52 protein-coding genes and 2 pseudogenes (2 of these 54 running past the window's edge) are annotated in these 55,720 nt (G+C 70.6%); 28 read left to right on the top strand and 26 right to left on the bottom strand.

Annotated elements, in window-relative coordinates; all coding sequences use genetic code 11:
* A protein-coding gene (locus tag ACWD02_RS11945) for an AAA family ATPase (protein ID WP_451207944.1) crosses the window boundary here: on the bottom strand, positions 1-472 show its 5' end (the start). Its footprint begins 872 nt before the window's first position; only the first 472 of its 1,344 coding nucleotides appear in the window; its start codon is at positions 470-472; its stop codon lies beyond the left edge, outside the window.
* 133 nt (positions 473-605) lie between these two features.
* Between ACWD02_RS11945 and ACWD02_RS11940 the strand changes: the two genes are divergently transcribed.
* The 4 genes from ACWD02_RS11940 (at position 606) to ACWD02_RS11925 (ending at position 5,467) form a co-directional block, all read left to right on the top strand.
* On the top strand, positions 606-1,223 hold the full coding sequence (locus ACWD02_RS11940) for a hypothetical protein (RefSeq protein ID WP_451207941.1): 618 nt from the start codon (positions 606-608) through the stop codon (positions 1,221-1,223).
* A 394-nt stretch (positions 1,224-1,617) separates the two neighbouring features.
* Complete coding sequence (locus tag ACWD02_RS11935; RefSeq protein WP_451207938.1) at positions 1,618-3,600, top strand: RICIN domain-containing protein; 1,983 nt, start codon at positions 1,618-1,620, stop codon at positions 3,598-3,600.
* 99 nt (positions 3,601-3,699) lie between these two features.
* Positions 3,700-4,794: a hypothetical protein gene (locus tag ACWD02_RS11930; RefSeq protein WP_451207936.1), complete on the top strand. Its 1,095-nt coding sequence runs from the start codon at positions 3,700-3,702 to the stop codon at positions 4,792-4,794.
* Between the two features lie 100 nt (positions 4,795-4,894).
* Positions 4,895-5,467 (top strand): GNAT family N-acetyltransferase, encoded by a 573-nt coding sequence (locus ACWD02_RS11925; RefSeq protein WP_451207934.1) that lies wholly within the window; start codon positions 4,895-4,897, stop codon positions 5,465-5,467.
* A 121-nt stretch (positions 5,468-5,588) separates the two neighbouring features.
* On the opposite strand, the gene ACWD02_RS11920 is transcribed toward ACWD02_RS11925, so the two are convergent.
* Positions 5,589-5,954: a hypothetical protein gene (locus tag ACWD02_RS11920; RefSeq protein ID WP_451207932.1), complete on the bottom strand. Its 366-nt coding sequence runs from the start codon at positions 5,952-5,954 to the stop codon at positions 5,589-5,591.
* Positions 5,955-6,187: 233 nt separating this feature from the next.
* On the opposite strand from ACWD02_RS11920, the gene ACWD02_RS11915 reads away from it, so the two are divergent.
* From ACWD02_RS11915 to ACWD02_RS11905, 3 genes are all read left to right on the top strand, one after another.
* A complete protein-coding gene (locus tag ACWD02_RS11915) occupies positions 6,188-7,000 on the top strand; it encodes an SDR family NAD(P)-dependent oxidoreductase (RefSeq protein ID WP_451209156.1) in 813 nt (270 codons plus the stop codon).
* A 63-nt stretch (positions 7,001-7,063) separates the two neighbouring features.
* Positions 7,064-8,209: a galactonate dehydratase gene (gene dgoD, locus ACWD02_RS11910; RefSeq protein WP_451207929.1), complete on the top strand. Its 1,146-nt coding sequence runs from the start codon at positions 7,064-7,066 to the stop codon at positions 8,207-8,209.
* Between the two features lie 83 nt (positions 8,210-8,292).
* Positions 8,293-9,159 (top strand): helix-turn-helix domain-containing protein, encoded by an 867-nt coding sequence (locus tag ACWD02_RS11905; protein ID WP_451207927.1) that lies wholly within the window; start codon positions 8,293-8,295, stop codon positions 9,157-9,159.
* Between the two features lie 208 nt (positions 9,160-9,367).
* Here the strand turns inward: ACWD02_RS11905 and ACWD02_RS11900 are convergent, their stop codons facing one another.
* Positions 9,368-9,820: an Lrp/AsnC family transcriptional regulator gene (locus tag ACWD02_RS11900; protein ID WP_451207925.1), complete on the bottom strand. Its 453-nt coding sequence runs from the start codon at positions 9,818-9,820 to the stop codon at positions 9,368-9,370.
* A gap of 111 nt (positions 9,821-9,931) precedes the next feature.
* Here ACWD02_RS11900 and ACWD02_RS11895 point away from each other — a divergent pair, with 111 nt between their 5' ends.
* Entirely contained in the window at positions 9,932-10,555 is a 624-nt protein-coding gene (locus ACWD02_RS11895) for a LysE family translocator (protein ID WP_451207922.1), read from the top strand.
* 42 nt (positions 10,556-10,597) lie between these two features.
* Here the strand turns inward: ACWD02_RS11895 and ACWD02_RS11890 are convergent, their stop codons facing one another.
* Positions 10,598-11,191, bottom strand: coding sequence for a GNAT family N-acetyltransferase (locus tag ACWD02_RS11890; protein ID WP_451207919.1), 594 nt, complete (start codon positions 11,189-11,191; stop codon positions 10,598-10,600).
* A gap of 95 nt (positions 11,192-11,286) precedes the next feature.
* Here ACWD02_RS11890 and ACWD02_RS11885 point away from each other — a divergent pair, with 95 nt between their 5' ends.
* Positions 11,287-11,922 (top strand): TetR/AcrR family transcriptional regulator, encoded by a 636-nt coding sequence (locus ACWD02_RS11885; RefSeq protein ID WP_451207916.1) that lies wholly within the window; start codon positions 11,287-11,289, stop codon positions 11,920-11,922.
* 90 nt (positions 11,923-12,012) lie between these two features.
* Positions 12,013-12,540 carry a hypothetical protein gene (locus tag ACWD02_RS11880; RefSeq protein ID WP_451207914.1) on the top strand — a complete coding sequence of 176 codons (528 nt, stop codon included), beginning with the start codon at positions 12,013-12,015 and terminating at the stop codon, positions 12,538-12,540.
* On the opposite strand, the gene ACWD02_RS11875 is transcribed toward ACWD02_RS11880, so the two are convergent.
* From ACWD02_RS11875 to ACWD02_RS11865, 3 genes are all read right to left on the bottom strand, one after another.
* Positions 12,471-13,046 carry a GNAT family N-acetyltransferase gene (locus ACWD02_RS11875; protein WP_451207912.1) on the bottom strand — a complete coding sequence of 192 codons (576 nt, stop codon included), beginning with the start codon at positions 13,044-13,046 and terminating at the stop codon, positions 12,471-12,473. The two genes, ACWD02_RS11880 and ACWD02_RS11875, sit on opposite strands and share 70 nt — an antisense overlap.
* Before the next feature lie 292 nt (positions 13,047-13,338).
* Positions 13,339-14,118 carry an NAD(P)H-dependent oxidoreductase gene (locus ACWD02_RS11870; protein WP_451207909.1) on the bottom strand — a complete coding sequence of 260 codons (780 nt, stop codon included), beginning with the start codon at positions 14,116-14,118 and terminating at the stop codon, positions 13,339-13,341.
* Positions 14,119-14,334: 216 nt separating this feature from the next.
* Positions 14,335-15,387 (bottom strand): LacI family DNA-binding transcriptional regulator, encoded by a 1,053-nt coding sequence (locus ACWD02_RS11865; RefSeq protein ID WP_451207906.1) that lies wholly within the window; start codon positions 15,385-15,387, stop codon positions 14,335-14,337.
* 353 nt (positions 15,388-15,740) lie between these two features.
* Between ACWD02_RS11865 and ACWD02_RS11860 the strand changes: the two genes are divergently transcribed.
* From ACWD02_RS11860 to ACWD02_RS11840, 5 genes are all read left to right on the top strand, one after another.
* Positions 15,741-17,108, top strand: a complete 1,368-nt coding sequence (locus ACWD02_RS11860; protein WP_451207903.1) for an extracellular solute-binding protein — start codon at positions 15,741-15,743, stop codon at positions 17,106-17,108.
* An 85-nt stretch (positions 17,109-17,193) separates the two neighbouring features.
* Entirely contained in the window at positions 17,194-18,102 is a 909-nt protein-coding gene (locus tag ACWD02_RS11855) for a carbohydrate ABC transporter permease (protein ID WP_451207900.1), read from the top strand.
* A 2-nt stretch (positions 18,103-18,104) separates the two neighbouring features.
* Positions 18,105-18,992, top strand: a complete 888-nt coding sequence (locus tag ACWD02_RS11850; protein WP_451207898.1) for a carbohydrate ABC transporter permease — start codon at positions 18,105-18,107, stop codon at positions 18,990-18,992.
* Positions 18,993-19,042: 50 nt separating this feature from the next.
* The gene (arfA, locus tag ACWD02_RS11845) at positions 19,043-20,563 is read left to right on the top strand and encodes an arabinosylfuranosidase ArfA (protein ID WP_451207895.1); all 1,521 of its coding nucleotides are present in this window, start codon (positions 19,043-19,045) and stop codon (positions 20,561-20,563) included.
* Between the two features lie 48 nt (positions 20,564-20,611).
* Positions 20,612-21,811 carry a sialidase family protein gene (locus tag ACWD02_RS11840; protein WP_451207892.1) on the top strand — a complete coding sequence of 400 codons (1,200 nt, stop codon included), beginning with the start codon at positions 20,612-20,614 and terminating at the stop codon, positions 21,809-21,811.
* 62 nt (positions 21,812-21,873) lie between these two features.
* Here ACWD02_RS11840 and ACWD02_RS11835 read toward each other — a convergent pair whose 3' ends face one another.
* Positions 21,874-23,451, bottom strand: coding sequence for a carbohydrate-binding protein (locus tag ACWD02_RS11835; protein ID WP_451207890.1), 1,578 nt, complete (start codon positions 23,449-23,451; stop codon positions 21,874-21,876).
* Between the two features lie 374 nt (positions 23,452-23,825).
* Here ACWD02_RS11835 and ACWD02_RS11830 point away from each other — a divergent pair, with 374 nt between their 5' ends.
* Both ACWD02_RS11830 and ACWD02_RS11825 read left to right on the top strand, forming a co-directional pair.
* Positions 23,826-24,242 (top strand): hypothetical protein, encoded by a 417-nt coding sequence (locus ACWD02_RS11830; protein WP_451207887.1) that lies wholly within the window; start codon positions 23,826-23,828, stop codon positions 24,240-24,242.
* 112 nt (positions 24,243-24,354) lie between these two features.
* Complete coding sequence (locus tag ACWD02_RS11825; RefSeq protein ID WP_451207884.1) at positions 24,355-24,828, top strand: hypothetical protein; 474 nt, start codon at positions 24,355-24,357, stop codon at positions 24,826-24,828.
* 110 nt (positions 24,829-24,938) lie between these two features.
* On the opposite strand, the gene ACWD02_RS11820 is transcribed toward ACWD02_RS11825, so the two are convergent.
* The 4 genes from ACWD02_RS11820 to ACWD02_RS11805 form a co-directional block, all read right to left on the bottom strand.
* Positions 24,939-25,820 carry a DUF2382 domain-containing protein gene (locus ACWD02_RS11820; RefSeq protein WP_451207882.1) on the bottom strand — a complete coding sequence of 294 codons (882 nt, stop codon included), beginning with the start codon at positions 25,818-25,820 and terminating at the stop codon, positions 24,939-24,941.
* A gap of 225 nt (positions 25,821-26,045) precedes the next feature.
* A complete protein-coding gene (locus ACWD02_RS11815) occupies positions 26,046-26,498 on the bottom strand; it encodes a hypothetical protein (RefSeq protein ID WP_451207879.1) in 453 nt (150 codons plus the stop codon).
* Positions 26,499-26,707: 209 nt separating this feature from the next.
* Positions 26,708-27,907: an amidohydrolase gene (locus ACWD02_RS11810; RefSeq protein WP_451207877.1), complete on the bottom strand. Its 1,200-nt coding sequence runs from the start codon at positions 27,905-27,907 to the stop codon at positions 26,708-26,710.
* A complete protein-coding gene (locus ACWD02_RS11805; protein ID WP_451207874.1) occupies positions 27,904-29,295 on the bottom strand; it encodes an MFS transporter in 1,392 nt (463 codons plus the stop codon). The genes ACWD02_RS11810 and ACWD02_RS11805 overlap by 4 nt, the downstream gene beginning before the upstream one ends.
* Before the next feature lie 189 nt (positions 29,296-29,484).
* Here ACWD02_RS11805 and ACWD02_RS11800 point away from each other — a divergent pair.
* Positions 29,485-30,168: pseudogene (locus tag ACWD02_RS11800) on the top strand (AsnC family transcriptional regulator); the annotation flags it as partial.
* Between the two features lie 374 nt (positions 30,169-30,542).
* Here ACWD02_RS11800 and ACWD02_RS11795 read toward each other — a convergent pair.
* Positions 30,543-31,481 (bottom strand): YihY/virulence factor BrkB family protein, encoded by a 939-nt coding sequence (locus tag ACWD02_RS11795; protein WP_451207871.1) that lies wholly within the window; start codon positions 31,479-31,481, stop codon positions 30,543-30,545.
* Positions 31,482-31,818: 337 nt separating this feature from the next.
* On the opposite strand from ACWD02_RS11795, the gene ACWD02_RS11790 reads away from it, so the two are divergent.
* The 4 genes from ACWD02_RS11790 to ACWD02_RS11775 all read left to right on the top strand — a co-directional run bounded on the left by ACWD02_RS11790 (position 31,819) and on the right by ACWD02_RS11775 (position 36,548).
* Complete coding sequence (locus ACWD02_RS11790; protein ID WP_451207869.1) at positions 31,819-32,412, top strand: hypothetical protein; 594 nt, start codon at positions 31,819-31,821, stop codon at positions 32,410-32,412.
* A 279-nt stretch (positions 32,413-32,691) separates the two neighbouring features.
* Entirely contained in the window at positions 32,692-33,495 is an 804-nt protein-coding gene (locus ACWD02_RS11785; RefSeq protein ID WP_451207866.1) for an ABC transporter ATP-binding protein, read from the top strand.
* Entirely contained in the window at positions 33,492-34,472 is a 981-nt protein-coding gene (locus tag ACWD02_RS11780; RefSeq protein WP_451207864.1) for an ABC transporter substrate-binding protein, read from the top strand. The genes ACWD02_RS11785 and ACWD02_RS11780 overlap by 4 nt, the downstream gene beginning before the upstream one ends.
* A 6-nt stretch (positions 34,473-34,478) precedes the next feature.
* Positions 34,479-36,548, top strand: coding sequence for an iron ABC transporter permease (locus ACWD02_RS11775; protein WP_451207861.1), 2,070 nt, complete (start codon positions 34,479-34,481; stop codon positions 36,546-36,548).
* Between the two features lie 104 nt (positions 36,549-36,652).
* On the opposite strand, the gene ACWD02_RS11770 is transcribed toward ACWD02_RS11775, so the two are convergent.
* From ACWD02_RS11770 to ACWD02_RS11740, 7 genes are all read right to left on the bottom strand, one after another.
* The gene (locus tag ACWD02_RS11770) at positions 36,653-37,816 is read right to left on the bottom strand and encodes an ATP-grasp domain-containing protein (RefSeq protein ID WP_451207858.1); all 1,164 of its coding nucleotides are present in this window, start codon (positions 37,814-37,816) and stop codon (positions 36,653-36,655) included.
* Between the two features lie 33 nt (positions 37,817-37,849).
* The gene (locus tag ACWD02_RS11765; protein WP_451207856.1) at positions 37,850-39,187 is read right to left on the bottom strand and encodes an MFS transporter; all 1,338 of its coding nucleotides are present in this window, start codon (positions 39,185-39,187) and stop codon (positions 37,850-37,852) included.
* A 40-nt stretch (positions 39,188-39,227) separates the two neighbouring features.
* Entirely contained in the window at positions 39,228-39,806 is a 579-nt protein-coding gene (locus ACWD02_RS11760; RefSeq protein WP_451207853.1) for a hypothetical protein, read from the bottom strand.
* A 51-nt stretch (positions 39,807-39,857) separates the two neighbouring features.
* Complete coding sequence (locus ACWD02_RS11755; RefSeq protein ID WP_451207851.1) at positions 39,858-41,084, bottom strand: hypothetical protein; 1,227 nt, start codon at positions 41,082-41,084, stop codon at positions 39,858-39,860.
* 103 nt (positions 41,085-41,187) lie between these two features.
* Complete coding sequence (locus ACWD02_RS11750) at positions 41,188-41,355, bottom strand: hypothetical protein (RefSeq protein WP_451207848.1); 168 nt, start codon at positions 41,353-41,355, stop codon at positions 41,188-41,190.
* A 281-nt stretch (positions 41,356-41,636) separates the two neighbouring features.
* On the bottom strand, positions 41,637-43,235 hold the full coding sequence (locus ACWD02_RS11745; protein WP_451207846.1) for a SulP family inorganic anion transporter: 1,599 nt from the start codon (positions 43,233-43,235) through the stop codon (positions 41,637-41,639).
* 54 nt (positions 43,236-43,289) lie between these two features.
* On the bottom strand, positions 43,290-43,940 hold the full coding sequence (locus ACWD02_RS11740; RefSeq protein ID WP_451207843.1) for a carbonic anhydrase: 651 nt from the start codon (positions 43,938-43,940) through the stop codon (positions 43,290-43,292).
* A 363-nt stretch (positions 43,941-44,303) separates the two neighbouring features.
* On the opposite strand from ACWD02_RS11740, the pseudogene ACWD02_RS11735 reads away from it, so the two are divergent.
* Together ACWD02_RS11735 and ACWD02_RS11730 are read left to right on the top strand one after the other, a co-directional pair.
* Positions 44,304-44,720 (top strand): annotated as a pseudogene (locus ACWD02_RS11735) (HAD domain-containing protein); the annotation flags it as partial.
* A 67-nt stretch (positions 44,721-44,787) separates the two neighbouring features.
* Positions 44,788-45,360 carry a GNAT family N-acetyltransferase gene (locus ACWD02_RS11730; RefSeq protein WP_451207840.1) on the top strand — a complete coding sequence of 191 codons (573 nt, stop codon included), beginning with the start codon at positions 44,788-44,790 and terminating at the stop codon, positions 45,358-45,360.
* Positions 45,361-45,464: 104 nt separating this feature from the next.
* On the opposite strand, the gene ACWD02_RS11725 is transcribed toward ACWD02_RS11730, so the two are convergent.
* Positions 45,465-45,959: a DUF5709 domain-containing protein gene (locus tag ACWD02_RS11725; protein ID WP_451209154.1), complete on the bottom strand. Its 495-nt coding sequence runs from the start codon at positions 45,957-45,959 to the stop codon at positions 45,465-45,467.
* Between the two features lie 146 nt (positions 45,960-46,105).
* Positions 46,106-47,224: a PP2C family protein-serine/threonine phosphatase gene (locus ACWD02_RS11720; protein WP_451207836.1), complete on the bottom strand. Its 1,119-nt coding sequence runs from the start codon at positions 47,222-47,224 to the stop codon at positions 46,106-46,108.
* Positions 47,225-47,647: 423 nt separating this feature from the next.
* Here ACWD02_RS11720 and ACWD02_RS11715 point away from each other — a divergent pair, with 423 nt between their 5' ends.
* Together ACWD02_RS11715 and ACWD02_RS11710 are read left to right on the top strand one after the other, a co-directional pair.
* Positions 47,648-47,830 (top strand): hypothetical protein, encoded by a 183-nt coding sequence (locus ACWD02_RS11715; RefSeq protein WP_451207833.1) that lies wholly within the window; start codon positions 47,648-47,650, stop codon positions 47,828-47,830.
* Positions 47,831-47,941: 111 nt separating this feature from the next.
* Entirely contained in the window at positions 47,942-48,964 is a 1,023-nt protein-coding gene (locus tag ACWD02_RS11710) for a PHP domain-containing protein (protein WP_451207831.1), read from the top strand.
* Between the two features lie 150 nt (positions 48,965-49,114).
* Here ACWD02_RS11710 and ACWD02_RS11705 read toward each other — a convergent pair whose 3' ends face one another.
* The 4 genes from ACWD02_RS11705 to ACWD02_RS11690 all read right to left on the bottom strand — a co-directional run bounded on the left by ACWD02_RS11705 (position 49,115) and on the right by ACWD02_RS11690 (position 53,711).
* Positions 49,115-51,211, bottom strand: coding sequence for a xanthine dehydrogenase family protein molybdopterin-binding subunit (locus tag ACWD02_RS11705; protein WP_451207828.1), 2,097 nt, complete (start codon positions 51,209-51,211; stop codon positions 49,115-49,117).
* A gap of 32 nt (positions 51,212-51,243) precedes the next feature.
* A complete protein-coding gene (locus ACWD02_RS11700; RefSeq protein WP_451207825.1) occupies positions 51,244-52,239 on the bottom strand; it encodes an FAD binding domain-containing protein in 996 nt (331 codons plus the stop codon).
* Positions 52,236-52,769: a 2Fe-2S iron-sulfur cluster-binding protein gene (locus ACWD02_RS11695; RefSeq protein ID WP_451207822.1), complete on the bottom strand. Its 534-nt coding sequence runs from the start codon at positions 52,767-52,769 to the stop codon at positions 52,236-52,238. The genes ACWD02_RS11700 and ACWD02_RS11695 overlap by 4 nt, the downstream gene beginning before the upstream one ends.
* 126 nt (positions 52,770-52,895) lie before the next feature.
* Complete coding sequence (locus ACWD02_RS11690; protein WP_451207820.1) at positions 52,896-53,711, bottom strand: SAM-dependent methyltransferase; 816 nt, start codon at positions 53,709-53,711, stop codon at positions 52,896-52,898.
* Between the two features lie 301 nt (positions 53,712-54,012).
* Between ACWD02_RS11690 and ACWD02_RS11685 the strand changes: the two genes are divergently transcribed.
* Positions 54,013-54,918 (top strand): glycoside hydrolase family 16 protein, encoded by a 906-nt coding sequence (locus ACWD02_RS11685; RefSeq protein ID WP_451207817.1) that lies wholly within the window; start codon positions 54,013-54,015, stop codon positions 54,916-54,918.
* 102 nt (positions 54,919-55,020) lie between these two features.
* Positions 55,021-55,720: the 5' portion of an LLM class F420-dependent oxidoreductase gene (locus ACWD02_RS11680; RefSeq protein WP_451207814.1), read on the top strand. 266 nt of this gene lie beyond the right edge of the window; only the first 700 of its 966 coding nucleotides appear in the window; it begins with the start codon at positions 55,021-55,023; its stop codon lies off the right edge, out of view.

Genomic DNA, 55,720 nt, shown 5'->3' with positions numbered 1-55,720 from the left:
CGGCCACGCCGATCTGTGCCGCGAACGTACTGGAGGGGGAAGGCTCTGCCCGATACGAGGGCCCCGGCCCGCGGCCTCCTTCGCACATCAGTTGTTCCGTGAACGCGGCGTCGGCCTCGTGACACTTCTGCCGGTAGGTGGACAGTTGCTTGTCGAACTGCTTCAACGGACAGTTTTGACGCGCCAGTTGCTCGCTGATGGCCGCCATGGCCTCGACCGCGCTGTGCACGTCGTCCCCGACCACGGCGGTCACCGCTCCCTCTTCGCGGGCCGTCGCCTCCCATCGGCGTATCAGCGTCGACTTGCCCACCCCGGCGAGACCGTGCACGTGGAAGAGGAACTGATAGGTGTCGGCACCGGTCCCTTGCACCAGGTTCTCCCGGAACGCCGCCAGCTCGCGCCGCCGCCCCACGAAGCCACCACTGCGCCGCCGCCGGATCAGTTCCTGCCTCGACACCGGCCCGTTCGCCATCGCAGCCTCCTCAGTGCCGGACCTACAGCATGTCGGATCGTGTGCTGTCGCGGGCCTCAACGGCTGGGCCGGGCGGCAGGAAAGGGGGAGGCGGACGTGAGGGGTGGTGCGGGAGGCTGGGGATGTGTTGATCATGGATGCCGTGTTGGAGACCTACGAGGCCCGAGACTTCACGTTGTGGCCAGTCTCTGATCCTGCCGAGGAGCGGCTTCTGCGGCTGTCCGGTGAGTTGTCGTCGCGTCAGGTCGGCACGGCCATGGCGGTGCTGACGGGATACAACAACAGGCCTCGCAGGCGCGGTGAGCGGCACGCCACGGACGGCCTCGCCCAGGTGAACCGGCTGCTGACCGCCGAGTGTGTGGTCGCGCCTGGTGGTCTGCGGGTCAGAGACACTCGCAGCGGGATCACGGTGAAGCCCGGATGCTGCTTCGGGCTGGAGACCTGGCGGGACTGGCAGAGCCTGTTGGAGGGGGAAGAGCCCTGGCTCGGCCATGACCCCGGGCCGCGTGCCGAGGTTGTGGGCGCGAGCGTCCGACTGTGGCCTGACGCGGACTGTCAGGAGGGGCGGGCCGTCGAGATCCCCCGGGAGCGATTGCGGGAACTCCTGGGTTGCGTCCAGGGTGACCTCACCGGCTTCCTGAAGTCCGTTGAACGGTGGGCTTCTTGCAGCTTTGCGTCCGTCGCGGGCCGGCTCATCGCGACCCTCGACGAGGCCTTCGCCGTATCGGCTCCACTGGGTGAATCGCCGTAGACTTCGAAAACAGGTGCGAGTACCGCAGGTAACGCCGAGGTTCCTCTCTCTTCCCGAATGGAAGTCCCTCGAACTTCTTGTTTACCGCGAGTCGGCTGTGCCAAGGTGAGCTTCCTCGCGCCGAGGCAATGATCAGGATCGCCTTTCTCGTTCGGGATTCGCGCCGCCGACCCAAAAGGTCTTCCGTCGGCCGTATGCGGGCGATCCACGATTTGTTGATCCGTTTTCCCGTACCGGTGAGCCTTAGGTATGCACCAATCAGACGCCCCATTTCGGTGGGTGTGTTTTCCGTGTGCCGTCTATCGGCTCGGAAGGAAAAGGTTCCGTGCAATCCCCTCACCCCCCACGTCCGACCCACGCCCCTCATCCCGGCGTGACCCCTGAAGAATCAGACATGAATCTCGCCGCCCGACTACGCGGCCGGTCGGAGGGTGAGTCCGACCAACCCATCGCGCTGCTCCTCGCGCGGCACTGGCAGGCAACGTACGACTACGCGGCCATCTGCCTGGCCGCTTGGTCGAGTTCGGCCTCCATGGTCGCCACGGCGACCTTCCACCAGATGCTCGAACACATGGCGAGCGCCGAGCCGGGCGGGGCCCTGCGGCCGTACCTCCTGGTGACCGTCAGGGAGACGGTCAGGGGGTGGACCGTCGACGAGCGCATATCCACCCTCATGCCGGAACTCCGCAAACCGACCGGAGGCCGCGGCATGCGGGCGGCGACCTCCATGACACCCGAAAAGCGGCGACTCGCCGCACGCTCCTTCTGGGCCCTTCCCGCAGACGCCCAGTGTCTGCTGTGGCACACCGCGGTCGAGGCCGAGCACATATCCATACCCGCAGGTATGTCAGGCCTCAGCACCGACCTCGCGGCCGACGCACTCGCGCAGGCGCGTGAACAATTCCGGGCAGGCATCGTTCGCGGTCACCGCGAACTCGCGCCGACCAAGGAATGCCCCCTCTACAACCGAATCCTCGATGTCACGATTCGCCGCGGCGGCGCGTTGCTGCCCGATGCGCAACACCACTTGTCGGAGTGCCGCCACTGTCGGGACGTGACCGACCAACTCGTCCATGTGGACAACGAGTTGGGCACATTGCTCGCCGAAGCGGTACTCGGCTGGGGCGCGCGTCGCTATCTGGAGTCGCGCCCGGGGCGCGGGGGTGTGGTGAAGCGCGGCGCGGGCGCCCCCGCGCAGGGTGGCAGGCGCACGGGCGGCGGTGGACGCCATCGTCCGTCGTCCCACAACCCCTTGGCGGGTGGCCCGCTCGCGCAGGCACGCGCACACTCCAGGGCGCTGCGCACCGGGGCGGCCCTGGGGTCGGCGGCCCTGCTCGCGACCGTACTCGTCATCACCCTCTCGTCGGGCGACGGCGACGGCGGTGAGGCCATGCCTCCGACCGGCATGACCGGAAGCCACGACACCGGTCCGGGCGCAGATTCCGAGACGCCGCCCGGGACCCCCACACCTACATCGGCGGGATACCCCGACGGGTCCGATCAGGGCAGGCTCCGCAATGCCGCGGCGGATCTGTGCCTTGACATCCGGGGGAAGACGAAGTCCGGCGCCGAGACGAAGCTGGCGAAGTGTTCGGACGCGGCGAGCCAGCAGTGGTCGTACGACAAGAACGGACTGCTGAGCACCATCGCCCGTCCCGACCTCTGCCTCGACTCGCACCGGGACGACGGCGTGCTTGTCCTCGGCGCATGTGTCGCACCTTCGGCGGCGCATGCCGACGAGGTGCGCTACGACCTCACCGTGCTCGGGGAGTTGCTCCCCCGGTGGCACGAACGGCTGGCCGTCGCGCCTGCCTCCGCGCGCAAGGGCGCGGAAGTGGTGGTCAAGGTCCGCGACGGATCTCAGGAACAGCGATGGATGCTCGACTCCTCGTCGGCGGACCCGAAATCCCGCTCGATCAAGGGCAAGGGCGAGCCGACCGCGAAGGGCGAGGAGGGCGAGGAGGGCGAGGAGAAGGTGAAGGGCGTACGGGGCGCCAAGGGTGGCGGTGACGCGCCCCGTAAGAGTGAGGGTGGGGGCCGAGCCTGCGCGGTGCCGGCCTGCGAGCCGCCTTCGCCCCGTGAGCAGAAGCCGGGGCCGCGGATGGAGGGAAAGGAGAGGGGCCACGGAGGGAAGGGGAAGGGTCGGGAGCCCGCAACAGACTCGACCCGGCGCGGCGATGACGCGGAGCGGTACGCCGAAGCTGGTTGCTGCGCCGCCGCTCCTCTGCCGGTCGGGCCGAGGATTCCTGGTGAGGGCTTTGGCGGGGGCTTTGGCGAGGGCTCCGGTGAGGGCGTTGGTGACAGTTTCGGTGAGCGCGCCCATGCCCCTGTAGGGCGAGTCGAGATGACCGGCGGAGTATCGGCATGGCCTCGATAGGCAGTTGGTGTCAGTGATGTCAGTTGGGTCAGTTGGTCTCCTCGGTCATGGGTGGGGGTGCTGGGTCAGCGCGGCCGCCGGATGCTTAGGGTCGTGCCCATGACGAGGACCACTCCGCCGCGGCCGCTGGACGTCGAGGCGCTGTTCCCTGAGCTCGCCGCATACCGGGGAACCACGACCCGACTGCACCCGAGGCCGGGAAACCCCGACGTGTCGGCCAGCTCCGTGGGCGGCCCGCTGCTGTGGCCGGCGGACGAGCCGTGGCCGGTGTGCACCGAGGTACACCGTCGCAGCAGTGGCCGACGGCCCGCGGACATCCGCCGCAGGCGCAAGGTCCTGGATGACGCCTGGGCCCGCGCGCCCTACTCGGGCCCCACGTCAGAGGACAGGGCGCTCCTGGACGAGCTGAACCGACGGCACCGGATCCCCGACGTCGCCGACACCGACCCGCTGCCGTTGGTCGCGCTCGCGCAGTTGTACCGGCGCGACCTCCCCGACCTGCCGGCCGGCCCGGACGGCTGCGACCTGCTCCAGGTGTTCTGCTGCCCCTTCGACGCCCATGGCCCGAGCCGCTACGGCATGCTGCTTCACCTGCGTTGGCGCAGGTCGGAGGAGGTCGACGAGGTGCTGACCGCGCCGCCTCAACCGCAAGTCGTCGGCGCCGACGGATACGTGCCCGAGCCTTGCGTGCTGCATCCCGAGCAGGTGGTCACGTACCCCTTCGCGGGCCTCCTGCCCGAGGACCTGTGCGACAGGATCTACGCCCGCGAGGAGGCACTTGACGAAGAGTCCGAGGACGAGTGGGAACAGGAACGTGACGCGGATGAAGGCGGGGGCGAGGACGAGGGCGAGGACGAGCGGGCCACCGAGCAGGGTGGCGACAAGCAGGTCTACTACCAGTACGACCTGTCCATCCCACCCGGCTGGCGCGTCGGCGGCTTCGCCTCCTGGCACACCACTGACGCGTCCCCCATGGACTGCCTGACCTGCACCACACCCATGCGCTTGCTGCTGACCATCGCCAGCTCCGAATGGGACGGCGGCAGCGGCAGCTGGAAACCCACGGAGGAGGCAGACCTGCCTCCGCACCCGTTCGGCACGCCCACCAGGGTCATCGTGGGCCGCGCCGGCCTGCTCAACGTCTTCGCGTGCCCCGCCGACCCCGGCCACCCGCACCGCTGGAGCATTCAGTAGCCCGTTGCCGCGAGCGAGGGGGAGAGCCAGGGGTTTCCACAGGTCACAAACGTGTGGAAACGCGTAGCGGCGCGCGTGATACCGATGACAGACTGCACCGATGATCGACGCTCTCCCTGATGGCCTGACGGCACGACACCTTGCCGAGGAGGACCACCCACAGGTGCTCGCGGTGCTGGACGAGTGGTGGGACGGCATGAAAGGACCGGCGGGAGCGCTGGAGCGCTCATTGCTCCTGCCCAGGCTGTACTTCCAGCACTTCACCACCACCAGCTTCGTGGTCGAACGTGCCGGGGAGCAGGCGGAATCAGCCGACAGGGGACAGGCGGAAGCAGCCGACGGGGAACAGGTCGCGGCCTTCCTGATCGGCTTCCTGTCCCAGGCCCAACCCGACGCCGCCTACGTGCACTTCGTCGGCGTCGACCCGCGACTGCACGGGCAAGGCGTGGGGCGAGCCCTGTACCGGGCCTTCTTCGCTCTCGCCCGGTCACACGGCCGCCGGTACGTGCACTGCATCACCAGCCCGCAGAACTCCGCGTCGCAGGCTTTCCATGCCAGGCTCGGCTTCACGGTCTCGTCCTTGAAGCCGGACTACGACGGCCCCGGACTCGACCGGGTGGCGTTCACGCTCGACCTTGCCGAGCGTCAAGACCTCCCCAAGGGGACCGAGTGACCCTCGCCCGGCCCCGTGCGCGCGCCTACGTGTGTTCGCCGCGCAGATTGCCCTCGACGATCCGCTTTAGGGGCCAGACCGCGTCCGTGCCGTAGTGCCCCACGATGCCGTCGGTCTCGACTCACTGAGCACCGAACGCCCGCAACACATAACCCTCAAGGAGCTGTCCGAACGCGTGCGGCGAAGTGATCTCAGGGGCCTCGCTCACCAACTCATCGTGCTCGTCGAGGCCCACGACGAAGGCCACGTCAGCCCAGCCGCCCCGGAAAAGGACCACGAGGAGTTCGGCGCCCGCGGGGCCGGTGATGTGGATGCCGGCCGAGTCCGGGTCCCGCACTTCTGAGCGGCTCGTCTCCAGCCGCTGCGGCCAGGCCGCCGCCCCGTCCCGCCAGGTGAGCGACCCGACCACGAGGCCCGCGGAGGTCCACCGCTGGCGGCGGGTGTTGATCTGGGCGGCTGCCTGGTCGAGATCGATGAGTCGCTTCACCAAATGATCGTCGATCACATGGCACGGCCTCGTCCACTGCCTTTCGGCGGTGGCCCGCGTAAGGAGGGGGTGTTGGCGGGGAGGTGCCTGGTGGTGGTTAATGGCATGGGTGGGTCGTCTGCTGCATGTCAGGCGTGTCTGACGTGGCTGACACATCTGACGTATCTGACGAGTCAGCTGTATCTGCCGTATCTGCCGTATCTGCCGTGCGATGAGCGGGAGTTGAGTTGCCTGTGGGCGCTGAGTCGTTGGGTTCGCCGGAGTCGGAGGAGCCGTCGCGGTCGGCACGTCCCGGTCGGCGCTTCGTCGACCGTTGCGTCGTCGTCAGCGGGGGAGCTCACGGGATCGGTGCGGCGACCGCCCGGCGTCTCGCGGCCGAAGGGGCCGGGGTGGTGATCGCCGACGTGGACGCCGAGGGGGGTGAACGCACCGCACGAGTCATCCGCGAGAGCGGGGGACGTGCGGTCTTCGAGGCGTGCGATGTGGCGGAGGAGGAGTCCTGGGCGCGGGTGGTGGCGGCCGCCCGCGCCCGCTTCGGCCCGGTTTCCGGCCTGCTCAGCAACGCCTACGCGGTGCGCGGTGGCGCGGCCGACGCGATCGAACCGGCGGACTGGAACCTGCAGTTGTCGGTCATGCTGACCGGCGCGTTCCTCGGCGTACGGGCCTGCCTGGACGACTTGCGGGCCACACACGGCGCGGTCGTCTTCGTCTCGTCCGTGCACGCCGTCATGGGCCTGCCGGGCCGTCCCGCCTACGCGGCGGCGAAGGCGGGCCTGACCGGTCTCGCGCGCCAGCTCGCGGTGGAGTACGCACCCGTCGTACGGTTCAACGCCCTTCTGCCGGGCCCCATCCTGACCCGGGCCTGGGACACGATCGGCGCGGACGACCGGGCGCGCAGCATCGAGCAGACCCCAGCGGGCCGCCTCGGCCGCCCGGACGAGGTCGCGTCGAGCGCCGCGTTCCTGCTGAGCGACGAGGCGTCCTTCGTCACCGGGGCCAGTCTCGTGGTGGACGGCGGATGGAGCGTGTACAAGACGTCCGCCTGAGGCCACGACCGTGTCGCCCGCCCCTGGCTGCCAACGACCGTGCCCCACCAGGAGGTTCACCCGATGAAGATCACCCGTATCGAGACGTTCGCGGTGCCGCCGCGCTGGCTGCTCTGCCGCGTGGAGACCGACGAGGGAGTGGTCGGATGGGGTGAGCCGGTGGTCGAAGGGCGTGCCGCCACCGTCCGTACGGCCGTCGGCGAGCTGGCCGAACTGCTCATCGGCAAGGACCCTTCGGGCATCGAGGACCACTGGCAGGTGATGACGAAGGGCTCGTTCTACCGGGGCGGCCCGGTCCTCTCCAGCGCGGTGGCCGGACTCGACCAGGCGCTGTGGGACATCGCGGGCAAGCGGCTCGGCGTACCCGCGTACGTCCTGCTGGGCGGTCCGGTCCGCGAGCGGGTACGGGCCTACAGCTGGGTGGGCGGTGACAGTCCCGCCCACATCACCGAACAGGTGACGGCGCAGGTGGAGGCGGGTTTCACCGCGGTGAAGATGAACGCGAGCGGACGCATGAACCGTCTTGCCACCGTCGCCGACGTCGACGAGATCGTCACCCGTGCCACCGCGGCCCGCGAAGTCCTGGGCCCCGAGCGTGACTTCGCGCTGGACTTCCACGGCCGCTTCCACGCCGCGAACGCCCGGAAGTTGCTGCCGCACCTGGCCCCGCTCGCGCCGATGTTCGTCGAGGAACCGCTCCTGCCCGAGTACGGGCACCTGCTGCCGGCCCTGGTCGCCTCCTCGCCCGTGCCGATCGCCACCGGAGAGCGCCTGTTCTCGCGGCAGGATGTGCTGCCCGCCCTCCAGGCAGGCGTCGCGGTCCTGCAGCCCGACCTGTCCCACGCGGGCGGCATTTCCGAGGTCCGGCGCATCGCCTCCCTCGCCGAGACCTTCGACACCCTCATCGCCCCGCACTGCCCGCTGGGCCCCGTGGCGTTGGCCGCGAGCCTCCAGATCGCGGTCGGCGTCCCCAACTTCCTCATCCAGGAACAGTCGATCGGCATCCACTACAACAAGGGCGCCGATGTCCTCTCCTATCTCGCCGACACCGAGGTGTTCCGCTTCCATCAGGGGCACATCCTGCGTCCGGCCGGGCCGGGGCTCGGCATCGAGATCGACGAGGCGGCGGTGCGTGCGGCCGACGACAGCGAGGCCGACTGGCACAACCCGGTGTGGCGGCACGAGGACGGCTCGTTCGCCGAGTGGTGAGCGCGGCGGGGAGAGGGAGAGGGACCGGAAGAAGGGACAGGAGGCAAGCGCGAAGCGGGAGTTGAGCCGGTACTTTGGACGGCGTGGACTCAGTTCTGCACGAGGCCGACCGTATGCGCGGGTGGGAAGTCGCGTTCCCGCGTCGCGCGGCGCCGCTCGACGGCGTGCTGCTCGCCGGCTTCCGTGACCGGTCGGCGGCCGGTCTGGACATGCGGGTCATTCCGCAGCCCAGAGTGACGGTCGTCGTCGAACTCGGGGACGGCGCGCTGGCCGTCGAGAACATGGGCGGCAGCCGGCTGTTGAGGAGCCTTGCCGCCGGTCTCGCGCCGGGGGAGGCCCGCATCCGCGCCGAGCGCGTGGACTGCGTGGAGGTGCACATGTCTCCGGTGAGCGCCTACTCGCTGCTCGGCGTCCCGCCCGCCGACCTGGACGGCCGGGTCTTCGGTCTCGAGGAGCTGTGGGGGCGCCATGAGCCGCGCCTGCGCGAGCAGTTGACAGCCGCCGGAGGGTGGGACGACCGCTTCGCGCTGATGCACGAGTTCCTGGCACGCCGCCACGCGTCGGCGCGGTCGATGGATCCGGAGATCATCGCCAGCTGGGAGCGCATTGTCTCCCGCCGGGGCCAGGTACGGGTCGCTGACCTGGCGGCCTCGTGCGGGTGGAGCCGCAAGCGCCTGTGGTCGAGGTTCACCGCCCAGGTCGGTCTGACGCCCAAGCGCGCCGCGATGCTCGTACGCTTCGACCGTGCCGTGCGCGGCCTCTCGGCGGGCCGTGACGCGGTCGAGGTCGCCGTGGCGTGCGGCTATGCCGACCAGTCCCACCTGCATCGCGATGTCCTGGCCTTCGCCGGCTGCACACCTGGTGCACTGGGGCCACCCGCGGACATCCGACGGAGCGGGGAACAACGGAGCGCGGAACGACGGAGCGGGGAACATTCGTCCAAGACGTGACGCGCCACCGCCGCTGAGGGTGGGGACATGCACAGCCATGACCCCGCGGGGACGATGCCCGACGCGCCCGCCCTGGTGCTGATCCACGGATACGCCGCGCCGACAGCCAGGTGGAACCCGTTGGCTCTGCTGCTGACCAGAGCAAGAGCGCGCGCTGTCCCCGCCACGGGACCGTTCGCTGTCCCCGCCACGGAACCGTTGCTGACGCTCACAGGGGCAGCGCACGCTCGTTCACCACGTGCTTCATGACGAGCGTCGAGCTCAGGCGCTGCACGCCGGGCAAGGTGGCCAGCTTGTCGTCGTAGAGCCGCTGGAAGGCGGGCAGATCTCTGGTGACGATGCGTACGAGATAGTCGGGGTCCCCGAAAAGGCGCTCGGCCTGCAGGATCTCGGGGATCTCGGTGAGAGCGTGCTCGAAGGCGGAGACGGTGTCGCGGTCCTCCTGGCGCATGGTGACGAAGACCAGCGCCTCGAAGCTCAGACCGACGACGCCCGCGTCCAGGATCGCGCGGTAGCCGCGGATGGCGCCGCTGCGTTCGAGTTCGCGCAGCCGACGGTGGCAGGGGGAGAGGCTCAGCCGCACGCGGGCGGCCAGTTCAGTGACCGTCAGACGGCCGTCTTCCTGGAGCTCCGCAAGAATCTTCCTGTCCACATCATCCATGGGGAAGATTCTGCCATTCCAGTTGTCTGATCTGGCAATACTTGGAAACACCTTTGGCCTCTTCGGAACTAATCTCCTACTCGCAACCTGTTTGAGAGGGAGAAGTACGTCGTGGCCGTCAGTTCCATAACCGCCTTCTGGGCGGTCTCAGTACTGCTCATCCTCGTGCCGGGGGCGGACTGGGCCTACGCGATCAACGCCGGGCTACGCGATCGGTCCGTGGTCCCGGCCGTCGGCGGCCTGCTGCTCGGCTACCTCGCGCTGACCGCCGTGGTCGCCGCCGGGGTGGCGGCCGTGGTGGCGAGCACCCCGTCCGTCCTGACCGCCCTGACCATGCTCGGCGCCCTCTACCTGGTGTGGCTCGGCGTCACCACGCTGGCCCGGCCCGCCGTCGCCGGGACGGCTTCGCATGAGGGGGGCGGCGCGGCGGTCGGGGCCCGGGTTCTCAGGGGGGTGGGGATCAGCGGCCTCAACCCCAAGGCGCTCCTGCTCTTCCTGGCCCTGTTGCCGCAGTTCACCGCCCCGCACGGCAGTTGGCCCCTGGCGGCCCAGATCGGCACGCTCGGCCTGGTCCACACGCTCAGCTGCGCCGCGATCTACCTGAGCGTGGGCGTGCTGGCCCGCACCATCCTGCGGGCGCGCCCCGCGGCCGCGCGCGCCGTCACCCGCGTCTCGGGCGCCGCCATGATCGTGATCGGCGTGCTCCTGATCGCGGAACGCCTCACGGCGGCCTGAGGCGCGCACGGCAAACGACCGAAATGGTCCAGGGTGCGTGCGTCACGCGGCGCCCAGCTCGCCGTCTTCGCCGTCTTCGCCGTCTTCGTCATCTCCGCCCCGCCACTCGTGCGCCAGCAGGGACCAGATCTGCATGTCGTGGCGGACGCCCTTGTACAGGGACTGCTCGCGCAGCGTGCCGTCCAGGTGCATGCCCATGCGCTGGGCGACCGCCCGGCTGCGGGCGTTTCCGGCGCTGTTCCACCACTCGACGCGGTGCAGGCCGCGCTCGCCGAACGCGTACGAGATCAAGTGCCGGACCGCGGCGCTGATCAGGCCGTGGCCCTCACCCGCGGGCTCCGCCCACACGCCGATCTCACAGGTGCCCGCCTTGGCGTCGAACTGCACGAACATCACGCCGCCGATCAGGATGCCGTCCCGCCAGATCCCGTAGATCCGTCCGGCGTCGGCGGCCTGCTTGTCCGCGTACTTCTGGAGGGTGGCACGGGCGGATTCCAGGTCGGTGGAGCGTGAGGCCCAGGGGATCCACGGGTCGGTGTTGGCGCGGGCCCGGTCGATGTGGGCCAGGAACTCGGCGTCCTGCCAGGGCTCCAGCGTGCGGAGCTCGGCGTTCTCGGTCAGCGGTATGGCGTACATGGATGGTCCTATGCGGTTGTCCGGGCAGCCGCGCGCGGGCGTCGGGCCGCCGCGACCAGGTACGTAACGAACGTTGGGTATGTACTCTAGCGGCTATGACGCCGCCCGCCCGTACAGATCATGACGCCCGCAGGACCGAGGTTTCCCAGGCGGTCTGGCGAGTGCTGGCCGCCCATGGATTCGGCGGCCTCACCCTGCGTGCCGTCGCTGCGGAGATGGGGGCCACCACCGGCCTGCTCACGCACTACTTCCCCAGCAAGCGCGCGCTGTTGAGACACGCTCTGGAAGTACTCGACCGGCACTCGGCCGTCCGACCGCGCCCCGCCGCGGAGCGGGCCGGGGAGGCGTCCGGCCTGGTGATGCTGCGGGCGACGCTGCTCGACATCCTCCCGCTGGACGCCGAAAGCGCCGCGAGCAACCGCATCTGGGTGGCCTCCTGGGACGTCGCGCTCGCCGACCCGGAGTTGGCCCAAGAGCACGCCGAGCGCTACCGCCGTGCACGCGAGCGGATGGCCGTGCACATCGCGCAAGCCCAGGAGCTGGGCGAACTGTCGCCCGGCGCACGGCCCGAGGACACCGCTGCCGCGGCCCAGAGCTTCGTGCTCGGCCTGGTGGTTCAGGCGCTGTTCGCGCCGGGGGAGTTCCCTGCGGAGCGGCAGATCGCCCTGGTGGACGCGTACTTGGCGGGGGTCGGGGGCGAAGCCCAGGGGCCGGTCGGGGTGTCCAAGTGATCAGCATCAGCATCAGCGTGAGCCTGGAGTGGGACGGCCTCACCGACCGCGAACGCTGCCCGCAGGCGTTGGTACGAAGGGCCTCGTAGGGTGCACCTTCACGCAGCGCGGGAAGAGAGCGTCGTCGTCGCGGAATTCCCCGGCCTCGCGGACCTGCGCGGTGAGCCGGTCCGCTTCGTGGTGCGGCACCACTCTCCGCAGGGCACACGGCAGGGCGCATGGCTCGTCGAGTTGGACCCCCACCTGTTGGGAATCGCGCGTCCCGCCGATGTTCGCGCGCTGGCCGAGGGAATCCTGGACACCCTCGAACGGGGCTCGTGCGAGCCAGACTTCGCCCTCTACGACGACGGCCACACGGACGTGCGGATGACCGTCGGGTACGACGGCGACGAGCTGTACTTCACCGCCGGAGCGTCCTTCGACCCAACGGGGGACTTCGTCGGCCGTTCCCCGAGCGGTGAGCCCCTCTACCGCAACCGCTTCGGCACGGCGTACCTGGAGTTCCGGGACGTGACCCCGGCCGACCCGGCCCTTCTGGCGCGATGTGCCTACGCGCTGCTCGCGGTGCTTGACGCGGGTCCCGACGACGACAGGAACACGACGACGTCGGTGTCGTGACCCGGCAAGGGCTCAGGCTCGCGCCAGCCGAGGCGGCGGTAGAACGCGAGCGTCTCGTGGGCCTGATCCCACGTCAGCAGCCAGGCCCGCCCGCCGGGAACGGCGTCGGGAGCGGCGAGTGTGGACAGCAACCGCCGCCCCAGACCCGTGCCGCGGGCAACCGCTCGTACGCCCAGCTCGTCGATCTCGAAAGCTCCCACCAACAGCTCGTCCACGCGATCGGAGCCGAGCAGCCGCGTCACCTTGCCGTAGGCGCGGTCGGCGGGGAACGGGGCCTGCGTGGTCCAGCCGGTGACGAAGCCGTCCACCTCGCCGTCGGGCGACAGGGAGAGGGCGGCGCGGAAACCCGGGCGTTGTGTGTCGGTCTCCAGACGCTCGCGGAACGCCTTGCGGGTGGCGGCCGGGTCCCTGTGGTCCCAGGGCGGGGCGGTGAAGACCTCGACGTACGCGTCGGCGAGGCGGTCGGCGAGGGCGAGGACATCGGAGCCGAAGAGCTGCATGGTCATCGAACGTAGTGGTTGCGGCAGGAAGACGTCGCGTGACGTGTGGGGGAGACAAACTCGCGGTGTGGTTGCGCTGCCCCGGGTGGGATGTCATGGGTGACGGCCGCGAATGAGAACGTGCTGCCGCCCGAGTCCGCGAGGAGGCGGTCCGTCTCACCGCGGCCGTCCCCCCCCCACATCCTGACCGCCTTGGTCCGCGCAGGACGTGGCCCTGCATCCGGCCCTTCCTGTCGCCGTCATGCGGCAGATGATCGAACGCGTCCAGGGCTGGGAGGGCGGTGTCGGAGAGGTCGTGTCAGCGGTCTTGGGTCCGTGAGCGGTGGGCCGCGATGCCGGTGACGTCGGGCTCGATCCCGGGGTGCAGGACGAGGGAGTCGTCGTAGTCGCCGCGGTGCTCGTGGCGGTAGGGGAGCGGCTCGGTGACCGGCAGTGCGCGGAGCCGTTCGCGCAGTTCGGCCGCGCGGTCGCCGTAGCCGGTCTCGTCGAGGCGGTCGGCTCCGTAGACGACGTACGGCGGGAGGGCGTCCATCCCCGTGTACCAGAAGGTGCCGTGCAGCACGGGGAACAGCACCTCGTCCAGTTGGCCATGGATGCCGCGCGGCCCGAAGCCCGACTCCCGCGCGCCGACCGTGGTGATGACCATGGCGCGCTTGCCGGCGAGTCCGCCGTCCCCGTAACGCAGCGTCCGCCCCGCGTGGTCCTGGAGCCCGAAGGCGAAGCCCTGCACGAGCACCCGGTCGAACCACCCCTTGAGGATGGCGGGCGGACCGAACCACCACAGGGGGAACTGGAACACGAGTGCGTCGGCCCAGGCGATCTTCTCCTGCTCGGCGGCGATGTCGTCCGTCAGTTTGGCCGCGCCGTACGCGTGCTCCTGCGCGGCGCCGACCCGCAATCGGCCGACCGTCTCGCGGTGGAAGTCGGCGGAGTCCACCACGGGCTTCCAGTCCATCGCGTAGAGGTCGGACTCGCGGACCTCGTGCCCGAGATCGCGCAGCTCTTGGATGCCGTCGGCGCGCAGGGAGCCGTTGAGGGATTGCGGTTCGGGGTGTGCGAATACCCAAAGAATCTTCATGCCATCGATCCTCCGCCGCGGTCGGGTGGGGGACGAGTGGCCAGATGGCCAGGGAGTGCAAGGATCTGGCCACCGCGCAGTGAGGTGCCGGGACGGGCTCATCGAGTGGCACCTCACCCTCAGGTCGAGGGTGAGGGGCAGGCGGGTGGCGGAGGCGTTTTCTGGCGCAGGCGCTGTGCCAGTCCTCCGGCTGGGGCGCCGGGCTTCCGGGCGGTTTCAGTCGGTGGCGCGCATGTTCGCCGGCGCCATCGCACTCTCCCGCGCCACCGTGCTCTCCCGCACCATCAGCTCGTACCCCGCGGTGAGCCGCGTGTGCGGGGCCATCGCGCCCGCGTCGATCCTGCGGAGCAGGGCGTCCACGGCCAGTTCCGCGATGCCTCGTTTGTCGGGGGCGACGGTCGTCAGGCTCGGCACGCTGTAGCGGGATTCCTCCACGTCGTCGAAGCCGACGACGGCCAGGTCGTGCGGGACCCGCAGCCCATGCTCGTGCGCCACCCGCAGTGCGCCGGAGGCAAGCAGGTCGTTGAAGCAGAAGACGGCGTCCGGCGGATCGTCCAGCGTGAGCAGCGCGCGCATCGCGTCGGCGCCCGAGGCGCGGGTGAACGACCTTGTGTGCGGGGCGAGCCGAGGGTCATGCGGGACGCCCGCCGCGTGCAGGGCGGTCAGGTAACCGTGCATGCGCTGGACCGTCGTCGCATGGGAGGGGCCCGAGGGCTGTCCGATGACGGCGACGCGGCGCCGGCCGAGGGACAGGAGGTGGTCGGTGGCCTCGCGCGCCGCCGCCGAGTTGTCGATCAGGACGTGGTCGGCGGGGATCTCGTACGACTGCTCGCCCAGGAGGACGAGGGGCACCCGGCGTTCGCGGGCGGCCAGGACCTGTTCGTCCAGGCGCAGCGGACTGAGCAGGACGCCGTCGATGAGCGGATCGCTGAGCCCGGAAGCGATCCGCAGCTCCTCGTCCGCGCTGCCGCCGGTGTCCTCGATGAGTACCGTGCAGCCGCGTTTCTTCGCGGCGGCGATGACCTGAGCGGCCAGTTCGGCGAAGTACGGCGCGACGAGTTCGGGCACGGCGAGGGCGATGATGCCGCTGCGTCCGGTGCGCAAGTGACGTGCGGAGGCGTTGGGTTGGTAGTCGAGGTCGGCGATGGCGCGCAGGACGCGCTCTCGTGTCCGGTCGGCGACTCTGGTCTCACCCCGGACGACGTTGGACACCGTCTTGATCGATACCCCGGCGCGCTCCGCGACGTCCTTCAGGCGGGTGCCTGCCACGGTGTTTCTCCCTCCCCCTGACCTCCCCCGACAGCAGCAGCGTACGTCATGGTCCAACGTTGTAACCCGGGGGAGTCTGTGTCCGTCGGGCGTGGACGGGAACGGCTACGTGAACAGGTAATGCGTGCGCAGGTGTTGACGCCGTATTGCCAGCTGAGTACAACGTTGTAAACGCAGCAGCTAAGCCACGAGATTCGGTTGCTGGCGATTCGTATTCCAACGTTGCACTCGTACCAGTCTTGACCACCCTGTCTGTCCAACCTGCCCGCCCACCCTGCCTGTCCACTCTGCTTGTCCACCCAGCTTGTCCGTCTTGCCTGCCCGTCTAGTTCGCCGTGGAAGGACGCATGCCCATGCGGGACCGCATACCGACCCCGTCGCCGCCCGCCCCGTCCCGCCGCCGTCTGCTGCGTGGAGGGCTCGCGCTCGGTGCGACCGGCGCCGCCGCACTCACCGCCGGCGGCTGCGGCAGTACCCTCGCGCAGGGATTCACCGGCGGAGCGCCCTCGCCGTCGCGGCTGAACTTCTGGAACCCGTTCACCGGCGGCGACGGCGAGCGGATGCTGGCGATGCAGGACGTCTACCGGGCGGCGCACCGCTCGACGGAACTGAAGTCGGCGACGTTCCTGTGGGGCAACCCGTACTACACGAAGCTCACCCTCGCCACGCTCGGCGACCGGCCGCCGCAGGTCGCGGTGATCCACCTGTCGAAGCTGCCCACGCTCGCCGAGGCGGGGCTGCTCACCGAGCTGCGCACCGAGGATCTGGCCCGGCACGGGCTGACCGAGGACAAGTTCGACGCACGGCCGTGGCGGAAGTCCCAGTTCGCGGGTGCCCCGCACGCCGTGCCGCTGGACACGCACCCCTTCGTGCTCTTCTTCCGCACGGACATCGCCGAGAAGGCCGGACTGCTCGACGGGCAGGGGCAGTTGGTGGACGTGGACGGGCCTGACGCGTTCATCGACGCGTTGCGCGCGGCGAAGGAGGTGACCGGCGCCTGGGGCGGTTCGGTCGCCTCGGTGAAGGAGGCCTCGATGCAGTTCCGTCTCTTCTGGTCGTTCTACCGGCAGGTCGGCGGCGGGGATCTCGTCGCCGACCAGGGCAAGCGGGTGGTCATCGACACCGCAGCGGCGGCCGAGGCGCTCGCCTACATCCGCCGGCTCAGTGCGGAGAAGGTGATCCCGGCGAACACCGACGGGAAGGGCGCCATCACGCTGCTGACCACCGGCAAGGCCGGGTTCCTGATGGACGGCGTCTGGCAGGTCCTCGCGGTCCAGTCGGCGAAGGTGAAGTTCGACATGCGGCCGCTGCCACGCGTCTTCAAGGACGCGCCCTACGCCTGCGCCGCCGACTCACACGCCCTGGTGCTGCCGAAGGCTCCCACCGAGGGCGCCCAGCGCCTCGACCTCTCGCTCGGGTTCGTCGCGTCGATGCTGCACTCCAGCAAGTTGTGGTCGGAGGGCGGTCATGTCCCGGCATGGCTGCCGACACAGCGTTCACGCGCGTACAAGGAACTCGTGCCGCAATCGCACTACGCCACGGCCGCCGACGGCGCGGTCTACGACCCGGCCGCCTGGTACGGCGGCGCGGGAAGCACCCTGCAGAACGTGGTGGGCGACGCCGTGACCTCCGTCTTCACCGGTGACACCAGCCCCACGGCGGGCGCCGCGCGGCTGCGCCGCGACCTGCGGAACCTGGCGTCGCGCCCCGCCCCGGTGTGACCGCCCCGCCGCTCCCGCCCGCCGCTCGGCTCCACCTGCCCCACCTGCCCCTGGATCCCGTACGCCTTGACCGAAAGGCCGAACCGTGGCCACGACGACCGCTCCCACCTCGACGTCCAGCAGAGGCGACCGCTGGGCAGGACCGGGGATGCTGCTGCCCTTCGCCCTCTTCTACCTGGTGTTCCTGGTGGGACCGCTGATCTACACCGTGGTCGCCGGATTCTTCGAGACGAGCCTGCTCAGGAGCGGACTCGGTGACTTCGCGGGTCTGTCGAACTACACGGCGGTGCTCGGCGACGCGGAGTTCTGGCGCACCCTGCGCAACACGCTGTGGTTCACGGCCTTGACGACCGTGCCGCTCGTGCTGCTCAGCCTGGCCCTCGCGCTGCTCGCCGACCGGTTCGTGCGCGGCCGGTGGTTCTTCCGCTTCGCGTTCTTCGCGCCGTTCGTGCTCCCCTCCGCGGTCGTCTCGCTGCTCTTCATGTTCATCTACGCCGATCAACTGGGCCTGGCCCAGGAGGTGGTGAAGTGGTTCGGCGTCGACACCCCGCCGTCCTGGCTGGGCGACCCTGACTGGGCGATGATCTCCATCGCGGCGGCCACGGTGTGGTGGACGGTCGGCTTCAACTTCGTGCTCTACCTGGCCGGACTGCAGGACGTGCCGCGCGAGGTGCACGAGGCGGCCGCCATCGACGGGGCCGGGCCCTGGCAGCGCATCCGGCACGTGGTCGTGCCGATGCTGGGCCGTACGACGACGCTGGTGACGGTGTTGCAGGTCATCGCCTCGCTGAAGGTCTTCGACCAGATCTACATGATGACCAGCGGCGGCCCCGACGGCAGCACCCGCCCCTCGCTCCAGCTCATCTACGACACCGGCTTCGTCGAGGGCCGCGTGGGCTACGCCTCCACCGTGTCGCTGCTGCTGTTCCTGGTGATCCTGTTCGTCTCCCTCGTCTGGTTCGCCCTCGTACGCCGCGCCGAGAAGGAGAGCTGACCATGACCGCGATCGCCACACGCCCCGAGACCGAACGCCGCGACACCACCGCCCCGCAGGGCCGACGCCGCGACTCGGAGCGCCTCTTCAACCGGGTGGCGCTCGGCACGCTCATCGCGCTCGCGCTGCTGTGGCTGGTGCCGCTGGCGTGGGCGCTGGCCACCTCGGTGCGGCCCGCGCAGGAGGTCGTCACCAATCCCACCGCGTGGTTCACCGCCCACCCGACGCTGGACGCGTACGGAGAGATCTTCGACGCGGGCAAGCTGCCCTACTGGTACGCCAACAGCTTCATCACCTCGACCCTCACCACGGTCCTCACGGTGATCATGGCGTCGCTCGCGGCGTTCGCCCTGTCGCAGACCCGGTTTCGGCTGCGCCGGGCCGCGTTCGTGATGCTGCTCGCCGGGATCATGATCCCGGGCCAGGTACTGATGATCCCGCAGTTCCTCGCGCTCCAGTCGGCGGGACTGCTGAACACCTACTGGGGCGTGGTGCTGCCCCAAGTCCCCAATGTGGTCGCCGTGTTCGTCTTCAAGCAGTTCTTCGACGGGATTCCGCGGGAGCTGATCGACGCGGCGCGTGCGGATGGCGCGGGCTGGCTGCGCACCTATTGGCAGATCGTGATGCCGATCTCCCGCCCGGCCGTCTCCGCGGTCACGATCTTCGTGTTCGTCGGCGTCTGGAACAACTTCCTGTGGCCCCTGCTCGTGGTGACCGACCCCGAGATGATGACGCTGCCCGTCGGACTCACCTCCGTCCAGGACGTGTTCGGCGTGCCCTACGCCCAGCTCATGGCGTCCGCCGTACTCGGCGCGATCCCGTTGCTCGCCGTCTTCGCGCTGTTCCAGCGCCGCATCGTCGAGGGCATCGCAGGCACCGGCCTCAAATAGCCCACCCATCGCCCGGATCAGCAAGCCGCACCAGAGAGAGGCACCCGAACATGCCGCACACCGCACGGTTCGTCATCGACCCGGAGTTCAGCGTCGGAGACGTCGACCCGCGCCTGTACGGAACCTTCGTCGAGCACATGGGACGCTGCGTCTACACCGGCATCCACGATCCCGAGCACCCCACCGCCGACGCCGAAGGATTCCGCGGTGACGTCGCCGAGCTGGTCCGCGAACTGGGCACCGGCCTCGTGCGCTACCCCGGCGGCAACTTCGTCTCCGGATACCACTGGGAGGACGGCGTCGGCCCGGTCGCCGACCGTCCGCGCCGCCTCGACCTGGCCTGGCGCTCCATCGAGACCAACCGCGTCGGCACCAACGAATTCCTCGGCTGGGCAAAGCAGTTGGGCCTCGACCCGATGATGGCCGTGAACCTCGGGACGCGCGGCATCGACGCCGCCCGCGCCCTGGTCGAGTACTGCAACCACCCGGGCGGCACCGCCTGGTCGGACCTGCGCATCAAGCACGGCGTGAGTGACCCGCACGGCGTGAAGCTGTGGTGTCTGGGCAACGAGATGGACGGGCCGTGGCAGACGGGCCACAAGTCGGCCACCGAGTACGGGCGGCTCGCGGCCGAGGCCGGCAAGGCGATGCGCCAGGTCGACCCGTCCATCGAGCTCGTCGCGTGCGGCAGCTCCAACTCGCGGATGCCGACCTTCGGCACCTGGGAACGCGAGGTCCTTGAGCAGACCTACGACGAGGTCGACTACCTCTCCCTGCACGCCTACTACGAGGAGTTCGACGGCGACCGCGCCAGCTTCCTCGCCTCGGGCGCGCACATGGACCAGTACATCCGCGACGTCGTGTCGACCGCCGACCACGTGCGGGCGGTGCGGGGCGCCAAGAAGCACATCAAGCTCTCCTTCGACGAGTGGAACGTCTGGTACGCCGCCCGCTTCGTCGGTGAGCGCAATCTGGAGACCGCCGAGACACCCCGCCTCATCGAGGACACGTACAGCGTGACGGACGCCGCCGTGGTCGGCTCGCTGCTCATCACGCTGCTGCGCAACGCCGACCGGGTGGCCATCGCCTGCCTGGCCCAGCTGGTCAACGTCATCGCGCCCATCCGCACCGAGCCCGGCGGCGCCAGCTGGCGCCAGACGATCTTCCACCCGTTCGCCCAGGCGGCCCGCTTCGCCACCGGCCGTGTGCTGCGCACCGACGCCACCGGCCCGCGCATCGACACACCGCAGTACGGGGACGTGTCCGCCCTCGACACCGTGGTGACGCACGACGAGGAGACCGGCGCGCTCACCGTGCTTGCCGTCAACCGCGACCAGACGCAGCCGCTGCTCCTGGAGGCCGCGCTGCGCGGGGAAGCCGCCGGATACCGCGTCGTGGAGCACCTGGTCCTTGCCGACCAGGACCCGGACGCGGTCAACACCGAGGCGGAGCCGGACCGGCTGGTGCCGCGCCCCGCGTCCGGAACGCACATCACCGCCGAGGGCGCTCTGACGGCCGAGCTTCCGCCAATCTCCTGGAACGTCATCCGGCTCGCACCGCAACAGGTCTGACAACGGTTCGCCGTTCGCTCCCCACCACCGCAGAGACAGGAGAGGCCCATGTCAGCGCACGACCCCGCACGACCACGTCTCCTCCGCCCCATCGCCCTGATCCCCTTGCTGCTCGCCCTCGTGGCGGCGCTGTTCGTCACGCAGTCCGGGACACCGGCCGACGCCGCGACCGGCACCTTGCTGCGCGATGGCACGGGTCTGTACCCGCGCGCCGTCAGACTCGCCCACAACGGCGACGCCAACGGCCGGATCCTGGCCTCCGTGGTCACGTTCGACGGGAACAACGGACTCGGCGCCATCCACGAGAGCACGGACGGGGGCGCGTCGTTCCGAGAGGTCGGCACGGTGCGCGACCCCGAGGCCGCGGGCGGGCAGGGATTGTGCTGCTCGACGCTGTACGAACTCCCGCGGCGCATCGGCAAGCTGCCCGCGGGGACCCTGCTGTGGGCGGCGTCGGTCGGGCAGGACGAGCCGAACCGGCGGATGGCCCTGCGGGTCTTCAAGAGCACGGATGTGGGCCGCAGTTGGAGCTACCTCTCCACGATCGCCACGGCGTCGAACGACAAGGGCCTGTGGGAGCCGGAGTTCTCCGTCGACGCCTCCGGTCAGCTCGTGGCGCATTACTCCGACGAGACCGACGCCGGGCACAGCCAGAAGCTGGTGGCCGCCCGCACCGCGAACGGGGTGATCTGGACCGGGCACCACGACACCGTCGCCAGCACCCTGGCCTCGGACCGGCCGGGCATGGCGGTGGTGCGCAAGATGGGCGACGGGACCTACTTCATGTCGTTCGAGATCTGCGCGGCCGCGGGCCAGTTCCAGTGCGTCGTGCACTACCGGACCTCGTCCGACGGCTGGAACTGGGGCGCCGTCACCTCCCTGGGTATCCGCCCGGAGACCGCCGACGGCAAGTACTTCAAGCACGCGCCGAACCTGGCGTGGGCGCCGGAGGCGGGCAACCCGAAGGGCAGGCTCTTCCTCGTCGGCCAGGTCATGTACAACCGTGACGGCAGCAAGGCAGCCGCAAGCGGACGTACCGTATGGGTCAACAGTGCTGGTGGGGCGGGGAGTTGGCGGGAGATCCCGGCGCCGGTTGCCGTCGAGTCGACGACCGTCGACTACTGCCCCAACTACAGCTCCAGCCTGTTGCCGTCGGCCGACGGCAACAGGCTGCTCGAGATCGCGACGGACTGGTCCGGTTCGGTCTGCAAGCCGCACTTCGCCACCGGTGCGGTGCCCGGCGCCTGAGCAGGCAGGTGCCCCGCGTGTGCGCGATGACCACGTCGCACACGCGGGGCAGCCGTCAGCCGCTACGGCGTTATCGCGTTGCCGCCGAAGGTCACGACGAGACGTCCGTCCGCCGCGAAGGACCACTTGAGCGCCCCGGAGTACCCGGAGCAGCGCGACCCGTTCGAGCCGGACCAGAACTGGTTCGAGCTGTCGGAGTTGCCGACGATCTTGTCGTTCGTCCCGCTGCCGCTGCGGCAGGATGTGTTGTTCCGGAACACCGAAGTGCCCCCGTCGAACGAGTAGTTGCGTTCGTCGTTGTCGATGCTGACGTTGTCCGACACCGCCATCGACCCGAGGTTCCTGTTGTACGTGAACCCGTGCTTGCCGTTGTTGTGGGCGATGTTGCGCCGGATGACGTGGTTGACCTTGATGTCCTCGCCGCCGAGCTTGTAGCCGTTGCGGTCGCCGTTTCCGGCCTGGGAGCCGTCGCTGAGCGTGCCGTTGCCGTGGGCGAGCGAGTCCTCGATGGTCACCGCGCCGATGGGTCCGGTGTCCGTCTTGGTGTAGAGGTCCCAGCCGTCGTCGATGTTGTTGTGGGCCACGGCGTAGCGGAAGACGTTCCCGGGCCCGGACGTGAGCTTCGCGGCGAAGCCGTCGGCGTCCTCCCCGTCGGAGTCGGCGTTGTCGTGCGACTCCGCGCTCAGGATGAGGTTGTTGGCGGGCCACTGGCTGCTGGGGGTGCTGGAGAGCATGCGGGAGAGCTGCAGGCCGGTGTCGCGGTTGTAGCGGGTCACCGTGCGCTCGAAGATGTTGTTGCTGCCGCCGACGAAGATGCCGTTGTCACCGGCCCGCTCGACGACGATGCCCTTGACGTGCCAGTACGACCCGTTGACCGCGAGCCCGCGGTTCGCCGTGTCCTCGCTCTGGGCCGAGAAGTTCAGGACCGGTGTCTCGCCCGGGTAGGCGGACAGCTCGGTGCGGTCGCTCGCGGTGCCGTTGTTGCCCTGCGGGACGGTGATCGTCTGCGAGTGACGGTAGGTCCCGCCGCGCAGGTAGATCGTTCCGCCGGGCGTGATGCGGGTGATGGCGGAGGTGAGCGTGGTGGGATCCGCTTGCGTGCCGCTCGCGCCGTCGGTTCCGTTCGGCGCCACGTACAGCGCGGAGGCCGAGGGCGGGGGCGTGGTGTCGTCGCCCGCGTCGGCGTCCAGGTAGTCGATGTTGGCCAGCCCCGCGGAGGAAGTGGGGGTGAGTCTGACGGTGTTGGCGCCGGCCTTCACCGGCACCGTGAGCGTCTTCGTGGCCCAGGTTCCCCATGTGCCGGTGCTCTCGAACGACGCCGAGGCGGCCACCGAGCCGTTCACCGTGATGTCCGCGGGCCGTGCGGCGGTGGTTCCGTTGGCGAAGCGGACCTTCAGCGTCGCGGTGCCTGCGGCGGGTGCGTTCACGGTGAACTGCACGTGGGCGCCGGTCGCGTTGGTGCCGTTGCAGAAGCCGCTGCCGGAGTAGCCGGCCCAGTCGGAGTCGACGGTGCCGGTGCAGACCGCGGGGGAGTTCTCGGCCTCGTAGAGGATCGGCGCGGCCTGTGCGGCATGGCCGGACAGCGCGACGAGCGTGCCGGCGAGTAAGCCGACGCACGCGGTGATGGGTCTTGTACGCATCGGGGGTCTCCAGGTTGATTGGCTCGTCTGACCAGATCAAGTGAGGATGCGGCTGTTCGGCATGATGAATCAGCCGGGGTTCCGGGCCTTGCATCTGCCGAGGGAAAGCGCTTTCGTGGAAGCTATTGCCATGCCGTGGGCACGTCAATGGTCATGTACATGATTCTTAGTCATGGATGGGAACAAGCGCGAACGGCCGCAAGCGAGCTGGCGCGTGGTGGCCTGTGAGGTCTGTGCGCGAGGTGGGTGCGGGAGATGAGTGCGCTAGGTGCGCGGCCGTGCCCGCGACGCCCGGCCGGTCAATGTGCAGCCACACGGGGGAGCCCGCAGCGAGCCTTCGCGGCCCGGGCCCCGGCAACCGCTACCGAGAGATCATGACCTACGACCCACTCGACGAGATGTTCCGGCGGATCGATCTGACGCAGGCCATGGAAGAGCAGTTCGGCATCAGCAGAGACTGGCCGCTGCGTTTGCGTGCGGCGCACGCCCAGCTCGAGCAACTGCGCAGACTGCTCGGCGACACCGACTACGGGACCTTCACGGAAAGCGCCGTCGAAGCCGTCCGACGGCACGCGGAAAGCCAGGAGCCGAAGGACCTGCACAGTCACTACCTCGGTCGGGAGCTCCACGAGCGGGAACAGACCCTTGGCGAGGACGCGGCGCACGTCGCGTGGGGAATCGCCTGCGGGCTCACCGTCCTGCTGGACGACGAGTTGTACGAGGAGGTCATCACGACCGCTGCGGCAGCGTGCCGGACGGGCGCCGTCACCCTCGCCGAGACCGGCGCCTGAGCGGTGCAGTGCCCCCGATCCGGCCCGGCCGGGGGCACTGCGCCGGCCCCTTCGGGGGGATCACCACACGTTCGCCCGACGGCCCGGAGCGGCTTGGCCGGACAATGGACGTATGACCAAGCCTGCACCCGCCACGAACGCAGAGCAGTTCCACACGAACACAGGGCAGTTCCACACGAACACAGGGCAGTTCCACACGAACGCAGAGCAGTCCCAGACGAACGCAGAGCAGTTCCACGCCTCCGTCCGACACCCCCGGCCCGGTGCCTGCCTCTGTCCGTGCGACGCCCACCCCGAGTTCCCCGGAACGTGCGGCGGTCGCTCCGAGCCAGGCTTCACCGCCGTTCTCAACTCGCCCACCGGCGAACCCCGGCAGGTACCGATGTGCCGCAACTGCCACGACATCCGCATGGGCCTGGCCCCCCAACGCGACTCCTCCCTGGCAGCGGTCACCGACACCTGCACCTGCCACTGCCAGGCCAACCACCCCGAACGCCCCGGCATCTGCGAGGCGGCATCGGAGAACGGGGTGTTGATCGACGGCCAACCGGCCTGCACCGAGTGCGAGGACGCCTGCCGCGGTTAGTTCCCAGGCCCGGATGCCGGAGGAACCGGACGTGGAGGGAGGGAGCACTCAAGGCGAGTGCTCCCTCCCTCCACGTCAGTTGCCCTCGAACACGGGCGCCCTGAGGGGCGTCAGTGGCGCGGACCCTGCTTCCGGTCACGCATGTTCTCGCCCTTCGCGCCGCGCTCGCCCTTGGCGTCGTCGAACTCGATCTGCTCCTTGCGCACCGTGTCGGAGACCTCCTGGGTCTCGGTGACCTTCTCGGTCTCCAGGCGGACACGCTCGACCGGCACGGACTCCTTGCTGACCACCGCCTTCTCGGCGTGCAGGGTCACCTCGGTCTGCTCCTCACCGATGTTGGCCCGCGAGCGGTCGCCCTCGCGGATGGGCTCGCGTACGACGCGAACTTCCTCGTGGGAGATGGGGACGGAGGTCTTCACTTCTTCGTTGACGACCACCTTGCGGAGTCGGACGTGCCCGACCTCCTGCTCTTCCGTCCCGACGCGAAGCCGCTCCTCCGAGCGGATCATCTCGTCGTGCTTGCTGTCGTCGCCCGCGCCGGAGCGCGTGGCGAACTCACGTGCGCCCGCGTTGCGTCCCTCGCCCGCGCCCATGCCCATTCCGGCACCCGCACCGGCTCCGGCCATGCCCGCGGCGCCGGCGCGGTCGCCGGCCCCCGGGGCGGAGCTGGGCCGGGTGAGCCCGTAGTGGGTGTAGAGCTCCTGCTCCTCACCCGGCTCGAGGTGCTGGTCGGCGTCCACGCGCGGAGCCTCCTTGACGGCCTCCTTGGTGGCCGTCACGTGCAGCTCGTCCTGCTGGCGGCGGGCTCCGGCGAGCGGCACGAAGCTCTGCTTCATGCCGAAGAGACCGGTCTTGACGGTCACCCACTCGGGACGCCCAGTTCGGTCGTCGAGATACACCTGCTCGACGCTGCCGATCTTCTCGCCGGTACGGTCGTAGGCCGTAAGGCCCGCGAGCCCATCGGCGCTGGTGAAGGCCTCGCCCTGAGTCATGGGTGATCACTCCCTCGCAGCGCGCGACGGGCAGAATCGAATCTCGCCACGGACGCCGCACGCGTCCCCTCCATCCCGCGCCGGACCGGAGGGTGACGCAACCAGGAGAGTCACTGAGCGTGTGCGGAGAGCTCGATCGAGGCCTTTGAACGGGCTGTTTGGGGCGATCGGGGCGATTTGGCCCACTGCCCCCCGTGCTAGCCCATTCGGGTGACCTCGGGCTCGCTAGGGCAGGGCCGCCCGCACCAGGACCTGTTCCGTCTCGGACGGGAAGAAGTTCGTGATCCCCTGCATCAGGCGCAGCGCCGTGGTCACGCGCCGGGGGAGGGGCCGCGGCAGTCCCGCGGGAGTGGCGAGGGCCGCCACGCACGGGGGCTGGGTCGTGGCCCAGTCCAGTTCGTGCTGGGCGCGCTGGTCCTCGCCGTTGCGGATGTGGACCAGAGCGCGCCGGACGCTGCCCGAAGCCTGTTCCGAGACGCTCAGGAGCGCGGTGATGCCGGATTCGGTCAGGCCGGCCGACGTGGTGGTGCCGGGCGCGGTGGAGCCGGCGGCCGGCCGGGGCAGGGCCGGCGCGGTGCCCGCGAGAGAGCACTCGCGGGCGGCCAGCCGTAGATGGGTGCTTGCCTGGTCCAGGATTTTGACGATCGCGCACAACCGTCCCGTGTCGAACGAGGCCATGGGATGACTCCTCTTCGATGCCGCGTGGGGGAACACGCACACGAGTAGTTCGTCCTTCAGGCGTATCACCGGTGCGTGCCGTCCCCGAACCCCTGTGGGGGGAGCGCACGCGGCGCGCAGGGAGGAATGAACGCGGGCGCGGCGCCCCGGATTTCCGCCCGGGGGCGCACAACGCGGACCCGCCCAGAGCGCTCCCCGCCGAGCTTCGCTCAAAGACGCCGTCGAGCGACCCCGTCCAGCAGTCTGCGGCGCTGCTCTGCCGACGTCGCGAGCTCGACGCCGACCAGGGCTAGGGCCGTCGCGCCGTCGAGTACCGCGCGGTCCGCTCCGGGGCTCTTGCCGTGGGCCGCGAACTCGGGGGTGTGCTGGTGGGCGCCCCCGGTGTCGTAGCCGATGGTCGGGTGGATGGTGGGCACGAGCCGCGAGACGTTGCCCATGTCCGTCGAGGCCAGCGTCTCGCCGTGGCGTGCGGTGACCGTGCGCCCGAGGCCCTGGGCCGCCCTGACGTAGGCCTCGGTCAGGTGCGGGTCCTGCCGCAGGTCCGCGAAGTCCCGTCCGTGCACGTGTAGTTCGAGGGTGGCGCCGGTGGCGAGTGCACCCGCCTCGAAGCAGTGGCGTACCCGGCCGCGCACCTGGGAGAGCAGTTCCAGGGAGGGCGCCCTGATCTCGTAGCGTGCGGCGCTGCGTGCGGGGATCACGTTCACGGCCTGGCCGCCGTCCGTGACGATGCCGTGCACCAGCGCGCCGGGCGGCAGTTGCTGGCGCAGCAGTCCGATCGCGGTGTGCGCGAGGGCCATCGCGTCGAGGGCGTTGACGCCTTCCCAGGGCGCGACGGCCGCGTGGGAAGGCGTGCCCGTGTACGTGATGTCCCAGGCGCCGATGGCCAGCGAGGACGCGCCGACGGAGTCCTCCGGGGCGGCGTGCACCATCATCGCGGCGGCGACGTCGTCGAAGACCCCGGCCTCCAGGAGCAGCACCTTGCCGCCGATGTCTTCCTCGGCCGGGGTGCCGATCAGCTTGACGGTCAGGCCGAGTTCGTCCGCGACGGCGGCCAGCGCGACGGCGGCGCCCACCGCCGCCGCGCCGTTGACGTTGTGTCCGCAGGCGTGGCCGATGCCGGGCAGGGCGTCGTACTCGGCGCAGAACCCGACCACCAGCTCTCCGCCGCCGTAGGTGGCCACCAGTGCGGTGGGCAGCTCGCCCACGCCCTGGGTCACGTCGAATCCGGCCTTCGCGAGCAGGTCCGCGATCTTCGCGGCCGAGCGGTGTTCCTGAAGGGCGGTCTCCGGCTCGTCGTGCAGGCTGTGGCTGAGGCCGACGAGCCGCTCGCTCCAGCCGCGCACGGCCGAAGTCACCGCCTCGCGCGCCTCATCGGCGTCCTTCGCCCGGGGGTCGGTCGCCTCGGTCATGCCATCCCTTCCTTCTCCGCCACGCGTGCGGACGACGGTCGTACGGTGTGGCCGTCTGCCGGCCCCGGCGTGCGATAGCGCAGGGCGAGGAGCGACCCGGCGGCGGCGACGGCCGCACACGCGCTCCAGCCCCACACGAAGCCGGAGATCCCGATGTGCCCGGGGCCGTGCACCACGTGCGCGGTGAAGAACGCGCCGATCACGGCGGCGCCGATGGCCGCGCCGAGCGACAGGGCCAGTTCGTTGAGGCCGACGGCGAGGGCGGTCTCGTGGTCCGCGACGACCTCCGCGGACAGCGTGCGGGTGATCGACTCGAAGAGCCCGGTGGCGAACCCGACGACGAGCGCGGCGGCCAGGTACTGCGTGAGGGTGTCGTGGAAGAGCGCCATCGCCACGAAGCCGAGCGCGATGAGGCAGCCCCCGGCGACGAGTACCGCACGGTCGCCGACGTGGTGCGCGAGCCGCGGCGTCAGCGTGGACCCCGCGAACCCGGCGACGACCATGGCGAGGGAGACGGTGGCGATCGTCCGCGGGCCCATGTCCATGCCGTAGCCCGTCTCGGCCGGGGAGGCGCCCAGGAAGAGGGCGTTGGCGCCGAGGAAGCCGATGGTGCCGAAGGCGGCGCAGAAGGTGTGGCCGCTGACGACGGCGAGCCGCGGGTTGCGCAGCATCCGCACGCTCACCAGCGGATGCGCGGACCGCCGCTCGACGGCCACCCACGCGGCGAGCAGGGCGATGGCCGCCGCCGCGAGCCCGAGCGTCAACGGCGCGGCCCACCCCCAGGAGCTGCCCTGTGCGAGGACCAGGACGAGCGCGACGAGCCCGCCGGTCAGCAGGGCGGCCGCCCCGTAGTGGAAGCGCCCGCCGCGCGGCACATCGCTGTCCGGGAGTGCGGCCCCGGCGAGCAGGGCAACGGCGGCGACGGGCACGGCCGTCCACAGTCCGGCCGCCGCGTGCCGCTCGCTGAGGGTGCCCGCGACGAGGCCGCCCACCCCGATGGAGATCAGCAGCACGCCGACGAGAAGGGAGATGCCGGTGCGGTTCCGTTCCGGGGCCCGGGAGCGCAGGATCCCGACGAGCAGCGGGAAGAAGCCGACCAGCGCGCCTTGCAGCACCACTCCGACGGCGAGTGTGACCGCCGTCGGCCAGGCGGCCATCAGCAGCGAGCCGCCCGCGACCATGGCGAGTGCCACGCGGAGCAGCCTGCGGTGTCCGTAGAGGTCGCCGAGGCGTGAGAGCAGGGGGGTCAGCACGGCGAAGGCGAGCTGGGAGAGCAGGTAGATGTTGTTCTGGCCGACGCCGCCGATGTCCAGTTGGCGGCCGAGCTCGGGCAGCAGGGGTGTGAGGTAGCCCTGCACGATGCCGCTGAACAGCACGACGACGGCCATGGCCGGGAGCATCCCTGGGCCTGAACCCGCTGGTCGCAGCCGTGGTCGCGATGTGTGCGTGGACAAAGACTCACCTCATCTGGTGGCCGGAACCGGAAGTGGTGGCTACTGTGCGGGCGGGGGCGCGTGCGGCTGTGCGGATCGAAGGATTCGTACGTACGAAGTGCGTCCGACGCGAGAAACGGTCATATGAGGGAGCGGGACGTGATGGGGCGGGAGACGACGGCCAGCGAACTCGACCTCGCCCTCGTGAACGCCCTCCAGATGCGCCCGCGAGCCTCCTGGTCCGAGCTGGCGCCCCTGCTCGGCGTCACGGCGAGCACCCTGGCGCGCCGCTGGGAGCGGCTGTGCGGCGCCGGACTCGCATGGGTGTACGCGGTGCCGGGCCGGGAGTTCACCCGCAGCCGTTGCACCGCCTTCGTGCTGCTGCGCTGCGCCCCGGGTGCCCGGTCGCGGCTGATCGCCGAACTCAGCACGTTCCCGCAGGCCGCCACGATCGAGGTCACCGCGCCGGGCAGCGCCGACCTGTTCCTGGACGTCCTCGCCCCGGACCTCGCCTCGCTCGGCCGCTTCGTGACCGAGACGCTGGACGCGCTGCCCGGCATCACCTCGGTCCGCTGTCTCTTCGCCACCTCGCTGTACGTGGAGGGGAGCCGCTGGCGGCTGCGCTCCCTGGACCCCGCCCAGCTCTCCGCGCTGGGCAACTCCGGCTCGGGGACCGCCGATCAGATCCGTGTGCTCGAACTGGACGCCGTCGACCGGACCTTGCTCGAGGCGCTGGTACGTGACGGGCGCCTGGCCCTCGCCGAACTCGCCGACCGCACCGACACCAGCCCCGCCACCGTCCGCCGCAGGCTGCGCCGTCTGACGGACGCGGGCGTGCTGAACTTCCGCTGCGACCTCGCTGCCCCGCTGGCCGGGCATCCGGTGCCGGTGACGCTGCTCGCGCAGGTGCCTGCGCGCGACGTGGGCGCCGTCCACCGCACGCTCGCCGCGCTTCCCGAATGCCGTCTGGTCGCGGGCGTCACGGGCCCCGCCAATGTCCTCGCCACGCTGTGGGTCCACGACATCGCGGACATCCAGCGCCGGGAGACGGCCCTGTGCGCACGCCTGCCCTCGCTGACCGTCACCGACCGCATCGTGGGCCTGCGCACCGTCAAGCGGATGGGCCATCTCCTGGACGAGGAGGGCCGCCGACGGGGATGGAACCGATCGCGCCCTGGTAGCGGGCGCGCGATGGGCTTGGCTCAGGTACGGGCGGCGGCCGGGGTGCGGGCCATTTCCACCGTGAACTGTGCTCCGGCAAGGAGCGCCAGGTTGGACACCCAGAGCCACACCAGGAACACGACCACTCCGGCCAGGGAGCCGTAGAGCTTGCCGTAGGTGCCGAACCCCGTGGCGTACAAGGTGAACAGGCCCGAGGACAGGAGCCACAGGAGTGCGGCGAGCAGGCCTCCGGGCAGGCTGCGGCGCCATCCGCGCTCCGAGGGGGGCGCGTTGCGGAAGAGCACGAGGACGAGCAGGACCACCAGGCAGACCAGAGCGGGCCACTTCATGACGCTCCATGCGGTCTGTCCCGCGTCGCCGACCCCGATGTGCTGCCCGATCGTCTGGACGAGTGAGCCGCTCACCACGAGCAGGAGCGCGCTGGCGGCCAGCAGCGCGAGCAGCGCGAGGGCGGTCATCAGGACCCGGTGCGCCTTGCGCCACACGGGCCGGGTGTCCTTCACGCCGTGCATCGCGTGCAGAGCCCGGCGGAAGACCGCCGCGTAACTGGAGGCGGACCACAGCGCGCTGACCGCACCGCCGATCACCACTGTCACGGCGGCCGCGTGTGCGTCGGCCATCTCGGTGAGCGCCTCGTGCAAGGCGCTGCCCGACTGCGCGGGCGCCCAGTCGGTGACCTCGGCGATGAGCTCCTGCGTGGTGTCGGGGCTGACCAGGCTGATCAGGCTGACCGTGACGAGGAGCGCGGGCAGCAGGGCGAGAATCGCGTAGTACGTCAGGGCCGCGGCCCAGTCCGAGACGTCGTCGTTCCACATCGCCACCGGGGTGCGCCGCAGCGCGGCACCCCGCCGCGCCCATGCCGAGGGGGCCCTGGCCGGTCCGGCGGGGACGGCAAGCCCGCCGGACCCGCCCGACAGGGGAGTGTGCCCCGCACCTTCGGGCGCAGCGGAACTGTCCATGGGGCTACTCCTCGTTGTCTCCTGCGGACGCCTTTGTCTCCTGCGGACGGCGTACTGCGCCGTCTTCCCGGTTCGACCCCTTGGACACGTGGTGCCCGGGTCCGTCACGCGGAAGCGGGCGGAAAGCAATCTTCCCCTTCCCGTCACCCGTGGCTCACGGCGGGTCCGCGCCTCCGCGCCCGTCGGTCGTGAGCGGAGGTAACCATTCGGTGACATCACGGACAGGGCTGTGACGTGGGTGAGGGCAACGAGCACGGGGTGTCGCGGGTCGTATGTGGTGTGAGGGCAGGCAAGCTGACCCTCTCGAAACGGGGAGCTGACGATGATGAGTGTTCGCATGAACCGAGGTCTGTGTGCGCTGGGTGCCGCGGTGGCCGTGGCGGGTGTGGTGGCCGGCACGAGCCCGGCGGCCGCCGCCGGCTCGCCCCGGTTTCTGGCCCCGGCCGAACTGCCGCCGCACGCGTCGTCGGCGTGGACCGCGGGGCCGGTGACGGCGGGGCAGCCCGACCCGCTGCCGATGTGTGTGGGGGAGGCCCTGCCCTCGATCTCCGTGCACCGCGCCTACCGCACGGAGTACGACACCGGCGCCCTCCAGGTGACCGTGGTCGAGCGCAGCGAGCAGCGCGCCAAGGACTTCGCGGCGCTGCTGCGCAAGAACCTCCAGGGCTGCTCGGAGAAGGTGATGAAGGAGAACCCCGATGTCACCGCGACCCAGAAGTACTACGGAAAGCTGGACATCGAGGAGGGCGCCCACGTCTACGGCGTCCACACCGAGGCCACGACGGGCTCCTCCGACATCAACATGTTCTCCGTCGGCCGTGACGGCAACACGGTGACGGTCGTCCAGTGGGGACAGATGGGCAACTTCGCCCACGCGCAGGTGGGCGACTTCAAGACCACGACCATCAAGGCCGTCGCGAAGCTCTACTGAGCGAGCCAGGGCGCTTCAGCGCCACCTGCAGATGCCGTCCATCAGCACCGTCGATGGGCGGCATCGTCGTTCAACAGGGCTGCCCCGCAGGCTGGTTGAGGGCGAACGGGGGTAAGGGGCGCGGCCGTGACCGGGGAAGGGCCGCGCGTGCTTTTCGCCCGGGTCGGGACCCCCTACTTCCAGCCAGACTAAGGTTAGGCTAACCTGCACGCCGTGAGATCAGGTGAACGCGCAGGTAGCGCAACACGTCCGCGCGGTCACGAACTGTCCGCCGAGCACATGACCGTGTCGTACGACGGCGTCGACGTCGTGCACGACGCCGCCATCCAGCTTCGGCCCGGCGAAGTGACCGCCCTCGTCGGCCCGAACGGGAGCGGCAAGTCGACACTGCTGCGCAGCGTCGCCCGACTGCAGGGCGCCCGGCTCGGCACGCTGACCCTCGACTCCGGCACGGCCGAGGCCGCGGACGGCTTCGACCTCACCGCGCGCCAGTTCGCCCGCCGTGTCGCGCTCCTGACCCAAGGACGTCCCACGCCCGGCGGTCTGACCGTCCGTGACGTCGTGGAGTTCGGCCGCTACCCCTACCGGGGGCGCTGGGGTCAGGCCGATGCCGGGGGTGCGGCCGTGGTGGATCGCGTGCTCACCATGACCGGCGTCGAAGGCCTCGCCGGGCGCGCCGTGGACCAGCTCTCCGGCGGACAGCTGCAGCGGGTCTGGCTCGCCAGCTGTCTCGCCCAGGAGACCGGCGTGCTCCTCCTCGACGAGCCGACCACCTACCTCGACCTGCGCTACCAGATCGAACTCCTCGACCTCATGCGTGACCTCGCGGACGACGGCGGCATCGCCGTCGGCGTCGTCCTGCACGACCTCGACCAGGCGGCAGCCGTCGCCGACCGGATCGCCCTGCTCGACGCCGGGCGCATCGTCGCCGACGGCGCCCCCGAGGACGTCCTGCGTCCCGAGCGGCTCTCCGAGACGTACGGCATCCGTATCGAGGTCGACACAGACCCCCTCACCGGCCGGCTGCGCACCCGCGCGATAGGCCGCCACCACAGCAGAAGTGAAAGGCTCCACTCCTCATGAGACGCCCCCTCATCGCCGCGGCGGCCGCCGGCGCCGTAGCCCTCGTCCTGGCCGGCTGCGGTACCTCCGAGCCCGCCAAGACCAGCTCGGACAAGAAGGCCGACCCGATCACCGTCACCGACGCCAACGGCGCCGAGGTGAAGCTCGACGGACCGGCCAAGAAGGTCGTCGGCACCGAGTGGAACGTCGTCGAGTCCATGGTCACCCTCGGCGTGGACCCGGTCGGCGTCGCCGACGTCAAGGGCTACAAGGCGTGGGACTCCGCCGTCCCGCTCAAGAACGACCCCAAGGACATCGGCACCCGCGGTGAGCCGAGCATGGACACGCTCGCCGGCCTCACCCCGGACCTCATCGTCACCACGACCGACATGTCGGCCTCCGCGGTGAAGCAGATGAAGAAGGTCGGCCCCGTCCTCCAGGTCAAGGCCGCCGATGGCTCCGACCAGGTCGGCCAGATGATGGACACGCTCGACGTCATCGCCAAGGCCACCGGCACGACCGCCGAGGCCAAGAAGGCCAAGGAGTCGTACGAGGCGAAGGTCGCCGAGGGCAAGAAGGCGCTGAAGGAGGCCAAGCTCGACGGCTCGAAGATCGCCATGGCCGACGGCTACGCCGCCTCCAACCAGGTCTCCTTGCGCGGCTACACCAGCAACTCGCTGCTCGGCGCCGTCAACGAGGACCTCGGCCTGAAGAACGCCTGGAAGATCAAGGGCGACAAGGACTACGGGCTCGCCACCACCGACGTCGAGGGTCTCACCGCGCTCGACGACGACGTGAAGTTCGTCTACATCGGCAACAAGGGCGACGACAGCTCCGACGTGTTCACCGACGAACTCGCCGACAACTCCGTCTGGAAGTCGCTGCCGTTCGTCAAGGACGACGAGGTCCACCGCCTGCCCGACGGCATCTGGATGTTCGGCGGACCCCAGGCGATGGAGGCGTACATCGACGCCCTCATCGACAGCCTGAAGAAGTAGGAGACCGTGGCCGTCACCGCAACGCCCTCAGCCACACCCGAGCGCGCCGTCGGGTCGTCCCCGACGGGCGCGGTCGCGGTGACGGCCGGTCTGGTTCTTCTGGTCGCCGTTCTCGCCGTCATCGACATCACGCAAGGCACCGCGTCCGTCGGCCCCGGCCAGGTGTGGAAGGCCTTCACCGGCCAGGCCGAGCAGGGCGACTCCTCCGTCGTCATCGCCTCACGCATGCCGCGCATGGTCGCCGGGATACTCATCGGCGTCGCGCTCGGCGCGGCGGGCGCCACCCTGCAGGCCGTCACCCGCAACGTGCTCGCCGCTCCGGACACCCTCGCCGTCAACACCGGTGCCTACCTCGCGGTGACCATCCTGGTCGCCAGCGGCGCCACGGCGCCGCTGCTCGCCTCGTCGGGTGTGGCGTTCCTCGGCGGTCTCGCGGCGGCCGCCGTCGTTCTCGCGGTGTCGGGACGGGGCGCCGGAACCGTACGCCTCGTCCTGGCGGGCAGCGCGCTCGCCCTCGGGCTCAACGCCATCACCGAGGCGTTGCTCCTGCTCTTCCCCGAACGGACCGAGGGCCTCTACCAGTGGGGCCAGGGAAGCATCAGCCAGAACGGCTTCGACGGCGTCGTCCAGATGGCGCCGGTCATCGTGGCCGCACTCGCCGGCCTCCTGCTGATCGCCCGCCGCATCGACGCCCTGGCCCTGGGAGACGACGCCGCGCACGGACTCGGTGTCCCGGTCCGCGGCACGCGCGTCACGTCCGTCGTCCTGGCGTCGCTGCTCGCTGCCGCGACGGTGACGCTCGCGGGGCCGATCGCCTTCGTGGGGCTGTGCGCCCCGGCCCTCGTGCGGCCGCTGGCCGGGCGTTTCCGCGCCTTGGTGCGCCACCGGATCCGTATCCCCGTCGCGGGTCTCGTGGGCGCCGCCCTGGTGCTCGGTTCCGACGTGCTGCTGCGCGCCGTGACCTCCGCGCAGACCGCCGTCACCGTACCCACGGGCGTCATCACGAGCGTCGTCGGCGCCGTGTTCCTCGTCGTCATGGCGATGCGCACCCGCGACGGCGCCAACGCCACCGCGCCGGACCGGCTGCGCATCCCGAGCCGCACGGCCTACGTCATCACCGTGGTGCTCCTCGTCGCCACCCTGGTCGGCGTCACGATCGCCGCGGTGCTCGTCGGCGACAGCACGTTCCTGCTCGGTGACGTCGTCAACTGGGTTCGGGGCCAGTCGGGTCAGGCCATCACCTTCGTCCTCGACACCCGCGTGCCACGCGTGTACGCCGCGCTCCTGGCGGGCGCCGCGCTCGCGCTGTCCGGCACGCTCGTGCAGTCCGTGACCCGCAATCCGCTCGCGGAACCCGGCACCCTCGGCGTGTCCGGAGGAGCGGGCCTCGGCGCCATCATCCTCGTCACCTCGGCGCCCGGCTCCGGGTCGTGGGGCATCGCGGGCGCCGCGTTCGCGGGCGCCATGGTCAGCTCGCTGGTCGTCTTCGGGCTCGCGGCGCGGGGCGGCTTCCAGAACAGCAGGCTCGTCCTCGTCGGCATGGGCGTCTCCTCGGGATCTCTGGCGCTGATCAGCCTGGTCATCGTGCTCACCGACCGGTTCAGCGCGACCAAGGCGTTGATCTGGCTCTCGGGCTCCACCTACGGACGCACCGGCACCGATGTCCTGCCGGTCGCGGCCGTGCTCGTGGCCGCGACGGTCGTGGCGATCTCACGCCGCAAGGAACTCGACCTCGTGTCGCTCGACGAGGACACCCCGCGGCTCCTGGGCCTCAACCTGGGTCGCGGACGTTTCGGCTTCCTCGTCCTGAGCGTGCTGCTCAGCGCCACCGCGGTGGCGGCGGCCGGCACGATCGGCTTCGTGGGACTCGTGGCGCCGCACGCGGCTCGTGCGCTGGTGGGCAGGCGCCACCTGCGGGTGGTCCCGGTGGCGATGATGCTGGGCGCGACGCTCGTCTGCCTCGCGGACCTGCTGGGCCGGACCGTGATCGCCCCCGCGCAACTGGGCGCGGGACTCATGACGGCGGCCGTCGGAACGCCGTACTTCGTGTACCTGCTGGTGCGCAGCCGTCGATGACGGACAGCGGCCCCGCCGCGACGGGGGGACGCGGCGGGGCCTAGGAGGCGGGTGCCCCGGAAAACGCATGTCACTCATCCGGATTCCGAGGTGTTCGCCTGCGGTCAGCCGCCCAGCTCGTTGAAGCGCACGATCTCCTCGATCGTCTTCTGGAGTTCGAGCTCGTCCGGGTCGGAGACGATGGCGTGCCCCACCTTGCCGTACGGCCCGAGTGGCGTGTGGGGCGACGAGGAGTACGCGATGTCGTCGAAGGAGAAGCGGCGTTCGAAGTCCTCCTGCGTCAGGTTCCCGCCGGCAGGTCTGCGGAGAAGAATGTAGCCGTGGAGACGCTCCGGCAGGATGTGCTCCAGGGGCTGGGTGAGCTCCTCCCCGAGCGCGAGACTGATCTCGGCGTCGAAGAGGTCCACACCGAAGGTCAGTTGGTTGATCTGCGGGGACAGTGCGCCGGGCAGGCGGATCGCGCACTCGCCGAAGGTCAGCCCCGCTTCTTCCACGAAGGCCTCGAGGTGGAAGACGCAGTCGGGTGCGGCGAGGCCTTCGAGCACGTCACCGGTGAGTGTCTCCATCCGCTCGAAGAGGCCCGGATTCCGTCTCTTGTCCAGCAAGTGCGCGGCCAGGACGCCGCCTTGTGCCGCGCTGAGCGGCGAGAGGTGGTAGCGGGTCATGGACGACCATCGAAGAGAGCCGTTCTGCCAGATGCCGTCCATATAGACCTCCGGCGCATCGACGAAGGACTCGGCGACGACCTCGACATCCGACCGGCCGGTGAACGGTTCCAGTGCTCGCGCGTACTCCTCCGCGGAACGGACGATGTTCGTGCGAAGGGATCCGGCTCCGGTCGCCGGCTTGACGACGAAGACCTCGCCCAGATCACCGGCGAGATCCGCGAAGGAGGTGTCGTGTGACGCGTACCGGCAGCGCGCGCGCCTCACGTGAGACGGCAGCCGGCTCTTCTGCAGGAACTTGTCCCGGAAGCAGAGCGTGGACCCCGAGTCCGCGTTTCCGGGAAGACCGAGCTCCTTTCGCAGGTAGGCGGCCCCGAAGACACCCATCTCGTGGACGGTGAGCACACCGGCCACATCATCGAGGCGCGCGGCGAGTACCGCGCGCAAGATCTCCTGGGCGTTCTCCATGTCGGCGACGAGCGTGAATCGTCGGTCCGCGGGCGGGATCGACGGTGCCTGCGCGAGGTAATAAGGGCTCAGGCCACGGCGTCGCAGAGCCTGGTCGAGATCCGGTCTGTATCCGATGACAACCATGGTCGGCATTTACGTCTCCATGCGTGAGGGCCTGGATGTGCGTCACACGTCTCGCGGTCTGTCGCTGTGATCGGGATCAACTCGCAGGCATCGTCGCATGGTTGCTCGATTCTCCCAACGGGCCACCGCGGGGATCACCGCGACGGCCAGCGTGCCCGCGGCCACCGCCAGGAGCGGATAACCGCCGCCCGCCACCACCAGGCCCGAGGCCATGCCGCCCGTCGCGCCCGCCAACGACATGCCCACGTCGGCCAGGCCCTGCACCGAGGCACGGCTGTCGGGCGGGGCGGCATCCGTGATCAGGGCGGTGCCGCTCACCAGGGCGAGGTTCCAGCCCAGGCCGAGCAGGACCAGAGCACAGGACAGCAGCGGCACGCTGTCCGGCGGGGTGGCGGCGGCGAGCACGCCCGCGCTCAGCAGGACGGCCCCGGAAGCGGCCGCCACGGGCAGCCGTCCGAGCCGGTCGGTGAGGATGCCGCTGAGCGGTGAGGGCAGGAACATCGCGCCCACGTGCAGGGCGATGACGAATCCCGCGGCCTGCGTGCTGTGGCCATGCCCGGCCATGTGCGGGGGAGTCATGGTCATTACGGCGATCATCACCAGCTGGGCGGTGATCATCACGGTGGCGCCCGTGACGACACCGGGGGAGAAGCGCTCCTGAGCCCCCGGTGCCGTTGCGGCGGCCGGGGCAACGGCAGTCCTGGTCACGGGTTTTGGGGCAGCCGAGGCGTCCCGCGCGGGTCGGCGCCGGGCCAGGTGCAAGGGGTCGGGGCGCAGCCACACCAGCAGCACAAGACCCGCGGCCGTGTACGCGCATGCCGCCAGCAGGAAGGGGCCGGCCAGCCGCGGGATGCCGTAGGCGTGCGCGAGTGCGCCGGTCGGGCCGACGAGGTTGGGTCCCGCGACCGCGCCCAGCGTCGTCGCCAGGAGGACCGTGCCGGTGGCCCGGCCCCGACGCTCGGGTGGGGCGAGGTCGGCGCCCGCGTACCGGGCAAGGAGCCCGGTGGCCGTACCCGCTCCGTACACGAAGAGCGAGAACAGCAGCAGCCCCGCCCACTCGCCCGTGGCCGCCGCCACGACTCCGACGCTGCCGAGCGCGGCGACGGCGTGCCCGAGCGCCAGGCCGGGGCGTCGGCCCAGGCGTTGCGAGACCCGCCCGATGACTGCGGCCCCCAGGGCGGCGCCCGCGGTGAACAAGGCGACCGGAAGGCCCGCGAGGCCGGTGGAACCGAGCAGATCCTCGGCGAGCAGCGCACCGACGGTGATGCCGGCTGCCATGCCCGCGCCGCCCAGGGCCTGCGAGAGGACGAGTACGGTCAACACGCGCCGCAGCACGCGGGGCGAGGCCTCTTCTCCGGTCCGCGTGACGGTGACGCTCATGCCGTTCTCCGCACCGGCGTTGCCGTCTCGGGAGCGGTCGTCACGGTGCGGCGAGAGGGTGAGGACCGGGCGCGGACGGCTGCTCGCCGACGTCGAGGTCCGCGATCTGCCTCAGGGACAGCTCCAGCTCCTCGTGCAGGAACCGTACGACCGTCCAGTGCGGCAGCGCGGCCTCGTCGAAGGGGCCGAACGCGGCGGTGTAGAGGGGGATCCACCGCAGGGCCTCCTCGGCGGCTGCCTCGCGCCCCGGGTCCGTCTGATAGGTGTCGTACGAGATGCTGCGATGGTGGATGAAGTGGCCGCCGGGCAGCCGCTGTTCGCACAGTTGCCGGTACTCGCGCGTCTGCAGGATGAGGTAGTGCCAGATCTCGTCGATGTCCTGCTCGACGGGGAGGAAGAGGCCGCCGAGGCGGTCGGGATGGCGCGAGACCAGGTAGAGATGGCGCAGACACTCGCGGACCTGGTGGGTGACGACGGAGGCGGCCGGGGCGCCGGGCTTCGCGGCGAAGTGCGCCACCACCTCGTCGTGCAGAGCGGTGCCGAGCAACTCGCGGGCGGTGGGGGCTGCTTGGGTGCGGTCCTCGGAGGAGAAGGGGGCGGCGGCAGGTGGGTGCGTCATGGCGTTGTCCTGTCGGCGGAGGCGCTGCGGGTGGCGTGGGGCGCTGGAAAGTCAGGCGGGGGCGGGCGTGGCCAGCCAGGCGTACTTGCCCGAGTGGCCGATCGGCACGTGGGTGCGGTGCTCGACGTGACAGGAGCGGCCGGTCAGAGCGCCGACGGAGGCCGCCAACTCGCTCTCCTCACCGGGAGTCAGGGGCGCGCCGTCGAACGTGGTGCACCACAGCCGGCACTGGTCCTCGCCGGTCAGCTGCAACTGGTGCAGGAAGACGCGGGGACAGACGGCTGCGATGCGGGTGTCGAGATCGGCCTGGGCGACGGGGCCGTCGGGTGTGGCGAGGAGTTCCTTCTCGCGGCCGCAGAAGGAGACGATCTGCGTCGGGTCGGTGCTGCCGTCGCGGGTGCGGACGCAGTCGCCGGACCGGTAGCGCACGAGCGGCATGTAGGGGTTGCGGATGCTGGTGACGATGAGGCTGTGGATGCCGCTGCCCTCCTCCACCGGGATCAACTCCACGCTCATGTCGTGCAGATAGGGCTGATAGCGGCCCTCGGCATCGCTGTAGAAGAGGTATCCGAGTTCCGTGCTGCCGAAGAGGTCGACCACGGGGCAGTCGAAGTGGGCACGCAGATAGGCGCGCACGTTCAACGGCGTGTACTCGTAGGCATGGACGATGGCGGTCGGCCGCGGGAAGCCGTCCCACAGGTCCCACTCGGTCACTTTGCGGACCAGATGCGCCAGGTGGTAGCCGGAGCAGTCCAGGAGATAGGAGCCCTCGGGGTGTGCGGCGCTGACCTCCCGGATCTCGGCGAGTATCCGCTCGACCTCCGGACGCTCCCAACCGGCCGGGTCGAGCTGTTGGTTGAGGTACAGCGTGCGGTCGTCGAGCCAGCGTTCGCCCGCGGTCGCTCCCGGCTTGCGGGCATTGACGCGTGCGACGTGTTCGGTGGCGAGGACGGTGGTCAGTGACACCCGCCGGGCGCCGGTGTGCCAGGAGGCGCCGAGATCGGGGTGCTCGCTCCACAGTCGGTAGTAGGAGCGGAGGAGGAAGTACGGCGGGCGGATGATCTGCATGCGGGCGTGGTTGGTCCCGGTGGAGAGCACGAACTCGGCCTCGCCTGTCTCCAGGGCCCGGGCCAGCTCGGGAGTCATCCAGTTGTCGGGAAAGCCCCGGGCGATGTCCGGCTTCTCCAGGACGGGGAAGTCACCGCGCTCGGCGGACGCGCGGTAGAGGGGGATGTCGCGTACGCGGTCCAGGACGTCGGCGCTCGGCAGGCGGTTCACGGCGGCTCCGGTGCAGGTGGGGGTGGGTGAGCGGGTGCGGGGCCGCCGCCGGGAAGGGCGCGGCGGCGGCCCCGCGGCCTCAGCGGCTCAGGAGATCAGCGGCTCAGGAGATGCAGCCGCTCTTGCCGGTGGCGCTGATGCAGCCGCTCTTGGGTGCCGAGCTGATGCAGCCGTCCTTGGAGCCCTGCCCGGAGCCCGTCCGGGCGGAGTTGGCGGCCACCCACTTCTGCCACACGGACTCCTCGGTCATGCGCCTGATGAGCTGGTCCATGGTGGAACCTCCATACATCGATTGGTATGCGGCGACAGCTGGTGAATCGATGGGTCTATGAGCTTTCGCCGCTTTCATCCCATCCCCTTGAACGTAAAGAGATGGTCAAGGGAGTGTCAATGGGGGCGGACTGGATGGCGTAACCGCACGCCTAAGCCCGGCTGTTGCGCGGTGGTGGGCACGCCGACGGGCCCACCGGCCCGCACCGTCTGCCGCCGGGGCGGGCGGCAGACGGCGTTCAGGGGTGGGCGTCCGGCGTCAGTGCCGGCGGATGCCCGGCATCAGAGCCGCGTGCGGGCCCGCGCGTCGGAACTCTCGGTCCCGGAGCTGATCCCGGGGCCGGCCCCGGAGTCGATTTCGGCATCGGCCCCGGAAGGGGACACCGGAGACGTCTTCATGCGGACCGCCTCCGTGCCGCTGTCGTTGTGCCGCAGCGCCCAGTTCTCCAGCGTCGTGCGGCAGGCGTGGTCGAGATGCCGTACGGCCGTCAGGTCCAGCTCGATGGGCCGGTCCTTGGGCAGGGCCTCCAGTGTCTCCAGGATGCGGGGCAGCCGAAGGAACGTGGCGTTGCCGGTGAGGGTGACGACCGTCCGGCCGCCGGTCAACTCCCGTACGTCCAGGTGCACATGCGAGGTGTCCCAGGCGGACTTGACCACCGCGAGCACCAGGCCGAGCACCACGCCCTCGAACATGTTGGTCACCACGATGGCGATCGCCGTGGTGGCGAGGACCAGGGCCTCGCCCCGGTGGGCGCGGGCGAGCGGGACGATCTCCTTGACGGGCATCAGCTTGAAGCCCGCGTGGACCAGGACGCCGGCGAGCGCCGCCAGCGGGATGATGCCGAGCGCGGCCGGGAACAGTACGGCGAACAGCAGCAGCCACGCGCCGTGCAGGATGCGGGAGAGCGGAGTGCGCGCGCCGGCCTCGACGTTGGCGGAGCTGCGGACGATGACGGCCGTCATCGGCAGCGCGCCGAGCACGCCGCACGTGGCGTTGCCGATGCCCTGGGCGACGAGCTCCTTGTCGTACTGCGTGCGGGGCCCGTCATGCATGCGGTCGACGGCCGCGGCGCTGAACAGCGATTCGGCCGACGCGATGAGGGTGAACGCGAGCACCGTGCCGAGCACGGCCACGCTGCCCAGGGCCGCCAGGTCGCCGAGCCCCGGCGGCTGAATGGCGTCGACCAGGCCGCGTACCGTCACGTTGGCGACGTCCAGGCGCAGTCCGGCGGCCACGGCCGTGGCCAGGGCGACGGCGGCCAGCGGGGCGGGCACCACGCGTACGGCGGCGGGCAGTTTCGGCCAGAGCATGAGCACGGCGATGGTGCCGAGGCCCAGGCCCGCGCCGGTCAGGGAGGCGGTGTCGCCGAGCACGTCGACGAGCAGTCCGGGCAGCCCGGCTATCTTGTCGATCCCGGAGCGCGGCTGTTCGGCCCCGGCCATGGTGTAGAGCTGGCCGAGGATCAGCACGAGTCCGATGCCAGCCAGCATGCCCTGCACGACGGACACGGAGATGGCGCGGAACCAACGGCCGCAGCGCAGCAGGCCGAGGATGATCTGCAGGGCGCCGGTGAGGAGCACGATGGCGCCGAGCATGCCGAGCCCGAACTCCTGTACGGCCTCGAAGACGAGGACGGTCAGTCCGGCGGCGGGCCCGCTCACCTGCAGGGCGCTGCCCGGCAGGAAGCCGACGACCAGGCCGCCGACGATGCCGGTGACCAGGCCCAGTTCGGCGGGTACTCCGGAGGCGACGGCCACGCCGACGCACAGCGGCAGGGCGACGAGGAAGACGACGAGCGAGGCGAGGAAGTCCTTGCGCCGTACGCCCGGTTCACGCAGGGGGCTGAAGGGGGAGCGGAGGGATGAGAGGAAAGAGGACATGAGGGTGGGGGGTCCTGTCGTGGGAGCGGGCCGGTGGGTGGGGCGTGGCAGCTCTCACAGCGGACCGAACGCCGGCCGGTCGTCGAACGACAGGCCGTGGGCGGTGACGGCGCCTGTGTGTACCTCGTAGTACCAGGCGTGCAGGTTCAGTGAGCCGTCGTCGAGGCGCTCACTGACACAGGGGTACGCGCGCAGCCTCTGCACCTGGGCGAGCACGTGGGTCTGCACGGCTTCGGCGACGTCCGCGGGGGCCTGGGAGGCTTCGCCGAGGGCGCGCAGGGCGGCGTCGGGGGCAACGGAGTGGTTCAGCCAGTCGCGTACCGCCGGTACGGCCGACAGGTCTTCGCCCCGCACCAGGGCGCCTACCGCGCCGCAGTGCGAGTGTCCGCAGACGACGATGTCGCGGACTCCGAGCACGCATACCGCGTACTCGATGGTGGCTGCCTCACTCATGGGGTGGGCGTCCCGGCCGGCGTCGTTGCCGGAGGGGTAGACCGGTACGACGTTGCCCGCCGTGCGGAGTTCGAAGAGTTCGCCGGGGCGTGCGCCGGTGATCAGGGACGGTACGACGCGTGAGTCGGAGCACGTGACGAACAGGACTTCGGGCGACTGCCCGGCGCCGAGGGCCTGGAAGGCCGCGGCGTTCTCCGGGGCCGCGACGTGTGTCTCGGCGAAGGAACGGGCGTTGTCGATCAGGGACTTCATGCTGGCCTGCCTCCTGCGTCGCTGCGGACGGAGCCGGGACGCGGTGTGGTCGGGTCGATGGTGACAGTGAGGCGGCGCGGACCACTGAAGAACAGCGGGCACCGCGTCGCCCCGGTAACAGCCTGTACGGAAGCTGTGTCTCTCACTTTGCCATCGCATTAACCTCGGATGACAGAGCAAAATTCTGCCAAAGATTGAGTAATAAGCGCCCCTGAGCTGCGAGTTAGTCGAAATCTCAACCGTTGGTCAAGGGTTCACGTGGAGATCATGTGGAGCACATGAGGCAGTTCCGTTCACGCTCCGTTGCAGGCGCTATGAGCGGGAACTATTTCGGGACCGGGGGGAACGCTGTCGTGCCGCTACGGTTCGCCCGTGATCAACACGGCGGCCCGCGGCCCCCGGCTCATGGCGCTGCCGTGCGAGCTGGTGTGGGCCACGACGTGGGAGGCCGACGCGAATGAATGCATCGCACCGTGGCTCGGTCTGCCGGAGCTGCCCGTGATGCTGTGGCCGGAGCCGTCCGAGGAGTCCGGGGCCGAGGGGGTGGTTGAGGCTGATGCGAGACGCGGACTGCACTGGAAGACCCGGCCCGTGCTCCGTTGGGCAGCGGGACGCGCGTTCGCCTGGGTGGACGACGAGATCACCGGCGCCGATCGGTCCTGGGTGGCGGCACACCACTCAGGACCGGCCCTCCTGCACCGGATCGACCCCGCGCGCGGCATGACGGACGCGGACTTCGCCGCCCTCGGGGCGTGGCTGCGGTCTCAGGCTGGGCCGTAGGGGGGCGGCCCTTTCCGGTCGCACGTCATGATCCCGGCCCAGCCGTCACGCGTGCCACTCTGTTGCCATGTCCATTGAAGTGCGCCCAGCCTCTGTGTTTGAGGACGTTCGTGCCGTGGTGGGGCCCAAGTCGCCCGGTGCCAATGTGTGCTGGTGTCTGAGCTATCGCATTCCGTCGAAGCTCAACAACGCATTGCGTGGGCCGGAGCGGGGGGAGTACGTCGCCGAGTTGTGCCGGGCGCGGCCCTCGCCGGGCGTGCTCGCCTACGAGGGGGAGGAGCCGGTGGGCTGGGCTGCCGTGGCGCCGCGCTCGGAGACGTCCTTCGCGCGCAATCGCAAGATCCCCCACGTCGACGATCTGCCGGTCTGGTCGCTGTGGTGCATCCGGGTGCGTCCCGGCCATCGGAAGCAGGGGATCTCGCACGCCCTCATCGCCGGCGCGGTCGACTTCGCCCGCTCCCACGGCGCACCGGCGGTCGAGGCCTACCCGCTCGACAACGGTGATGCCAAGGTCGACCTGACGATGGCGTATGCGGGGATCCGCAAAAACTTCGAGCGTGCCGGGTTCACCCACGCCGCCGACACCACCTCCGTGCTGGCCGGTCACCCCCGCATCCTGATGCGGCTCGACCTGCGCTGACGGGATATCACTGGCTACGGCTACGGCTACGGCTACGGCTACGGCTGCGGCGGGGCAGGGGCTGGAGCGCCCCGCCGATCAGCCGGCCGTGCGTCGTGACGCGGTCACCTCGCCGTGTCGGTGCCCTCGGCGTCCTCGTCGATGACGTGCACCGCGGCTTCCTCGGCGGATGCCGCCCCGCCGTCGATGCCCATGTCCTCGCCGATCATGTCCTGCTCGGCGTCGTCCTCCGCGTCCCCGCTCGCGCCTTCGTCCGGGGCGAACAGGCGCCCGGCGCGGGCGTCCCCCACCTCCGCGTCCTCGATCGGCTCGCCGTCGGTGTCGGTCGTGTCACCGATGCCGTCGTCCGCCTCGGCGGGATCCGGTACCTCGAGCGCGGGGTCGGGCCGCTCCTCGGAGAGGCGTTCGGCCAGGCTCTCGCCCTCCTGCTGCTCCTGAGCGGTGGTACCGGTGTGGGCCACTCCAAGCGGCCGTTCGGGAGGCGACCAGCCCTCGTCGTACGGATCCGCCCCGCGGTCGTTGAGCGTGTCCTCCGCGTCGAGGATGCCCTCGTCCTCACGGACTTCCTCCGCATCGGGCTGGTAGACCTCGTCGCCCATGACCTCGTCGTTTCCCACGGTGCTCGTCCTCCTTCATGCGCGACTGTCGCTGGTGTCCTGCCGTGTATCCACCCTGATCCAGAACACACGTTCCGGCACGCGGGAGAGTCGCGGGGGGAGTGGGGAAGGCGTGGGGGAGTGGCAGGTCAGCGCGTTTCCGATGGGCGCCACTCAAGGAGCAACAGCGTCGCGTCGTCCCGCAATTGGTTGTCCTGCCGGTCGAGGATGGAGTGGATGAGCTGTCGCAAAGCTTCAGGCGCGGGTTCACCCGCGGCGGTCGCGCGGATGATGCTGTCCGTGAACCGGTCCAGGCCGAACTGGGACCCGCCCCCGGTACGCAGCTCGGTGACGCCGTCGGTGTACATCAGCACCCGGTCACCCGGCTCGAGCGCCTGCTCGTGGACCTCCCACACCGCGCCGGCCAGCTGAGCGGGCGTCCCCATGGGCGGCTGTGACGGTCGTTCGAGCGCCCGGTCGAGCACGCGGTGGTCCCGGATCAGCAGGGGCGGCGGGTGTCCGCAGTTGCACCAGCGCAGGATGCCGTGGGTCAGGTCGAGCTGAGCGAGGATTCCCGTACAGAACTGCGCGGGCAGCCACTCGGCCAGTGCGTGCTGCACGGTGGCCACGAGCTCGGGCAGTTCGGCGTCCGCACGCCGCGCGTTGCGGCAGCCGGCCATGGCCACGGCGGTCGTCAGGCCCGACGCGAGGTTGTGACCCATGGCGTCCAGGATCGCCACGTGCAGCGTCGAAGGGGTCAGCGAGTGATCGAAGGCGTCGCCGCCGATCTCGTACGCGGGTTCGAGGACGGCCGTCGAGATCACCTGGGAGTTGCCGATCGTCCTGGGTGGCAGGAAGGCCCGGAGCATCTCGGCGGGAAGCTGCATGGGCTCGGACCGGGTCCGGCGCGCGAAGCTGTCGCTCGATGCCCGCTTCGAGGTGATCGTCATGGCCAGGACGGACGCCAGCATGCGGCAGCGGCGCAGCAGCGCGACGTCGATGACGGACGCCGTGGCGCCGATCACGCCGAGGCGTTCGGCGCCGTCGATCAGCGGCAGCCACGCGACGATCCGCCCGTGGGCGAGTTCCTCGATGCGCAGCGCGTGCGCGCGGTAGGCCGAACCGGCGATAGAGCCGTCCACACCGAGCGTGGGCGGCCCGTCGGCCAGCGGCACCAGATCCCGCTGCTGGATGTCCACGAGGTAGATGTCGATCCGGTCGAGCCCGACGGCGTCGGCGAAGCGCCGGGCCAGGGCGGGGAGCTCCATCGGCGCCGCAGCGTGCGCCGCGGCCAGCAACTGCTCGAACAGCTGCTCCCCAGGACCGGGCTGCCGGGGGTCTGACTTCCCTGAGCCGGGGGCTCCGGGGCCGGGGCTTTCCGGGCCGAAGCTTCCGGGACCCCGGTTCCCGGGGCCGGACTCCCTGGAATGGCTCGCCATGTGTGATCACCGCCTCACCAGCAGTCTCACATCGGGCCGCTGATCCCGCCCGGCCTCGGGCGTGTGGGGCGCGCATTTCGCCTACGCCCGCCGGATTCCCGGCCTTCCTGGGCTTTCCCCGGTGCGCTGGGCAGGCCGTCTCAGCGTTCGACCCCGGTCCCCGGAGGCCCGCACGCGCAGCGTAAGGTCGCGGACCGGCCGCATGCGGCCGATCTGAACCATTACAGCCACCCGAACAAGGAGCCGCTGGTCATGCCAGCCAATGACGCCGCTGAGGCGCCGATCTACGAAACCCTCGTCCAGGAGCACGGCGACGTCCTCGCGACAGCCCGCAAGGCCGCCGAGGAGACCCAGCAGAGAGCCGAGGCCGTGCTGGACTTCAGGGGGCCGATCACCGTCGTGCCCGACGCCCCGTCCGCCGAACCCGCGGCGTAGGCGCCTCTCCGGGGCGCGGGGGGCTCCGGCCCTCACATGCCCCGCCGCCCTTTGTGGGCGACGCTGGAAGCACACATATGCCGTCGTGAGCCCCGACGGCCGGAGGTGCTGATGGATCCCGTCGAGGCGCTGGAACGGATCGCCTTCCTGCTGGAGCGTGGCCGTGCCCCGACCTACCGGGTGCGGGCCTTTCGCACCGCGGCCGCCGTGGTGGGCGGTCTTGCCGACGGCGAGGCCGCGCGGCGCGTCGCCGACGGGTCCCTTGAGTCGCTCAAGGGGATCGGCCCCAAGACCGCCGGTGTGATCAGCGAGGCGCTGGGCGGCGACGTACCGGCGTACCTGGAGCGGCTCGAAGGTGAGGCGGACGCCCCGCTCGCCGGGGGTGGCGCTCAGCTGCGATCGCTCCTGCGCGGTGACTGCCACCTGCACTCCGACTGGTCCGACGGCGGCAGCCCGATCGAGGAGATGGGCCGTGCGGCCCAGGCGATCGGCCACGAGTGGGCCGTGCTCACCGACCACTCGCCGCGGCTGACCATCGCGCGCGGGCTCTCTCCGGAGCGGCTGCGCGAGCAGCTGGCGGTGGTGGCGGACCTGAACGAGCGCTGGGCGCCCTTCCGGCTGCTCACGGGCATCGAGTGCGACATCCTGGACGACGGTTCGCTCGACCAGGAGCCGGAGCTGCTCGACCGCCTCGACGTGGTGGTCGTCTCCGTGCACTCCAAGCTGCGGATGGACGCCGCCGCGATGACGCGGCGCATGGTCGCCGCCGTCAGCAACCCCCGGGCCGACGTGCTCGGTCACTGCACCGGCCGCCTCGTCACCGGGCGCGGCAGACCGGAGTCGCAGTTCGACGCGGACGAGGTGTTCGCCGCGTGCGCTGCCGCGGGCACGGCGGTGGAGATCAACAGCCGCCCGGAACGGCTCGACCCGCCGCGCAGGCTGCTGCGCCGGGCCGTGGACGCCGGAGTCCTGTTCTCGGTGGACACCGACGCGCACGCGCCCGGCCAGCTGGACTGGCAGGTGATCGGCTGCGAGCGGGCCGAGGAATGCGGGGTGCCCGCCGAACGCGTGGTGACGACCTGGACGGCGGAGAAACTGCTGACCTGGACACGGGCGAAACGGGCGGCGGCCTGAGCCAGGCGGCCGGCCTCGGTGCCGGCGCTGTAAAGGCTGTGCACCGAACGCGTGGTGACGACCTGGACGGCGGAGAAACTGCTGACCTGGACACGGGAGAAACGGGCGGCGGCCTGAGCCAGGTGCGTCGCCGGCCCCGGTGCTTGTGCCTTACAGGCCGCTCGCCAGCAGGCGGTCCGGTGTGAGGGGCAGCTCGCGCAGCCGCAGACCGGTCGCGTGGTGCACCGCGTTACCGATGGCAGCGGCCGTCCCGACGATGCCGATCTCCCCGATGCCCTTGCTGCCCATGGGGTTGAGGTGGGGGTCGTCCTCGTCGATCCAGTGCGCCTCGATGGCGGGCACGTCCGCGTGGGCCGGTACGTGGTAGGCGGCGAGGTCGGCCTCCGTGAAGTCGCCGAAGGCCGCGTCCATGGTGCTGCCCTCGGTCAGCGCCATGCCGAGGCCCATCGTCATCGCCCCGATGAACTGCGAGCGCGCGGTACGGGAGTTGAGGATGTGCCCGGCCGCGTAGACCCCGAGCAGCCGGCGCACCCTGACCTCACCGGACACGGTGTCGACGCCGACCTCGGCGAAGTGGGCGCCGAAGGCGTGGCGCGCGTAGTCGCTGTCCGCGTCGGCGTCGCCCTTGGTGTCGGCGGTGGCGCCGACGCCCTCCGGCGGCAGCTGCTGGCCCTGCTGTCCGGCCAGGCGCTCGGCCAGCCGCGTACAGGCCTCGTGGACGGCCCAGCCCCAGGAAGCCGTCCCGGAGGAGCCGCCCGCCAGCGGCGCGTTCGGGAGGTCGCTGTTGCCGATCTCGGTGTGTACGGAGTCCAGCGGGACGCCGAGCACGTCGGCGGCGACCTGGGCGAGCACGGTGCGGGCGCCCGTGCCGATGTCGGTCGCGTTGACGCGGACCACGAAGCTGCCGTCGGGGTAGGCGTGTGCGCTCGCCCGGCTCGGTGCGACGACCACCGGGTAGGTGGCCGAGGCGACTCCGCTGCCGATGAGTACGGGGCCCTCCGTACGCGAGCGGGGGCGCGGGTCGCGCTCGGACCAGCCGAACCGGCGGGCACCCTCGCGCAGGCATTCGGCGAGGTGGCGGCTGCTGAAGGGCTTGGCGGAGTCGGGCTCGGTGTCGGTGTCGTTGCGCAGGCGCAGTTCGACGGGGTCCATGCCGAGGGTCGCTGCGAGTTCGTCCATCGCCGACTCCAGGGCGTACATGCCGGGCGCTTCGCCAGGGGCGCGCATCCAGGACGGGCTCGGCACGTCGAGGGGCACCACGCGGTGGGTGGTGCGGGCGTGCGGCGAGGGGTACATGACGCGCGTGGCGGCGGCGGCCGTCTCCATGAACTCCTTGATGCGGGAGGTGTGCGCGGTCACCTCGTGGATCACGGAGGTGAGCCTGCCGTCCCGCTCCGCGCCCAGCCGCAGCCGGTGCAGGGTCGGCGAGCGGTGGCCCACCACGGCCGCCAACTGGCGTCGCGGCAGGACGAGTTTGACGGGCCGTCCGGTCGAGCGGGCGGCCATGGAGGCAAGGACCACGTGCGGACGCGGCGTGCCCTTGGAGCCGAAGCCGCCGCCGACGTGTTCGGAGATGACGGTGATCTGTTCCTTGGGCAGCGCGAACAGGGACGCCAGGACATCGCGGACGGTGGTGGCGCCCTGGCTGCTGTCGTGCACCGTCAGCCGCCCGTCCCGCCACTGCGCGGTGGCCGCGTGCGGCTCCATGGGGTGGTTGTGCAGCGGTGGCACCCGGTAGGTGACGTCGACGCGGGAGGGCGCGGAGTCGAAGGCGCCCTCCGCGTCGCCGCGGACGTGCTCTCCCGATGTGCCGTCCTCGTCCTCGGGTACGAAGGCCGCGGGGTGGTCGGCCTTGAGCGTGACGTCGTGCGGTTCCTCGGTGTAGGTGACGCGGACGGCCGCGGCGCCTTCGCGCGCCGCCTCCAGGCTGTCGGCGACGACGAGCGCGACGTACCAGCCCCGGTGCGGCACGCGCGCGTCCTGCAGCACGCCCAGTGTCGCGTCGTCCGGCTTCTCCAGGCGAGGTGCGTTCAGGTGGGTGAGGACCTCGACGACGCCGGGCACCTCCCGGGCCGCCGTGTCGTCGACGGCGCTGACCGAGCCGCTCGCCACCGTGGCGGGCACCGGCCAGGCGTAGGCGCACCCTTCGGGGGTGTGCTCGGCGGCGTAGCGGGCGGCCCCGGTCACTTTCTGGGGGCCCTCCCTGCGCTCGGCGGGCGCTCCGAGGGCGCTGACGGTGTCCGGCATGGGAATCTCCCTGGAAGCGGAGGGGGCTGAGTTCAGGCGACGGGGGGCGAGTCCGCCAGGTGCCGAAGGACGTCACAGGCGAGGTCACGGGCCAGACGCACCTTGAACGCGTTGTCGTGCAGCGGCTCGGCCGCGGAGAGCTCGGCGTCGATGGCTGCCTCGAACGCCTGGTCGCTCGGCGCGCCGCCGCGCAGTTCCTCCTCCGCGCGCCGGGCGCGCCAGGGCCGGTGGGCCAGGCCGCCGAACGCGATGCGCGCCTGGCGTACGACGGAGTCCTCGACGTCCAGGACCACGGCCACCGAGGCCAGCGCGAAGGCGTACGAGGCGCGGTCGCGGGCCTTGCGGTAGGCCGAGGGCAGGCCTGCCGTCGCGGGCGGCAGCAGCACTCCGGTGATCAGCTCGCCGGGCGCGATCTCGGTGTCCTGCTCCGGACGGCCGCCGGGCAGGCGGTGGAACTCGGCGGCGGGCAGGGTGCGTCGGCCCCGTACGCCGTGCAGTTCCACCTGGGCGTCGAGCGCGGCGAGTGCGACCGCCATGTCGGAGGGGTGTGTGGCGATGCATTGCGGGGAGTGGCCAAGGACCGCGTGGTCGCGGTGGACGCCGTCGCGTGCGCCGCAGCCGGTGCCGGGTTCGCGCTTGTTGCACGGCTTTCCCAGGTCCTGGAAGTAGGGGCAGCGGGTGCGCTGGAGGAGGTTGCCGCCGGTCGTGGCGACGTTGCGCAGCTGGCCCGAGGCTCCCGCGAGCAGGGCCTGGGCGAGAACCGGGTAGCGCTCGCGCACCAGCGGGTGGGCGGCGAGGTCGCTGTTGCGCACCGTCCCGCCGGCCCGGACGGACCCGTCGGGCAGCTCCTCCACCGCGTCCAGCGGCAGCCTGCTGACGTCGATCAGTGTTCCGGGGCGTTCGACGCCCAGTTTCATCAGGTCGACGAGGTTGGTGCCGCCGCCCAGGTAGCGGGAGCCGGGGCGGCCGGCGTGGGCGGCGGTCGCCTCTTCGACGCTGTAGGCGCGCACGTACCTGAAGGGTTTCACCGGGTCACGTCCTCGACGGCCTCGACGATGTGCGGATAGGCGCCGCAGCGGCACAGGTTGCCGCTGAGCCGCTCACGGATCTCGTCCCGGGTCAGCTCCACGGGGGCGCCGGTGTCCGCGGCCGGATCGGTCACGTGCGAGGCGTGGCCGGCGGCGGCTTCCGCCAGGGCGCCGACGGTCGAACAGATCTGGCCCGGTGTGCAGTAGCCGCACTGGAAGGCGTCGCGCTCCAGGAAGGCACGCTGTACCGGATGCAGCCCCTCGCCGTCGTCGGAGCGCAGCCCTTCGACGGTGGTGATGTCGCACCCCTCGTGGGCGACGGCCAGCAGCAGACAGCTGTTGGCGCGCCTCCCGTCGACGAGGACGGTGCAGGCACCGCACTGGCCGTGGTCGCAGCCCTTCTTGGCGCCGGTGAGGCCCATCTGTTCGCGCAGGACGTCGAGCAGCGTCGAACGGTGGTCGACGGTGGGACGGCAGGGTGTGCCGTTCACCGTCAGGGGCACTTGCGACCGGTACACATCGGTCCCCATGGCGCTCTGCTCCCTCGTCGAAGCGGGATCTGCGGTTGACCGCGTAACCAGCCTGGGTCAGGAGAGACGTTCCGGCATGTCGTGCGCGCCCGCGGGCCGTGAGCGGCGGCCCGCGGGCGCGTCACGTCACGGCTTGCGGGCGAGGCCGCCGTGCTCGCCGATGGGCTCCGGGGTGGGGGAGTCGGGGGCCGGGCGCCAGAAGGGGACCGAGACCACACCGGGGTCAAGGAGTTCCAGGCCGTCGAAGAAGGCCGTGATCTGGTCGACGGGGCGCAGGAAGTAGGGGACGGCGCCGGTCTCGTTGTAGGCGTCCTGGGCCTGTTCGTAGGTGGCGTCGGTGCCTCGGGAGCCGTCGTTGATGGAGAGGTAGCTGCCGGATGGCAGGCCGTCCACCAGGCGGGTGACGATGGCGCGCGCCTGGTCGTAGTCGGCGACGTGGCCCAGGATGTTGCTGAGGATCAGCGCGGTGGGGCGGGAGAGGTCGAGCGTCTGGGCCGCGGCCGCCAGGATGCGGTCGGGGTCGGAGAGGTCGGCGTCGACGTACGCGGTCGCGCCCTCGGGCGTGGAGGTGAGCAGGGCGCGGGCATGCGCGAGGACCATCGGGTCGTGGTCGACGTACACGATCCTGGTGCTGGGATCGAGCCGCTGGGCCACCTCATGGGTGTTGTCCACGGTCGGCAGGCCGGTCCCGATGTCCAGGAACTGCCCGATGCCCGCCTCCGACACCAGATAGGTGATGTTGCGGCGCAGGAAGGCGCGGCTGCTGCGGGCGACGGTGACGATGCCGGGGAAGACGGCGCTGTAGGCGTCCCCCGCCTCCTCGTCGACGGGGTAGTTGTCCTTCCCGCCAAGCCAGTAGTTCCAGATGCGGGCCGAGTGCGGCACCGATGAGTCGATCTTCTGATGCGCCGCAGGTCCGGGCGTCGTGGCGTGGTCGGTCATGGGTAGCGTCCGTCTTTCCACCGAGGCGTGAACTGTTCAACGCACAACCTACGTCCCAACCGTGCGGACGCGTACACCAGTTCACGCTCTCGGCGCGTTCTCTATTTGTTCCGCTTCTCCCGTCGGGTGGGCACGATCCTCGCGACCATGTCAACAGGCGGCCGCACAAGGTCTCCTGAGTTCGCAGGACGTCGTGTCGGCGGTATGGCGGGGCCTCGTGGCCTCCGCGAGGATGTGCCCTTCGCGCGGGTGTCTCGCCGGGTCCTGTGGGGCCCGGGTGGCCGGGAGGAAGGGCATCGCGATGGGACTACACGCGGCGGCCGGGCGGCGCAGGCCCGTCATGGCCGCGGCGCTCGGCGCCACCTTGCTCGCCGCCCTGCTGTCCATCCCGAGTGCGGGGGGAGCGCCGCGCGCGGGCGACGCCTGCGGCAGCGTCGGCACCGAGCTGCCGCGTGGCGACTGCGGGCCGTTCTGGCAGGTCGTCGCCGAGGACTTCAACGGTGACCGGGTGCCGCTGGGGGCGTTCAGCGACTGCGACCATCACCCGGACACCTCGGCCGCGTACTGCGACGGTCTCGAAGGCGCCTACCGCGACAACTGGTGGGCCTACCCGACCGGTTGGCGCGACACCTCCAACGACCGGGACCGCGACGTCGTCGGTGTCTACCACCCGGAGGACACCGTGAGCGTGGGCCCTGCGGAGAACGGCGACGGCCGTATGCGCATCCGGATGTGGCGGCCCGCCGACGGAGGTCCCGTGCACGCCGCCGCGGTCGTACCGCGCGCCGTCATGCAGATGAAGTACGGCAAGTACAGCGCCCGCATCAAGGTGACCAAGCCGGCCCCCGGATACAAGTCGGCCTGGCTGCACTACGGCGGAGGCTGCGAGATGGACCACCCCGAGGGCAACTGGTCCGGGTCCCTCACCGCCTTCCATCATCCGTGCGGCGGCGGCGAACAGGGCTACTTCCGCGGGGCCGACGAGTGGACCGAATGGCACACGGTGTCGACCGAATGGACCCCGGGGCATGTGCGCTTCTTCGTCGACGGACGGGAGACCGGACACGACACCCGCGGTGTTCCTGACCGACCGCTGTCGTGGATCCTGCAGAACGAGAGCGCGCTGGAAGGACCGGGCGCGGCGCCCGGCAGCAGCGCGCAGCTGGAGATCACCTGGGTCGCCGCCTACGCGTACGACTGGAAGTAGGCCCGGAGGGCACCCGAGTACCACCAACGGGCGTGGGCGGCGGTCTCACGCGCCCGCGGACGGTGAGGTTTCAGCAGGAGCAGTTCGGCAAAGCGTACAAATATGGTGCAAATCGGCTACACGATGATGACCGAGCAAGCGGGCCCCCGTGCGCTCGTCGACGACCTCGTCGCGGCGGAGCAGGCCGGGTTCGACTTCTCCGTCACCTCGGACCACTACTTCCCCTGGCTCGACTCGCAGGGGCACGCCCCCTACGCGTGGAGCGTGCTGGGCGCGGCGGCGCAGGCGACCTCGCGGATCCCGCTCATGACGTACGTGACCTGCCCGACGGTGCGCTATCACCCCGCCGTGGTGGCGCAGAAGGCCGCGACGATGCAGTTGCTCTCCGAGGGCCGCTTCCGGCTCGGCCTCGGCTCGGGCGAGAACCTCAACGAGCACGTCGTCGGCGCGGGCTGGCCGGCGCCACAGGTCCGCCTGGAGATGCTGGAGGAGGCGGTGGAGATCATCCGCGCGCTGTTCACCGGCGACAACGTCAATCACCAGGGCACCCACTTCGACGTGTCGAACGCCCGCCTGTGGGATGTCCCCGACAAGCTGCCGCCCATTGGAGTGGCGGTTTCCGGCGGCCGGTCCTGCGCGCTGGCCGGGCGCCTGGCCGACCTGGTCATCGCCACCGAGCCCAAGGCCGACCTGATCGAGGCCTTCGACCGGCACGGCGGCAGCGGCAAGCCCCGCGTCGGCCAGCTGCCCGTCTGCTACGACACCGACAAGGACGCGGCCATCGCCCGCGCGCACGACCAGT

The organism is Streptomyces sp. NPDC002853 (assembly GCF_053591915.1).
The sequence above is the reverse complement of the archived record's forward strand: the minus strand, read 5'-3'. Positions and strand labels throughout refer to the sequence as shown.

What these genes read in the sequence shown, in the direction of transcription:
- ACWD02_RS11810 (WP_451207877.1), bottom strand. Translation starts at nt 27,907, where the DNA reads ATGACCGAGGCGACCGACCCCCGGGCGAAGGACGCCGATGAGGCGCGC.
- ACWD02_RS11780 (WP_451207864.1), top strand. Translation starts at nt 33,492, where the DNA reads ATGAGACGCCCCCTCATCGCCGCGGCGGCCGCCGGCGCCGTAGCCCTC.
- ACWD02_RS11720 (WP_451207836.1), bottom strand. Translation starts at nt 47,224, where the DNA reads ATGGAGCTCCCCGCCCTGGCCCGGCGCTTCGCCGACGCCGTCGGGCTC.
- ACWD02_RS11850 (WP_451207898.1), top strand. Translation starts at nt 18,105, where the DNA reads ATGACCGCGATCGCCACACGCCCCGAGACCGAACGCCGCGACACCACC.
- ACWD02_RS11820 (WP_451207882.1), bottom strand. Translation starts at nt 25,820, where the DNA reads ATGACTCAGGGCGAGGCCTTCACCAGCGCCGATGGGCTCGCGGGCCTT.
- ACWD02_RS11795 (WP_451207871.1), bottom strand. Translation starts at nt 31,481, where the DNA reads ATGGACAGTTCCGCTGCGCCCGAAGGTGCGGGGCACACTCCCCTGTCG.
- ACWD02_RS11840 (WP_451207892.1), top strand. Translation starts at nt 20,612, where the DNA reads ATGTCAGCGCACGACCCCGCACGACCACGTCTCCTCCGCCCCATCGCC.
- ACWD02_RS11705 (WP_451207828.1), bottom strand. Translation starts at nt 51,211, where the DNA reads ATGCCGGACACCGTCAGCGCCCTCGGAGCGCCCGCCGAGCGCAGGGAG.
- ACWD02_RS11715 (WP_451207833.1), top strand. Translation starts at nt 47,648, where the DNA reads ATGCCAGCCAATGACGCCGCTGAGGCGCCGATCTACGAAACCCTCGTC.
- ACWD02_RS11930 (WP_451207936.1), top strand. Translation starts at nt 3,700, where the DNA reads ATGACGAGGACCACTCCGCCGCGGCCGCTGGACGTCGAGGCGCTGTTC.
- ACWD02_RS11825 (WP_451207884.1), top strand. Translation starts at nt 24,355, where the DNA reads ATGACCAAGCCTGCACCCGCCACGAACGCAGAGCAGTTCCACACGAAC.
- ACWD02_RS11830 (WP_451207887.1), top strand. Translation starts at nt 23,826, where the DNA reads ATGACCTACGACCCACTCGACGAGATGTTCCGGCGGATCGATCTGACG.
- ACWD02_RS11860 (WP_451207903.1), top strand. Translation starts at nt 15,741, where the DNA reads ATGCGGGACCGCATACCGACCCCGTCGCCGCCCGCCCCGTCCCGCCGC.
- ACWD02_RS11925 (WP_451207934.1), top strand. Translation starts at nt 4,895, where the DNA reads ATGATCGACGCTCTCCCTGATGGCCTGACGGCACGACACCTTGCCGAG.
- ACWD02_RS11805 (WP_451207874.1), bottom strand. Translation starts at nt 29,295, where the DNA reads ATGGCCGTCGTCGTGCTGTTCAGCGGCATCGTGCAGGGCTACCTCACA.
- ACWD02_RS11760 (WP_451207853.1), bottom strand. Translation starts at nt 39,806, where the DNA reads ATGACGCACCCACCTGCCGCCGCCCCCTTCTCCTCCGAGGACCGCACC.
- ACWD02_RS11690 (WP_451207820.1), bottom strand. Translation starts at nt 53,711, where the DNA reads ATGACCGACCACGCCACGACGCCCGGACCTGCGGCGCATCAGAAGATC.
- ACWD02_RS11765 (WP_451207856.1), bottom strand. Translation starts at nt 39,187, where the DNA reads ATGAGCGTCACCGTCACGCGGACCGGAGAAGAGGCCTCGCCCCGCGTG.
- dgoD (WP_451207929.1), top strand. Translation starts at nt 7,064, where the DNA reads ATGAAGATCACCCGTATCGAGACGTTCGCGGTGCCGCCGCGCTGGCTG.
- ACWD02_RS11730 (WP_451207840.1), top strand. Translation starts at nt 44,788, where the DNA reads ATGTCCATTGAAGTGCGCCCAGCCTCTGTGTTTGAGGACGTTCGTGCC.
- ACWD02_RS11790 (WP_451207869.1), top strand. Translation starts at nt 31,819, where the DNA reads ATGAACCGAGGTCTGTGTGCGCTGGGTGCCGCGGTGGCCGTGGCGGGT.
- ACWD02_RS11875 (WP_451207912.1), bottom strand. Translation starts at nt 13,046, where the DNA reads ATGACCATGCAGCTCTTCGGCTCCGATGTCCTCGCCCTCGCCGACCGC.
- ACWD02_RS11935 (WP_451207938.1), top strand. Translation starts at nt 1,618, where the DNA reads ATGAATCTCGCCGCCCGACTACGCGGCCGGTCGGAGGGTGAGTCCGAC.
- arfA (WP_451207895.1), top strand. Translation starts at nt 19,043, where the DNA reads ATGCCGCACACCGCACGGTTCGTCATCGACCCGGAGTTCAGCGTCGGA.
- ACWD02_RS11770 (WP_451207858.1), bottom strand. Translation starts at nt 37,816, where the DNA reads ATGCCGACCATGGTTGTCATCGGATACAGACCGGATCTCGACCAGGCT.
- ACWD02_RS11890 (WP_451207919.1), bottom strand. Translation starts at nt 11,191, where the DNA reads ATGTACGCCATACCGCTGACCGAGAACGCCGAGCTCCGCACGCTGGAG.
- ACWD02_RS11725 (WP_451209154.1), bottom strand. Translation starts at nt 45,959, where the DNA reads ATGGGCGACGAGGTCTACCAGCCCGATGCGGAGGAAGTCCGTGAGGAC.
- ACWD02_RS11750 (WP_451207848.1), bottom strand. Translation starts at nt 41,355, where the DNA reads ATGGACCAGCTCATCAGGCGCATGACCGAGGAGTCCGTGTGGCAGAAG.
- ACWD02_RS11870 (WP_451207909.1), bottom strand. Translation starts at nt 14,118, where the DNA reads ATGAAGATTCTTTGGGTATTCGCACACCCCGAACCGCAATCCCTCAAC.
- ACWD02_RS11835 (WP_451207890.1), bottom strand. Translation starts at nt 23,451, where the DNA reads ATGCGTACAAGACCCATCACCGCGTGCGTCGGCTTACTCGCCGGCACG.
- ACWD02_RS11785 (WP_451207866.1), top strand. Translation starts at nt 32,692, where the DNA reads ATGACCGTGTCGTACGACGGCGTCGACGTCGTGCACGACGCCGCCATC.
- ACWD02_RS11885 (WP_451207916.1), top strand. Translation starts at nt 11,287, where the DNA reads ATGACGCCGCCCGCCCGTACAGATCATGACGCCCGCAGGACCGAGGTT.
- ACWD02_RS11685 (WP_451207817.1), top strand. Translation starts at nt 54,013, where the DNA reads ATGGGACTACACGCGGCGGCCGGGCGGCGCAGGCCCGTCATGGCCGCG.
- ACWD02_RS11940 (WP_451207941.1), top strand. Translation starts at nt 606, where the DNA reads ATGGATGCCGTGTTGGAGACCTACGAGGCCCGAGACTTCACGTTGTGG.
- ACWD02_RS11745 (WP_451207846.1), bottom strand. Translation starts at nt 43,235, where the DNA reads ATGTCCTCTTTCCTCTCATCCCTCCGCTCCCCCTTCAGCCCCCTGCGT.
- ACWD02_RS11695 (WP_451207822.1), bottom strand. Translation starts at nt 52,769, where the DNA reads ATGGGGACCGATGTGTACCGGTCGCAAGTGCCCCTGACGGTGAACGGC.
- ACWD02_RS11815 (WP_451207879.1), bottom strand. Translation starts at nt 26,498, where the DNA reads ATGGCCTCGTTCGACACGGGACGGTTGTGCGCGATCGTCAAAATCCTG.
- ACWD02_RS11710 (WP_451207831.1), top strand. Translation starts at nt 47,942, where the DNA reads ATGGATCCCGTCGAGGCGCTGGAACGGATCGCCTTCCTGCTGGAGCGT.
- ACWD02_RS11740 (WP_451207843.1), bottom strand. Translation starts at nt 43,940, where the DNA reads ATGAAGTCCCTGATCGACAACGCCCGTTCCTTCGCCGAGACACACGTC.
- ACWD02_RS11900 (WP_451207925.1), bottom strand. Translation starts at nt 9,820, where the DNA reads ATGGATGATGTGGACAGGAAGATTCTTGCGGAGCTCCAGGAAGACGGC.